Here is a 57,056-nt window from a genome sequence, read left to right as displayed (position 1 = left end):
GTCAGGTTCTGCGTCATTCCACGCCACTCGGCGTTGTCCAGATACACGTAGGCATTCGCGTTGTACGCGCTCAGCGTGGTCTCGGTGCCACTGCGTTGCGATATCCAGCTGTTAAGACCCGTCGTGTAGGCGCCGTCCAGGTCCAGATTGGCCAGATGGAACTGGGCGCTCGTGCCGGATGCCGTTTCCTGGAACTGAATCCCGGTCACTTGCTGCAGGTAGCTGAACGCCGTACGGGCATTGGCTTGCTGGGATGCGCTGAACGCTTCCTGGCCAGTCCGGTCGCTTTCATTGCCCGAGGTGATCGAGAACGTGTAGAACAGCACGTTGGCGTTGTTATTGCTGAGGAAGTTCCAGTCCGGGCCCTTGTCCAGCAAGGCGTCGATGTGGTTCAGTCCGGTAAGCGGGGTGACGGTGATGTCGGAAGGAGTTGCCATGAATCGGTCAATAATCGTTGCAGCAAGGTAAATGCCATGGGAATTTAGATATCAAAATATCGTTATCCCGGCAAGTATTTCTTGATAGACACATGAAGTCAAATAGCATTTCAATCGTGCGCACGACTTGCCGATCCATCAAGGCTTGCGCACAACGGTTTACTCCGGAACCGGCCTTGGTGTTGCCAACAAGGCTTTCAAACTTGCCAATCTTGCCTTCGGACTCAGGATTTCCGACTCCATCGGCGCGGCCTCGCCAACGTCCAGCGCCATTTCCTTGATGAAGCGCGACGGATCGCAATTGACCAGCTCGCCCGCGCGTTTGCGCCGCTTGCACCAGCTCACGTGCAGCGTGCGCTGGGCGCGCGTGATGCCCACGTACATCAGGCGCCGTTCTTCCTGGATGCGCGCCGAGATCGTTTCGATGGACGCGTCCGGGTCGCCCTTGTGCGGCAGGATGCCCTCTTCCACGCCGACCAGGTACACGTGCGGATACTCCAGCCCTTTTGACGCGTGCAGCGTCGACATGCGCACGGCGTCCTGCTCCTCGTCCTGGCCTTCGAGCATCGACATCAGCGCCACCATCTGCGTCAGTTCGAGCAGGTTCTTCTCTTCGCCATCGCGGTCGCGCCCGCCACGGCCGCGGTCCTTGAGCCAGTTGGTAAATTCGAGCACGTTCTGCCACTTGGCCTGGGCCGCGCGGTCGTCGAAGCCTTCGTACAGGTAATGCTCGTAATTCATTTCCTTCATCATGTCGTCGAGCACCTCGGCCGCGTGGTCGCCAGCGCCCAGCGGGCCGGGCCGCGTTGCACGGTCTTCCAGCTCACTGATGAAGTGGCAAAAGTTGCGCACCGATCCCAGTTGCCGTTCGGCCAGCTTGGCCTCGATGCCGCCCTTGCGCGCCGCCTCGAACAGCGAGCAGTTCCACTGCTTCGAAAATTCGCCCAGCACTTCCAGCGTGGCCATGCCGACCCCGCGTTTGGGCGTCGTGATGGCGCGGATGAAGGCCGGGTCGTCGTCCTGGTTGGCGATCAGGCGCAGGTAGGCAATGATGTCCTTGATCTCGGCCTTGTCGAAGAAACTCTGGCCACCCGACATCGTGTACGGGATGCGCTCCTTGCGCAGCGCCTGCTCCATCACGCGCGCCTGGTGGTTGCCGCGGTACAGGATCGCGAAATCGGACCAGTTGTTCTTGCGCTGAAAATGCTCGGACGAAATCAGCATCGCGATCTGGTCGGCTTCCTGGTCATCGTTCTGCATGCCCATCACTTTGATCGGCTCGCCCAGGCCGTGCTCGGACCACAACGACTTCTCGAAGATCTTCGGGTTGTTGCCGATCACGGCATTGGCCGCCTGCAGGATGCGGGTGGTGGAGCGGTAGTTCTGCTCGAGCTTGATCACGCGCAGGTCGGGGAAATCGACCTGCAGCGTTTTCAGGTTCTCGACCGAGGCGCCGCGCCAGGCGTAGATCGCCTGGTCGTCGTCGCCCACGGCGGTAAACATCGGCTTCTTGCCCAGGCCCGTCACCAGGAGCTTGACCAGCTCGTACTGGCAGGTATTGGTGTCCTGGTATTCGTCCATCAACAGGTAGCGCAGGCGGCGCTGCCAGCGGTCGCGGATCGGCTCGTTATTGCGGAACAGTTCCACCGGCAGCCGGATCAGGTCGTCGAAGTCGACCGCCTGATAGGCCTGCAGCGTCGCCACATAGCTGCGGTAGACGCGCCCGGCCTGGGCTTCGTCTTCGTCGCGCGCGGCCTTGATCGCGTCTTCCGGGTCGACCAGGCCGTTCTTCCACAGCGAAATCGTGTTCTGGATGCGGCGGATTTCCTGTTTATCGGTGCTCAGCGCCAGGTCGGACACGATCGTGTAGCAGTCGTCGCTGTCCATGATCGAAAACTTGTCCTTCAGCCCCACCCCGGCTGCTTCCTGGCGCAGGATGCGCACGCCCAGCGAGTGGAAGGTCGACACGGTCAGCTGCTTGGCCTGCTTCGGCTGCTTGAGCAGCTTGGCAATGCGCTCCTGCATCTCGAGCGCCGCCTTGTTGGTAAAGGTCAGGGCGGCAATGGTGCGTGGATCGTAGCCGCAGTGCTCGATCATGTAGGCGATCTTTTGCGTGATCACGCGCGTCTTGCCGGACCCGGCGCCAGCGAGCACCAGGCAAGGGCCGTCCAGATACAGCGCGGCTTCGCTCTGCGGCCCGTTCAGGCCGAACTTTGGTGCGTTTGACATGGGGAAGTTTTCGGTGGGACAGAGAGCGATTGTAACAATCTGGCGGGCGCAGCGGGCGATGGCGCGCGGCAGCCAAGGTCGGATTGCAACAGGCCGCCGTTGCGCGCTTGCTTCCCTGCATGGTCCTGCGAGGCAGACCGGGATCGGGTACCATGCGACCTTTGCCAGCGAGACGCCAGACGCGCCGCTGCAGCCCTATTTTTTCTGGAAATCTGCCACATGAAATTCGAACATCTCGTCGAAATCAACGATCCGATGAACCCGCTGCTCGACACGCTCACCCGCGAGCAGTTGTGGCACGGCCTGGTGCTGCGCGCCGAGCAGCCAAAACTGTTCATTCCGCACCTGGACGCCTGCGACATCCTCGAGCGCGACGCCGGCATCATGCGCCGCCGCCTGACCTTCGGTCCGCTGGTGATCGAGGACAAGGTCACCTTGACCCCACTGCAGGAAGTGCACTACGACGTGCCGGCCCAGGGCGACATCGCCGCCTCGACGCTGCGCATGGTGATCGAGGCGCCGACCAGCGCCATGCTGCTGGTGCGCTTCTGCTACGACGACGGCATGGGCGAACACGTCGACCAGGCCAATGCGATGTACGACGAATTCAAGAAGTCGGCGTACGAAGAAGCCGACATCGACACCGTGCGGGTCCTGCGCCAGCTGGCCGGCCAGGGCAAGCTGGCCACCACCCTGCTCAACTGATCGACTGAGCCAGCTGCACGGTTCAGAGGCCCGGTTCGGTCTCGCCCGTGTGGGTGCTGCTCTCGCCCTGCGACAGGTTGGTCGCCAGGTCGCGCAGCGCGGTGCGTACGCCTTCTTCGATGACCGGGTGATAGAACGGCATCTCCAGCATCTGGTCGACCGTCATGCGCATCTGGCATGCCCATGACAGCAGGTGGGCCAGGTGTTCGGCGCGCGGCGCGATCATCTCGGCGCCCAGGAACAGGCGCGAGCCATACTCCGCATACACCCGCAGCATCCCCTTGTTCTGCAGCATGACGCGGCTGCGCCCCTGGTTCTCGAACGACATGCTGCCCACGGCGAACTTGGGTTGGCCGCTTGCGGACAGGGCCCGATAGCTCTTGCCCAGCGTGGCGATATTCGGCTCGGTGAAGGCCACCGCGATCGGCGTGCGGCGCAGGCCCGGGCGCACGTCGGGGTAGCGGCCCGCATTGTCGCCGGCGATCTTGCCGTGGTCGGCCGCATCGTGCAACAGCGGACGCTCGTTGTTGGCGTCGCCCGCGATGAAGATCTGGCTGCCGCCGCACTGCATCGTGCGCGCGTCAAAGGTCGGGATGCCGTCGGCGCCCCGCTCCAGGCCGGTCAGTTCGAGGCCCAGGTCATGCACGTTCGGCGTGCGCCCGGCCGCCATCAGCACATACTGGAAGCGCTCGCTGCTTTCCTTGCCCAGCGCATCGCGCACATGCAGGACCACCTCCTCGCCATCCTGCACTGCTTTCACGATCTCGCTCTGGAACGCGATGTCGACTTCCTCGCCCAGCACGCGCGCAGCGCAGCGCAGCACTTCGGGGTCGCTGATGTTGGCGATGGAACCGCCGCGCGCGTAGAAACGCACGCGCACGCCAAGACGGCTCAGGGCCTGGCCCAGTTCGAGGCCGATCACGCCGGTGCCGATCACGGCCACTGAGGCCGGCAGGTCGTTCCAGTAGAACACGTCGTCGCTGGTAACGATGCCGGGGCCGACGTTCTCGAGCTGCGGCAGGCGCAGCGGTGTCGAGCCGGTGGCGATGACGACGCGCCCGGCGTGGATCTCGGTATGGTCGTCGACCTGCAGCGTGCAAGGGCCGGTAAAGCGCGCGTGGCCCTGCAGGCGGTCATGGACGGGGATGGCTTCCACGGCCTCGAGCACGAAGCCGACGAAGCGATCGCGTTCGCGCTGGACACGCGCCATCACTGCCGGGCCATCGATCCGCACCTCACCGGCATGCACGCCGAACGGACCGGACGTGTGCAGCGCATGCGCCGCCTCTGCCGCGGCGATCAGGAGCTTGCTCGGCATGCAGCCGACCCGGGCGCAGGTGGTGCCGTAGTGCGCGCCCTCGATGACCACGGTGCGTGCGCCCTGCGCCCTGGCGGCGCGATAAGCGGTCATGCCGGCGGTGCCCGTGCCGATGACGGCGACATCCACATTCAGTTGTTTCATGGTGCTCTTTCGCTGTTGACAGGCAAAACGATACGCTATTTCACGCCGTTGGGGGCAGCACGAACCCATTCAGGATGCCATCGGGCACCAGGGTTTTTCGCATCCATGCTGAGTGTATGTCGATAAATATTACATACTGCAAGTTAAAACATTAATTTCGGAAATTTTACGCATAAGAATCAACCGCCTACGATGATCTGTAAATACGGCACGATACTTGCTATCCCTTCGGATTCACCCACCAAGGAGATCCCATGTCACTTGCTTCCTTCAACAAACTGCTTGTTAGCCTGTCGCTGTTCGCTTGCTCGTCCGTGTTCGCCGCGCCGCTGGTTGTCAATGTTGCTGGGGTCACGAGCCAGGGTGGAATCGGCGATTCCGGCAATACAGTATTGGCTTATAACGTCGGCGCCAATGCGGTCATCACCAGCGTCGCCTACTCGCTGAACCTGACGGCGTTCTCGCCGAGCTGGCTGTCCGAAATCGGCCTGGCGTTCACTGACTCGGACGGCTTCGACGGCGTTGTCTTCAATCCGGGTTTCGGCGATAGCATCCCTGGTACCGCAACCTACGCCGGTTTTGCCGATCTGGTCGACCTTGACCTGGATTTCGCGGTTGGCGCCGACGGCATCCTGCGCCTGGAATTCTATGAAGACTTCGATGACTTCGCTGGCATCGATGGCATCTGGAACTTCGGCACGCTCACGTTTGGTGTGGAAACGGTCGGCGGTGAAGTGCCTGAGCCGGCCAGCGGCCTGCTGCTGGGCGCAGGCCTGGCCATGATGGGCTACGCAAACCGTCGTCGCCAGGTGGCGCGCAAGGCTGCCAGCGCAGCTTAAATATCGAGCGGGTCGACTTCGAGCGACCACTTCACGCGGGCCTTCATGGCCCGCAGCGCTTCCATCCACTCGCGCAGGAAGGCCTGCAAGGCCGGGCGCGAGCTGGACTCCACCAGCAGCTGGGCGCGGTCCATATTGTGCACCCGCGTCATCGTCATCGGGATCGGGTCGTTGATCAGGATCCCGTCGTGCGCCAGGCAGTCGCGCGCGCTTTCCAGAAACGCAATCGCGATCGGCAGCTCGCGCGCCTCGGCCCGCAGCAAGGCCTGGTACATGTACGGCGGCAGGCCCGCTTCGCGCCGTTCATCCAGCAACTGGCCGGCAAAGCGCTCGTAGTCGTGGCGCATCACCGCGCCGTACAGCGGATGCTGCACATAACGCGTCTGCACCAGCACCTCGGACGGCGCCCCGGCGCGCCCCGCCCGCCCGGCCACCTGCATCAACTGCGCGAACAGGCGCTCGCTGGCGCGGTAGTCCTGCGAGAACAGTGCCGTATCCGGGTTCAGGATGCCCACCAGCGTGAGCTTCTTGAAGTCGTGCCCCTTGGCGACCATCTGGGTGCCGATCAGGATATCGACTTCGCCCCGGTGCACGCTGTCGAACGCCGCCTGCGCGCTGCCTTTCAGGCGCGTGGAGTCGGCATCGATGCGCAGGATGCGCGCCTCGGGGAACATCGCCCGCAAGCCTTCTTCGACGCGCTGCGTGCCCCGGCCCAGCGGCTGGATATCGACGTTGCCGCAGGTCGGGCACGAACGCGGGATGCGCAGTTCCAGGCTGCAGTGGTGGCAACGCAGCCGGTTCTCGGGCTTGTGCAGCACCATGAAGGCGGTGCAGCGCGTGCAGTCGCTGATCCAGCCACAGGCGTCGCAGGAAATCACGGGGGCATAGCCGCGCCGGTTCAGAAACAGCAGTGACTGCTCACCGCGCTCCAGGCGCAGGCGCAGCGCGGCGATCATCTCGGCGGTCAAGCCGTCGCGCCCGCGGTCGCGCTCCATGTCGATCAGGCGCACGCGCGGCAGCACCGCGTCCTGCACGGCGCGCTCGCGCAGGTCGAGCCGTTTATAGCGCCCCGAGCGCGCGTGGTGCCACGATTCGAGCGATGGCGTGGCCGAGCCCAGCACGATCGGAATGCCCAGCTGGTGCGCGCGCCAGACGGCCAGGTCGCGCGCCGAATAGCGCAAGCCTTCCTGCTGCTTGTACGACGGGTCGTGCTCTTCGTCGATCACGATCAGCTGCAAGTGCGGCAGCGACGCCAGCAGCGAAAGCCGCGTGCCCAGCACGATGCGCGCCTGGCCCAGGTGCGCGGCCAGCCAGTGCAGCATGCGCTCGCCTTCGGACAGGCTGCTGTGCAGCGTGGCGAGCATCATGCCCGGGAAGCGCGCCCGGATATTGCCTTCGAGCTGCGGTGTGAGGTTGATCTCGGGGACCATGATCAGGATTTGCGCCTGCGGATCGCGCGCCAGCACTTGGGCGCAGGCTTGCAGATAGACCTCGGTCTTGCCGCTGCCAGTCACGCCCCATAACAGGAACGGGTTGAATCCGGTGGCGCCGCCGATCGCGTCGGCCGCCTCCTGCTGCGCCGTGTTCAGCACGGGCATGCCCACTGCGGTCGCGTCCTGCCCGGCGTCGAGCTTGGCCAGTTTTTTCAGCGCGCGCCCCAGTGCCACTGTTTTGGGCACCCGCAGGTTCTTCGGCAGGCCGGGCAACGCGACTTCGCCGAGCGGGCGCTGGTAGTACTCGGCAGCGAACCGCGCCAGCGCCAGCCAGCGCCCGGACAGCGGCGCCAGTTCGCCCCGCACGGCCAGCGCATCCTTGAGTTTTTCCGGGGGCACATCGCTGGTGGACTTGACCGCGACGATCAGGGCCATCACCTCGCGCCGCGCAAACGACACCAGCGCCAGCTGGCCGGGCAGCGGTTCGTCTCCCGGCTGGCACGGCCAGCGGTAGTCGAAACTGCTGTTGAGCGGCGTATCGATCACGACTTCGAGGAAGCAGTGCGGTGTGACCGGTGCTTGGTTGCTGATTGACAATCTGGGCCCTGTGCAAATCTGTGGAGAACTTTGTGAATAGTCGGGGACTTGACCCCATCAAAGGTTTACGTTAGATCAAGTCCGGAACGATAATTCCTCAATTCAAGACAATTTTAGTCTTTGTAATCAATGACTTGAAAAACCGTCCAAAAACCTGTTTACAACCTTGACCACATTCGGCTGCTTGTGCATAACTCTGCAATTTTCCGTGGAAAACTCGCTGCGTCGCGTCATACAGTTAAGGCAATACATGAAGTTTCACTCTAAGTCCCGGTAAACCAAGTACTTTTCCCCACGATGGCAGCGCCTGTTGATAACTTTGTGAACAAGGCCCCGAATCTCGGCGAATTCCCTTGAACAACGTTCATGGGCAAGACAGCCAGATCGCATAACGTCAGGAAAATATACTTATGAATCATTGACTTACGGGTAAACACGAAAAGCCGAGATGTCCACAGGAAGGTTTATCGGATTTGCAGAAGTTGTGAACAAGTGATGGTGTCGGCTTGCAATCGTGCTCTCGCGAAACGAGTGCAAGCCGCGAACAAGATTACTGGGCGCGTTGCTTGCGGCTGAAGCTGTGCACTGCTTCGACCATCGCGGTGACCGATTCCGGCGGGGTAAATTGCGAGATGCCATGGCCGAGGTTGAACACGTGGCCGTGGCCATTTGACGGCGTGCCATAGGCCGTCAGCGAGCGCTCGACTTCCGCTGCGATCTGCTCCGGCGCGGCAAACAGGATGGCCGGGTCGAGGTTGCCCTGCAGTGCCACACGGTCGCCGACCAGCGCGCGGGCCGTGCCCAGATTCACGGTCCAGTCCAGGCCCAGCGCATCGGCGCCGATGTCCGCCATCTGGTCGAGCCAGATGCCGCCGCCCTTGGTGAATACGACGGCCGGGATGCGCACGCCATCCTTTTCGCGCTGCAGGCCGGCCAGGATCTGCTGCATGTATTGCAGCGAGAAGGTCTGGTAGGCGCCATCGGCCAGCGCTCCGCCCCACGAGTCGAAGATCATCACAGCTTGCGCGCCGGCGTCGATCTGCGCGTTCAGGTACGCGGTGACGGCCTTGGCATTGATGTCGAGGATGCGGTGCATCAGGTCCGGCCGGCTGTACAGCATCTTCTTGACCGTATGGAACTCGCGCGAACCGGCGCCTTCGACCATGTAGCAGGCCAGCGTCCACGGGCTGCCCGAGAAGCCGATCAGCGGCACGCGGCCATTGATGGCGCCGCGGATTTGCGTGACGGCCTTGAACACGTAGTCGAGCGAAGCCATGTCGGGCACTTCCAGCGCGTGGACTTGCTCTTCGGTGCGCAGCGGACGCTCGAACTTCGGACCCTCACCATCGGCGAAATACAGGCCCAGGCCCATCGCGTCCGGCACGGTCAGGATGTCCGAGAACAGGATCGACGCGTCCAGCGGGAAGCGGTCGAGCGGCTGCAGCGTGACTTCGGTGGCGTAATCGGGATTTTTTGCCAGGCCCAGGAACGAACCGGCGCGCGCGCGGGTAGCGCGGTATTCCGGCAGGTAGCGGCCCGCCTGGCGCATCAGCCATACCGGGGTGTAGTCGGTCGGCTGGCGCAGCAGCGCACGCAGGAAGGTGTCGTTCTGGAGCGGGGCAAATTGTGGCATGGGAGGCATCGGTTTGATAGGCAGACGCCTATTATCGCATTCTTGGGGGCGCACTATAATGCTCGTCCACCCTTCGAAAAAGCCCCTCTATGACCGTTGCCACCAGCAAACAAGCCACGCCATGCGGCGCCTGGACTTCCCCGATCACTGCTGCCGTCGTTGCTGCTGGCGCCGTGCCACTGGCGCAGCCGATGCCCGACGGCGCCGCCATCGGCTGGCTCGAGGGGCGCACCAGCGAAGGCGGGCGCATGACGCTGATGGTGCACGACGCCGACGGCACGCGCGAGCTGACGCCGGCCCCGTTCAACGTGCGCAGCCGCGTGCATGAATACGGTGGCGGCGCGTACCTGCTGAGCGGTGGCGGCGCCTGGTTCTCGCACCATGCGGACAATCGCCTGTACCGGGTCGAGAACGATGGCCAGCCGGTCGCCATCACGGCTGCCGACACCGGCCACCGCTTCGCCGACTTCGTGCTCGACGCCGGGCGACGTCGCCTGGTGGCGGTGCGCGAAGACCATTCGCTGGGCGCGACTTACCCGGTCAACACGCTGTGCGCAGTGGGCTTTGACGGCGCCGAGACCGTGCTGGTCGAAGGCAGCGACTTCTACGCCGCGCCGCGCCTGTCGCCCGATGGGCGCCAGCTGGCCTGGCTGTGCTGGGAGCTGCCGCACATGCCGTGGGAAGGCACCGCGCTGTGGCTGGGCGATGTGGCCGCCGACGGCGCGATCGTCAACCGGCGCCTGATCGCCGGCGGGGCGGATGAAGCGATCTGCCAGCCCGAATGGTCACCTGGCGGCGTGCTGCACTTCGTGTCCGATCGCAGCGGCTGGTGGAATCTGTATCGTTACGCCGCTGACGCTATCCACGCCCTGTGCGAACGCGCGGCCGAATTCGGTGTCCCGCAGTGGAACTTCGGCGGTTCGCAGTATGCCTTCCGCTCGGAAGAACAGATCGTCTGCGCGTATATCGAGGCGGGCGTGAGCCACCTGGGCATCGTCTCCACCCACGACGGCAGCTTGATACCGCTGGAAACGCCATATGAAGACATCCGCGACGTGAAAATCAGCGGCGACATCGTCACGCTGCTGGGCGGCGCGCCGACCATCGCGCCCGAACTGGCCCGCATCGACCTGGCCGGCGCGCCGCTCGAAGTGCTGGCGCACTCGATTCCGCAGCTGCCGGCCACGTCGTACCTGGCCGTGCCGCTGGCGATCAGTTATCCAAGCGCCAACGGCCGCACCGCGTACGCGTTCTACTATGCGCCGGCCAATCCGGATTACGCGCCGCTGCCGGACGAGCTGCCACCGCTGATCGTGATCGGCCACGGCGGCCCGACCAGCATGGCGACCAGCACGCTCAAGCTCTCTACCCAATACTGGACCAGCCGCGGTTTCGCGGTGCTGGACGTGAACTACGGCGGCAGCACGGGCTTCGGGCGCGAGTACCGCAACCTGCTCCAGCACCAGTGGGGCGTGGTCGATGTCGAGGATTGCGTGGCCGGTGCACGCCACCTGGCGGCCATCGGGGCGGTCGACCCCGAGCGTCTGCTGATTCGCGGCAGCAGCGCCGGCGGCCTGACGGTGCTGTCGGCGCTCGCCTTCCACGACGTGTTCAAGGCCGGCGCCAGTTATTACGGCGTGTCCGACCTGGCCGGGCTGGATGCGGATTCGCACAAGTTCGAGTCGCGCTACAACGCTTACCTGACCGCGCCGCCCGAGCGCGCCCAGGCCGTGTACCGCGAACGCTCGCCAATCCACCACAGCGACAAGTTGCGCAGCCCGATGATCTTCTTCCAGGGCCTGGACGACAAGGTCGTGCCGCCGCAGCAGTCCGAAAGCATGGTCGACGCACTGCGCGCGCAAAAGCTGCCGGTGGCCTACCTGACGCTCGAAGGCGAAGGCCATGGCTTCCGCAAGGCCGACAGCGTAGTGCGCACGCTCGAAGCCGAGCTGTATTTCTACCTGCGCGTGTTCGGCATTGCCGTGCCGGCCGACCTGCCCGCCATCGAGATCGAGAATCTCGACGCATGAACGGTGCCCCACTGCTTGAAGACGTGCGGGCGCAGCTGGCTGCCTGCAGCGCCGAAGAACACGCGATCCTGACGCTGCTGGCGATCGCCGGCGAGCCGATGGGCCGCCAGCGCATTCTTGAGCACATGCGGGCGCTGAATGCCCCTTTGCCGGCCGCGCAGTGGGCCGACGAACTGGCGCGCCTGAAAGGCGAAGGCCTGCTGGTCGACGCCAACGAACGCGGACTGGCACTGACACCGGCGGCCAGCTGGTTCGTGCTCGACGTTGCCTTGGACAGCGGCCTGTTCGACGTCGTGGCGGGCGCGTATGGCGCGGTGTCGACCGTGCGCCGCGACTGGCAGGGCCACCTGATGCTGCGAAGTTACCGCCAGGGCCTGGCCCTGCTGCGCATCGCGCTACTGACGCGGCAAGACATCGACGTGGTCACGCCGCTGCTCGACGCCTGCCTGGCGTGCCATGAAGCGAGCTACCTGCATCCGCTGGTCGACGTCTGCGCGCGCCCGTTTACGCCGGCGCTGATCGAGCGCATCCATCCGCGCCTGCTTGAGACCGTGCTGCACGTCCTGGTCGTGCATGTGCGCAGCGAGCCGGCGCTGGCCCCGGCAGTACGCGCCTGCGCCGAGGGTTACATCACGCGCAGCAGCCCGGAAAGCCTGCTGCGCCGCGCGCTGGGCGAGCACTACATCCTGTGCGGGCGCCTGGACGATGCGCTTGATCTGGTGGCCGACATGACCGATTCACCGGGCCTGTTCCTGCGCAGCGTCGTGCAACTGCTGCGCGACGATGTGGACGGCGGCCTGGCGGGCGTCGAAGCGGCCCTGAAGCAGCTGCGGCGCGAGACCGGCAAGCGCAAGGCCACCTTTGGCGGCCATTGCGCGCACATCGCGGTGGCTGCCCTGCTGCGCAGCAGCGAACCGGCGCACCGCAAGCTGGCCGACGCCTGGCTCGAGATCGAAACACGCGCCGTGCAGCGGCCCGACAACGCAGTCTGGTTCCAGCTCGGCATGCTGCACGAAATCCGGCGCGGCACCGTCGACGCCAGCCTGTTCGCCACCCGCAGCTGGGAACTGTCGCTGGAGCCGACCGTGTTTCGCGCGCTGATCCACTACTGGCTGGCGCTGCCCGCCTTGAACAGCCAGCGGGCGCGGCTGGAAGACATGCTCGCCCAATCCGAACTGGCCGGGTTCGACCTGTGGTCGGCCCAACTGGCCGGCGTGCTGGCGCAGATGGGTCAAGCGGGCTATCTGGTTCACGAGGCGCGCGCGGGCGAACTGCGCCAGCGCCACCGCTTGCCCGACATGGCGCTCTGGTTCACGCGCGAAGAGCCGTGGGAGCGCCAGCTCAATGCGCTGATCAATCTGCAGCCTGCCCTCACGGTGGAGCAGGTCAAGGAGTCGCGTCTGGTCTGGCTGATCCGCCATGACCCGCATCTGGGCGTGCAGGAAATCGAGCCGCGCGAGCAGAAGCGCGATGCGCAAGGCGCCTGGAGCCGCGGCCGCGCGCTGGGCCTGAAACGCCTGGCCGAAGAAGGCGCGCAGCTCGAGTTCCTCACCGCGCAGGACCTGCAGGCGATCAATGCGATTGCCGGGCGCCGTTACTACGCCGGCAGCGGCATCCGCTTCGAACTCGAAGTGCACAAGGCGCTGGCCGCCCTGGTCGGCCATCCGCTGCTGTTCTGGATGGCGTCACCCGGCACGCGCGTCGAACTGCTGCCGGGCGAGCCGGAACTGCTGGTGAAAAAACAGGGCGACAAGGTGTCGATCGCGCTGCAGCCGCCGATCGACAACGAGGATGGCGACGTGGTCATCACGCTCGAGACGCCCACGCGCCTGCGCCTGGTGCGCATCAACGACGAACACCGCCGCATCGCCGCCATCGTCGGCGCCGGGCTGGACGTGCCGCTGTCGGCCGAGCGGCGCGTGCTGCGCGCCATCGGCGCGGTGGCGTCCAGCGTCACCGTGCAGTCGGACATCGGTGCGAGCAGCGCCGACATCGAGACCGTGCCGGCCGACGCGCGCATGCACATTCACCTGCGGCCCTACCAGCAGGGCTTGCGCATGCAGTTGCTCGTGCGCCCGCTGTCCGGCGGCGCCTACTACGGCCCCGGTGAAGGCGCGGCCAGCGTGATCGCCGATGTCGACGGCATCCGCACCGAAGCGCAGCGCGACATGAACGCCGAGCGCGAGGCCGAACGCCAGCTCGTCGGCGCCTGCGTCGTGCTCGAACAGGGCGAGCAGGAACACGGCGAATGGCTGCTCGGGCAACCGATGCTGGCACTCGAACTGGTCGAAGAACTCAGGGCACTGGACCCTGCCTCGATCGTCGTGGCCTGGCCCGAAGGCGAATCGTTCCGCGTCACCAAAAAAGCGACATCCAAATCGGTGCGGGTCCAGATCCGGCGCGAGCGCGACTGGTTCGCCGCCAGCGGCGACATCGTCATTGACGAAGGCCGCGTGATGAGCCTGCGCACGCTGCTGGAAAAGCTGCGCGAGAGCGGCAGCCGCTTTGTCGCGCTGGGCGAGAACGATTACCTGGCGCTGTCGGACGAACTGCACCGGCGCCTGATGGAACTGGGCGCGTATGGCGAACTGCATGGCGACGGCATCCGCACCCACGCGCTGGCCAGCTTCGCGCTGGGTGAATTGGCGCATGATGCCGGCAGCGTCGATGCGGACAAGGCCTGGCAAGCGCACCTGGTGCGCATGGCCGACAGCGCCGCCTTCACGCCCACGCTGCCGTCCACCTTGCAGGCCGAGTTACGTGACTATCAAGTCGACGGCTTCGAGTGGCTGGCGCGTCTGGCCCACTGGGGCGTGGGCGCTTGCCTGGCCGACGATATGGGCCTGGGTAAAACGCTGCAGGCGCTGGCGCTGCTGCTCACACGCGCCAAGGACGGCCCGGCGCTGGTGGTGGCGCCGACGACCGTGTGCCTGAACTGGATCGACGAAGCGGCGCGCTTTGCGCCGACACTGAACCTGAAACTGTTCGGGCCCGGCGAGCGCGCCGCGACCGTGGACGACGCGGGGCCGTTCGACGTCGTCATCGTCAGCTACGGCCTGCTGCAGCAAGAGGCGGCGCGCTTCAAGGGCCGCCGCTGGCACAGCATCGTGCTGGACGAAGCGCAGGCGATCAAGAACATGCACACCAAGCGCTCGCAGGCCGTGATGGCGCTGCAGGGCGACTTCCGGATGGCGGCCACCGGTACGCCGCTGGAAAACCACCTGGGCGAATTGTGGAACCTGTTCCGCTTCATCAATCCGGGTCTGTTAGGCAGCGCCGAACAGTTCCAGCTGCGCTTTGCCGGCCCCATTGAAAAAGCCCAGTCCGAGAAAGTAAAGGACCGGCGGGCCGAAGTCGCCGCCCGCGCGCGCCTGCGGCGCCTGACCGCACCGTTCATCCTGCGCCGCACCAAGGCGCAGGTGCTGGCCGAACTGCCGCCGCGCACCGAGATCGTGATCCCGGTCGAACTGAGCGCCGAGGAAAGCGCGCTGTACGAATCGCTGCGGCGCCAGGCGCTCGACAAGCTGGCTGCGCTGGAGGCACCGGAAGGCCAGAAGTCGATCGAGATCCTGGCCGAGATGATGCGGCTGCGCCGCGCCTGCTGCAATCCCGAGCTGGTCGCGCCCGGCGCCGGCATCATCAGCAGCAAGCTGGCCGCGTTCGCGCGGCTCACGGCCGACCTGATCGAGAACCGCCACAAGGTGCTGGTGTTCAGCCAGTTCGTCGACCACCTGAGCCTGATCCGCCAATATCTCGACGCCCAGGGCGTGCGCTACCAGTACCTCGACGGGTCCACGCCGATGCAGGAACGCAAAAAGCGGGTCGACGCGTTCCAGGCCGGCGACGGCGACATGTTCCTGATCAGCCTGAAGGCGGGCGGCGTGGGCATCAACCTGACGGCGGCCGACTACGTGATCCACATGGACCCGTGGTGGAACCCGGCGGTGGAAGACCAGGCCTCGGACCGCGCGCATCGGATGGGGCAGCAGCGGCCGGTGACGATCTACCGGCTGGTCGCGCGCGGCACGATCGAAGAAGGCATCGTCGACCTGCACCGTCACAAGCGCGACCTGGCCGACAGCCTGCTGGAAGGCACCGAGATGGCTGCGCGCATGTCGCCAGCGGATATGCTCGACATGCTGCGCACGGGACTGGGCAGGTAGCGCTGCCTTCGTAGAACAGTAATATTGCACTTTGTCCCGTTCGTGTCGGAATGTTTCAACCGTCCGCAAACGGCGGGTTTGGTGCTAACCTGCACGCGATTCGCGCCGTTGCGGATCACGAATTCACACTTGTTACAGGGCCGAATACGATGATAAAAACGAAAATCGCGCTGGCAGCCTTGCTGGCCTGCTTCGCACTGGCGCCGGCCAGCGCCGCCACCAAGCCAGCCAAGAGCAAGGCCAAGTCGACAAAGGTCGTCAAGAAGTCGACCAAGGCCAAGAAGGCCGTCGTCGGCGCCGCCGCCATTGGCGCGACCGCCGCTGCCTCCAGCAAGAGCGCCAGCGACAGCGCCGCCCCAGCGAAAGCCAGCGAAGGCCGCCTCGATCGCCGCATGTCCACGCTGAGCATGCAGTACCTGACCGCGCTGTGGCGCGTCGACCCGGAAGGCGGCATCTATGTCGGCAAATTCGACCAGGCCGCGAACCTGACGCTGCCCGACCCTGCCACCCGCGCCAGGCAGCTGGCCTTTGCCAACGAGTGGCTGGAAAAATTCGGCAAGCTCGATCCGAAGCAGCTCTCGCCGCGCTACCGCACCGACCTGGCCCTCTTGCTCAACAAGCTGGAAAAAGACCGCTGGGCGTTGACCACCTGGCGCGAGTTCGAGTGGAACCCGTCGGCCTACAACATCGCCGCGCCGCTCGACCTGATCCTTAATACCGATTACGCAGCCAAGCCACAGCGCCTGCGCACGATCCTCAAGCGCCTGACCGACGTGCCGGCCTATTACGCGGCCGCGCAGGCGTCGATCAAGACGCCGACGCGCGAGCACACCCAGCTGGCGATCAGCCAGGCGCCGGGCACGCTCGCGGTGCTGGCCGACCTGGGCAAGGCGGCCCAGGAATCGATCCTGACCACGCAGGAAAAGACCATCTTCGCGCAGCGCATCGCCAACGCCGGTACTGCGGTGCTGGGCTACGTCGACTTCTTGAGCGACATGGAAAAGCGCCAGGCCGCCAATGGCCAGGCCCGTCCGTTCCGCATCGGCAAGGCGCTGTACGAGCAGAAGTTCGCGCTCGACATCCAGTCGTCCAGCAGCGCCGAGCAGACCTACCGCAAGGCCCTGGCCACGCGCGAAGAGCTGCTCACGCACATGGACAAGATCTCGGACGAACTCTGGCCGCGCTACATGGCCGGCGTGGCCAAGCCAGCGGAGCGCTTCCAGAAGATCGGCATGATGATCGACAAGCTGTCCGCCCGTCACGTCAAGCGCCAGGACTTCTTCACCGAGATCCGGCGCCAGATCCCGCTGCTGCAGGACTGGGTCATCAAGCATGACCTGCTGACGCTCGACCCGAGCAAACCACTCGAAGTGCGCGAAACGCCGATGTACCAGCGCGGCGTGGCCGGCGCCAGCATCGACGCACCGGGTCCGTACCGCTCGAAGGACAAGACGTACTACAACGTCACGCCAATGGACAGCCTGACGGATGCCCAGGCCGAGAGCAGCCTGCGCGAGTACAACGAATGGATCCTGCAGATTTTGAACATCCACGAAGCGATTCCGGGCCACTACGCGCAGCTGGTGCACGCGAACCGCTCGCCGTCGCTGATCAAGTCACTGTTCGGCAATGGCGCGATGGTGGAAGGCTGGGCGGTCTACGGCGAGCGCATGATGCTCGAATCGGGCTATGGTGACAACGCGCCCGAGATGTGGCTGATGTACTCGAAGTGGAACCTGCGCAGCGTGACCAACACCATCCTCGACTACAGCGTGCACGTGAACGGCATGAACCAGGCGCAGGCAATCGACCTGCTGACGCGCCAGGCCTTCCAGACGCGCCAGGAAGCCGATGAAAAGTGGCGCCGCGCCACGCTGACGTCGGTCCAGCTGACCAGCTACTACAGCGGCTACGAGCAGATCATGGAACTGCGCGAACGCCGCAAGGCGCAGCTGGGTGAGCGTTTCAACCTGAAGGCGTTCCACGACCAGTTCCTGAGCTACGGCAATGCGCCGGTCAAGATGATTTCGGAATTGATGCAGTAATTGGGAGAAGGGGGCGGCGCCTCAAGGGGCCGCCCCCGTATCGAAACGAGGCGTTTGTTACGCCGTTTCTTCGGGTGCGCGCGTGGCGCGGGCGAACATCGGTGCGACCATCAGGCCCAGCTCGTAGAGCAGGCACATTGGAATGGCCAGCGCCAGCTGGCTGACCACGTCCGGCGGCGTCACGATCGCCGAGATGACGAACGCGCCGACGATGACATACGAGCGCACTTCGCGCAGCTTCTCGATCGGCACGATGCCCATGCGCACCAGGATCACGACGACCACCGGCACTTCGAACGAGGCGCCGAACGCCAGGCACATCGACATCACGAAATCGAGGTAGTTTTCAATATCCGGTGTGACGGCGATCGACGTCGGCGCAAACGCGCTGATGAAGTGGAACACACGGCCAAACACGAAGAAGTAACAGAACGCCACGCCGCCGATAAACAGCAGCGACGACGAAATCACGAGCGGCATCACGAGGCGTTTTTCGTGGGCGTACAAGCCCGGCGCGATGAAGGCCCAGGCCTGATAGAACACCCAGGGCAGCGCCAGGATGAAGGACAGCAGCAGCGTGACCTTCATCGGCACGAGGAACGGCGAAATCACGCCGGTGGCAATCATGGTCGAGCCTGGCGGCAGCGACGCGATCATCGGTGCGGCGATCAGGTCGTAGATGTGGGACGGGCCAGGCCACGCCATCAGCGCGGCGCACACGATCGCAATGCCGATCGAGGCCTTGACCAGGCGGTCACGCAGCTCGACGAGGTGCGAGATGAAGGTATCTTCGCCGGCGGCTTGTTCAGTCATCAGCTAGGCGATCAGAAAAAAGAGGAAGTGGAATTCGTGCCGGCACCGGGACGGTACTTGCGCACGCGGGCCGCGCCCGACATCACATGGCGCTTGGTGCCATGGCGGTTCTTGTACCAGGCCGGCACGCTGGACGTGCGCACCAGCTTCTTGCGGCGGAAGTCCTTGGCCTTGCGGTCAATGTCGGCCACGGTGGGCGTGATGACATGCGCGCTTTCATGCGAGCCGCGCTCGTCCCACAATGCCTCGACTTCGTCGACGTGGCTGGTCACGGACGAGCCGAATTCGCTCGTCGCTGATTCGACGTCGTTCTTGAACGACTGCGCACGGTCCTGCACTTCCTTGTGCAGGTTGCGCAGTTCGTCGAGTTCGATTTCACGGCTGACCTCGGACTTGATGTCATGCAGGTAACGCTGGGCACGCCCATAGAGCGTGCCAGCCATGCGCGCCACCTTGGGCAGCTTTTGCGGCCCGATCACGATCAGCGCGACAACGCCGATGATCGCGATTTTCGACAGTCCAAGATCGATCATGAGGACGCCGGGTTACAGGCGGGTCTTGTCGCGGGCTTCCACGTCGATGGTCGACTTGTCGGCCACCTGCTGCGTTGCCTGGACACGGGCAGCTTCTGCTTCGGCAGCGCGCTCTTCGTCACCCTTGACGCCATCCTTGAAGCCCTTGACGGCCTTGCCCAGATCGGAACCCATATTGCTGATCTTCTTGGTGCCGAAAATCAACATCACGACCACCAGCACGATGACCCAGTGCCAAATACTCAATCCACCCATATTGTTCTCCTGATGGCGCCTGGCGCCTGAAAAATTAGTGATGCGCAAACTGCATATACACCGAGTATATGCGATGCGGGAGCCCATTGCTCCCAATCGAACTTAACCCAAACTTAGACGCTGCCTACAGCCCCAGCCCGCGCCATGGACGCGGACCGCCGTACATGTGCAGATGCAGGTGATATACCTCTTGCCCGCCATCCGGACCGGCATTGATCAGCGTCTTGAAACCGCCACTTGGCGTGCCATCGGCGGCTGTCTTGACCGCAATACCATTTTGCTCGGCAAGTTTCGGCGCCAGCGCCAGCATCTTGCCCAGCAGCGCCGCATGCGCGTCGGTGCAATCGGACAAGGTGGCCACGTGCACCTTCGGAATCACCAGCAAGTGCACGGGCGCTGCCGGATTGATGTCCTTGAACGCCAGCACGTCATCATCTTCATAGACGATGGCAGCCGGAATCTGCCTGGCAACGATCTTGCAAAAAATGCAGTTATCCATTCGGTCTCCAGATGATTACATTGCATGACACGCAAGCGAGCACGGGCATCCTACCAAGGCTCCATGACATCGGCATGACGACGAGGGACTGATTATGACACCGGTTCGGTCGCTTGGCACGCCAGCCCTGCACGCGGGCCGGCGGGCAGGTTCAGGCGTCGGTGCGCGCGGCTTTCTCGTCCAGCCCCGACACGCCTTCGCGCCGCGCCAGCTCGTCGAGCACCTGCTGCGGCGTGAGGTCGAACCTGGCCAGCAGCACCAGCGAGTGGAACCACAGGTCGGCGCATTCGTACAGCACCTTGGCGGCATCGCCATCGACGCGGGCGTCCTTGGCGGCCATCACGAGTTCGGTGGCTTCCTCGCCGATCTTTTTCAGGATGGCGTCGTCGCCCTTGGCGAACAGCTTGGCGACATACGATGCGGCCGGGTCGCCGCCATTGGCGGGTTTGCGCGATTCGATCACGGCCGCGACGCGGGCCAGGGTAACGCTCATGGGGTCTTCTTGTCTTTTGAATAAATCGTGTCGGGGTCCTGCAGCACCGGCTCGACGCTGTGCCAGTCGCCGTTGTCGTACTTCTGGAAGAAGCACGAGTGGCGTCCGGTATGGCAGGCAATCCCGCCGACCTGCTCGATCTTGAGCAGAACGACGTCTTCGTCGCAGTCCAGGCGGATCTCGCTCACCTTCTGGATGTGGCCGGACTCTTCGCCCTTGTGCCACAGTTTCTTGCGCGAGCGGCTCCAGTACACGGCTTCGCCCGATTCGACGGTGCGGGTGAGCGCTTCGCGGTTCATCCAGGCGAACATCAGCACGTCGCCGCTGGTTGCCTCTTGCGCGATGACGGGCACCAGGCCCTGTTCATCCCAGCGCACCTTGTTGAGCCATTTGGCATTCGTTGTCATTGCGTTACTCCAGGCGCATCGGGATACCGCGGTCATGCATGAAGCGCTTCGCTTCCCCGACCGTGTGCTGCCCATAGTGGAAAATGCTGGCCGCCAGCACGGCATCAGCGTGGCCCTGCAGGATGCCGTTGGCCAGGTCTTCCAGGCCACCGACGCCGCCCGAGGCGATCACGGGGATACCCACGGCGTCGGACACGGCGCGGGTCAGGCCCAGGTCGAAGCCCGATTTGGTGCCGTCGCGGTCCATCGATGTGAGCAGCAGCTCACCGGCGCCCAGGCTTTCCATCTTGCGTGCCCATTCGACGGCGTCCAGCCCCGTCGCATTGCGCCCGCCGTGGGTGAAGACTTCCCAGCGGCCGGGGGCAATCTGCTTGGCGTCGATTGCCACCACGATGCACTGCGAACCGTGCTTGTGGGCGCAGTCGAACACCAGTTGCGGGTTGGTGACGGCCGACGTGTTCATGCTGACCTTGTCGGCGCCGGCGTTGAGCAGCCGGCGCACGTCTTCCACCTTGCGCACGCCGCCACCGACGGTGAGGGGAATGAACACGGTCGAGGCCACGGCTTCGATGATCGGCAGGATCAGGTCGCGGCCATCGCTCGAGGCGGTGATGTCGAGGAAAGTGATTTCGTCGGCGCCTTGTGCGTCATAGCGGCGCGCGATTTCGACCGGGTCGCCGGCGTCGCGCAACTCGTTGAAGTTGACGCCCTTGACGACCCGGCCGCCGGTGACGTCCAGGCAGGGGATGATGCGTTTTGCGAGCATGGAATCAGGCGCCAGCGCCTTCGGTCAGTTCATCGGCGCGATCCTGGGCCGAGGCCAGGTCGAGCGTGCCTTCGTAGATCGAGCGGCCGCAGATCACGCCCTCGATGCCTTCGTCCTGCACTGCGCACAGCGCTTCGACGTCGGCCAACACGTGCACGCCGCCCGAGGCGATCACGGGGATCTTCACCGCGCGCGCCAGCTTGACGGTCGCGTCGATGTTCACGCCGCCCATCATGCCGTCGCGGCCGATGTCGGTGTAGACGATCGATTCGACGCCGTAGCCTTCGAATTTCTTGGCCAGGTCGATCACTTCGTGGCCCGACATCTTGCTCCAGCCGTCGGTGGCGACCTTGCCGTCGCGCGCATCCAGGCCAACGATGATGTGGCCGGGGAAGGCGCCGCAGGCGTCGTGCAGGAAGCCCGGGTTCTTCACGGCGGCGGTGCCGACGATGATGTAGCTGATGCCGTCATCCAGGTAGCGCTCGATGGTGTCGAGGTCGCGGATGCCGCCGCCCAGCTGGACCGGGATTTCATCGATACCATTGTCTTCGGCGTATTCCTGCACGATCTGCAGGATCGACTTGATGGCCGATTCGTTCTTCGGTTTGCCCGCGAATGCGCCGTTCAGGTCGACCAGGTGCAGGCGCCGCGCGCCCTGCTTGAGCCAATGCAGCGCCATTTCGGCAGGATCTTCGGAAAACACGGTGGCGAGTTCCATATCGCCTTGTTGGAGGCGAACGCAGTGACCGTCTTTCAGGTCGATGGCGGGGATCAGCAGCATGGTCGTTGTCGGTAGAGTTAACGGGGGGTTGAACAGAACGAATTTAACGCAAATGCGTCAAGGATTCCAGTGAATGAAATTGCGGTACAGGCGCAAGCCGGCTGCCGCACTTTTCTCCGGATGGAACTGGGTGGCGACGATATTATCGCGGCCGACAGCGCAGCAGAACGGGCCGCCGTAATCGGCTTCGCCGATCACATCATGCGCGTTTTCGGGCGCTGCGTAATAACTGTGCACGAAGTAAAAATAGCTGTTGTCGTCGACGCCGTCCCACAGCGGGTGGGCGCGCGACTGGCGCACGCGGTTCCAGCCCATTTGCGGGACCTTGAAGCGCGAGCCGTCGTTCTGCAGTTTGCCGTCGAGCTGAAAGCGCACGACCTTGCCCGGCAACAAGCTCAGGCCCGGCGTGCCGCCGTTTTCTTCGCTGGCGTCGAACAGCATCTGCTCGCCCACGCACACGCCCATGATCGGGCGCGTCTTTGCGGCGCGCAGCAGTGCATCTTCGAGGCCCGATTCGCGCAGGCTGCTCATGCAGTCGCGCATCGCGCCCTGCCCCGGCAGCACGATGCGGTCGGCTGCATCGAGATCGGCGGCCGAGCTGGAAACGAGCACGTCGGCTTCGGGCGCGGCGGCGCGCAGCGCCTGGACGACCGAGCGCAGGTTGCCCAGTCCATCGACCACAACAATTTTATTGGCCATGTCGCGTCTCGCCTTACAGGCTGCCCTTGGTCGACGGGATGATGCCGGCGGCGCGTTCGTCGAGCTCGCTGGCCATGCGCAGCGCGCGGCCAAATGCCTTGAACACGGTTTCGCACTGGTGGTGCGCGTTCACGCCGCGCAGGTTGTCGATGTGCAGCGTCACGCCGGCGTGGTTGACGAAACCGCGGAAGAATTCGCCGGTCAGGTCGACGTCGAAGGTGCCGATCATGGCGCGCGTGAACGGGATGTGCATTTCCAGGCCCGGACGGCCCGAGAAGTCGATCACGACGCGCGACAGCGCTTCGTCCAGCGGCACGTAGGCGTGGCCATAGCGGCGGATGCCCTTGCGGTCGCCAATGGCCTTGGCCACGGCCATGCCGAGCGTGATGCCGGTGTCTTCGACCGTGTGGTGCGCGTCGATGTGCAGGTCGCCCACGGCTTCGACTTCGAGGTCGAACATGCCGTGCCGCGCGATCTGGTCGAGCATATGGTCGAGGAAGGGCACGCCCGTGTTGAGCTTCTGGCGGCCAGTGCCGTCCAGGTTGATCGAGACGCGGATCTGCGTTTCGTTGGTATTGCGGGTAATGTCGGCGGTGCGGGTCATTGCTCGGGCGCTTTTCAAGGTACGTAACTACGGGACGCTATTACAGGGAAGCCTTCAGGGCGGTCAGGAACTGGTCGTTCTCTTGCGGCGTGCTGACCGTGACGCGGATGCAGTTGGCCAGCAATGTGTGCATTTTACTCAAATTTTTGATCAGGACCTTCTCGCCGTGGAGAAGCTTGCAGGCGCGCTCGGCATCGGGCACGCGCAGCGCGATGAAATTGGCGGCCGACGGGAACACTTCCACACCCGGCAGGCCAGCCAGTTCCGCGGCCAGGCGGGCGCGCTCGACATTGAGCAGCTCGGCCTGGCGGTCCAGCACATCCAGGTGCTCGAGGGCGAATTCGGCCGCCACCTGGGTCAGGATATTCACGTTGTACGGCGGGCGCACCTTTTCGAATTCAGCCAGCAGCGGCGCGGCCGCCGCCATGTACCCGAGGCGGATGCCGGCCAGGCCGAGCTTGGACAACGTGCGCATCACGACCAGGTTCGGGTGCTGCGGCAGGCGGTCCATGAAGCTGACCTTGGCGAACGGCTGGTAGGCTTCATCGACCACGACCACGCCATGCTCGCCCAGCGCGCTGATGATCGCTTCCATGTCGGCCGCGTCGTACAGGTTGCCGGTCGGGTTGTTCGGGTACGCGAGAAAGACCAGCGACGGCTTGTGCTCGTCAATGGCCGCCAGCATTGCCGGCAGGTCCAGCGAAAAGTCGGGCTTGATCGGCACGCCGACAAAATCGGCGCCGGCAAACTGCGCCGAGCGCGAAAACATGACGAACGCCGGCACCGGCGCCATGACGACGGCGCGCTTCGAACCGTCGCGTTCCTGGCGCGCGATGGTGGTTGCCAGGATCGTGATCAGCTCATCCGAGCCATTGCCGAGCAGGACGTCGTAGCCGGCCGGAATGCCCAGCTTGGCGCAGATGGCGTCCTTCAGCGTGCGGTACGACGGCACTGGATAACGGTTCAGGGCCGCATCGGCCAGGCGCGCGCCGAGCTGCGTGCGCAGGTCGTCCGGCAGCTGGTACGGGTTTTCCATCGCGTCGAGCTTGACGTAGCCGATCGAGTCCGGCACGTGGTATCCCCCCACGGCGCGCACGTCGGCGCGGATGGTGTTCTCGATCAGTTTGGCGATGTCGGTCATGAAGTTTCTTCCGTGGAGAGTGTGGCCATGGCGGCCTTGGCCGCCTTGCGTTTTTTTGCCCCGGTCAGCGGCACCTCGGGCGCCGCCAGGCGCTCGTGGATGATGGCGCAATACGCGGGGTTGAGTTCGAAGCCGGTGAACTGGCGCCCCAGGCGCTTGGCGGCGATGGCCGTCGTGCCGCTGCCCATGAACGGGTCGAGCACGATCCCGCCCGGCGGGCACGAGGCCTTGACCATGCGCTCGATGATCTCGAGGGGCTTTTGCGTGGGGTGGTCGGCGCGCTCCGGATGCTCGCGGTGCAGGCGCGACACGCTCCAGACGTCCTTCGGGTTGTAGCCTACTTCGAGCCACTTGGCGCCGATGAAGATCGAGCGCGAGCGGGCTTTCTTGGTCGCGGCGTCATACGGAATGCGCACGGCGTCCAGGTCGAAGTAGTAATCCTTGCGGTTGGCGAAAAAACCGATCGTGTCGTGCACCGACGAGAAGCTGCGCACGCTGCCGCCCATCGACGGCACGCGGCGGTCCCAGATGATCTCGTTCATCATCGTCATGCGTTTTTTCAGCATCACGAAGATCTCGGGCGTGAAGCGCCACGTGAGAAAAATGTACAGGCTGCCGTTGGGCTTGAGCTTGGGCACCGCCGCGTCGATCCACTGCTCGGTCCAGGCCAGGTAGGCCTCGACGCTTTGCTGGTCCGAGGCGTTGCCATAGTCCTTGCCCAGGTTGTACGGCGGGTCAGTCAGGATCAGGTCGATGGACCCGTCCGGGATGCGCGCCAAGCCAAGCAGCGCATCCTCGCAGAATACCTGGTTGACCCAGTCGTTCATGATGCCTGGGGTGGGACTGGGTCCAGTCGTAGTTCTGCACTGCGCGCGTGCGCCTGCAGGCCTTCGCCATACGCCAGCGTGGCCGCAACCTTGCCCAGCGTTTGCGCGCCCGCTTCGCTGACCTGGATGATCGACGAGCGTTTCTGGAAATCGTACACGCCCAGTGGCGACGAGAAGCGCGCCGTGCGCGACGTTGGCAGCACGTGGTTCGGGCCGCAGCAATAGTCGCCCAATGACTCGGAAGAGTAGCGGCCCAGGAACATCGCGCCGGCGTGGCGGATTTTATCGGCCCACTGTTGTGGATCTTCAGCCGATATCTCGAGGTGTTCGGCCGCGATGCTGCTGGCGATCTCGCAGGCTTCATCCATACTGCGCACCTTGATCAACGCGCCACGGTCGCCCAGCGACGTGGTGATGGTGGCCGCGCGCGGCATCGTCGGCAGCAGCTTCTGGATGCTCGCTTCAACCTTGGCGATGTAGTCGGCGTCGGGGCACAGCAGGATTGCCTGCGCCAGTTCGTCGTGCTCGGCCTGCGAAAACAGGTCCATCGCGATCCAGTCCGGATCGGTCGTGCCGTCGCACAGCACGAGGATTTCGGACGGGCCCGCGATCATGTCGATGCCGACCGTGCCGAACACGCGGCGCTTGGCGGCGGCGACATACGCGTTGCCGGGGCCGACGATCTTGTCGACGGCCCCGATGGTCTCGGTGCCATTCGCCAGCGCGCCGACGGCCTGCGCGCCGCCAATGGTGATCACACGCGTGACGCCGGCAATGGCCGCTGCAGCCAGCACCATCTGGTTCTTCACGCCGTCCGGGGTCGGCACGACCATGATGATTTCCTTGACGCCCGCCACGTGGGCCGGAATCGCGTTCATCAGGACCGACGACGGATACGCCGCCTTGCCGCCGGGGACATAGATGCCGACCCGGTCCAGGGGCGTGACCCGCTGGCCCAGCACGGTGCCGTCAGGCTCGGTGAAGGTGAAGCCGGTGGACGATTCTTTCTGGCGCTCGTGGTACACGCGCACGCGGTCGGCCGCCACCTGCAGCGCAGCGCGCTGGTCGTCAGGCAACGCAGCCAGCGCGGCTTCGAGCTCGGCCTGCTGAACGTCGAACTGCGCCATGCTCGTGGCGCCACCGTTCGGGATGCGGTCGAATTTGTTCGTGTAGTCGAGCACGGCGGCGTCGCCCCGCGCTTTTACATCGCGCAGGATGCCGGCCACGGCCAGTTCGATGGCGTCGTCGGTTTCGGCTTCAAACGCGAGCAGCGCGCTCAGCGTGGTGGTGAAGTCGGGTGCGGTCGAATCGAGCTTGCGGATCTGTACTGCCATTTTGCGTCTAGCCTTTTGCTTTGGATGCGCGTTCGAACGCGTCCAGGATCGGTTGCAGGCGCTCGCGCTTGAGCTTGAGCGCAGCCTGGTTGACCACCAGGCGCGAGGAGATGTCCATGATCTTTTCGACTTCGACCAGGTTGTTGGCGCGCAGCGTGCCGCCGGTCGAGACCACGTCGACGATGGCGTCGGACAGGCCCACCAGGGGCGCCAGCTCCATCGAGCCATACAGCTTGATCAGGTCGACGTGCACGCCCTTGCGGGCAAAGTGCTCGCGCGCCGTGTTGACGAACTTGGTCGCCACGCGCAAGCGCGCGCCCTGGCGCACGGCGCTTTCGTAATCGAAGCCCGCGTTGACGGCGACCGACATGCGGCATTCGGCGATGCGCAGGTCGATCGGCTGGTACAGCCCTTCGCCGCCATGCTCGAGCAGCACGTCCTTGCCGGCCACGCCGAAATCGGCAGCGCCGTACTGGACATACGTCGGCACGTCGGAAGCGCGCACGATCAGCACGCGCACGCCGGGGTCATTGGTCGGCAGGATCAGCTTGCGCGAAGTCTCTGGGTTTTCCAGCACCTCGATCCCGGCGGCCGACAGCAGCGGCAGGGTGTCTTCGAAGATGCGGCCCTTGGACAGCGCCAGGATCAGCTGGGTCTCGTCCGTATTGCTGGTAAAAGTCATGGTGATTCGATGTGATTACTTGATGCGGACGATGTCGGCGCCCACCGCCGACAGCTTCACTTCCATGCGGTCGTAGCCGCGGTCGAGGTGGTAGATGCGGTCGATCAGCGTCGTGCCTTCGGCGGCCATGCCGGCGATGACGAGCGAAGCCGAAGCGCGCAGGTCGGTTGCCATGACCGGTGCGCCGATCAGGCGCGTGACGCCATCGATGAACGCGGTATTGCCGTCGGTCGTGATCTGCGCGCCGAGACGGTTCATCTCTTGCACGTGCATGAAGCGGTTCTCGAAGATCGTTTCGGTCACGCGCGAGGCGCCGCCGGCGATCGTGTTGACGGCCATGAACTGCGCCTGCATGTCGGTCGGGAAGCCCGGATACTCGGTCGTGCGGAACGACACCGGCTGCGGGCGACCGTCCATCTTCGCGCGGATGGTGTCGGTGCCGACGGTCAGTTGCAGGCCGATTTCGCGCAGCTTGTCGAGCGCCACGTCAAAGATGTCGGTGCGGGTATTGGTCAACTGGATGTCGCCGCCGGTAGCCGCAACGGCGCACAGGAAGGTCGCCGCTTCGATGCGGTCCGAGATCACGGCATGGCTGGCGCCATGCAGTTCCGGCACACCCTGGATCACCAGGCGGTCGGTGCCGATGCCCTCGATCTTCGCGCCCATGGCCACCAGCAGATTGGCCAGGTCGGTCACTTCCGGCTCGCGCGCGGCGTTTTCAAGCACCGTCTCGCCGTCGGCCAGCGTTGCGGCCATGAGCAGGTTCTCGGTGCCGGTCACGGTGATCATGTCGGTGCGGATGCGCGCGCCCTTGAGCTTCGTGGCCTTGGCGTGGATGTAGCCGCCTTCGATCGTGATCTCGGCGCCCATCGCGCGCAGGCCCTGGATGTGCTGGTCGACCGGGCGCGAGCCGATGGCGCAGCCGCCCGGCAGCGACACCTTGGCTTCGCCGAAGCGCGCCAGCAGGGGGCCCAGCACCAGGATCGAGGCGCGCATGGTCTTCACCAGTTCGTACGGCGCGACCAGGTTGTTGATCGCGCTGCCGTTCATGGTGACGTTTTCGTCGTCCAGATCGATTTTCAGGCCAGTGGTTTCCAGCAGCTTGAGCATCGTGCGCACGTCATGCAGGCGCGGCACGTTGGACAGGTGCAGGTCACCCGCGGTGAGCAGGCCTGCGCACAGGATGGGCAACGCCGCATTCTTGGCGCCGGAAATCGCGATGTCACCTTGCAGGCGTTTGCCGCCAACGATCTGGAGCTTGTCCATGATTAGCCTTTGAATTCTTCAGGGGTCAGGGTTTTCATCGACAGCGCGTGGATTTCCTCGCGCATGCGGTCGCCCAGCGCGGCGTACACGATCTGGTGGCGCTGGATCGAGCGCTTGCCGACGAACGCTGGCGAGACGATCACCGCCTCGAAGTGCTGGCCGTCGCCATTGACGGTCAGGTGGGTGCATTCCAGGCCGGCGCTGAGATAGCCGTGTATCAGTTCGGGTGTGGTGGCCACGATAACTCCAAAAATTTTTAGTGGCGCAGCTTGTAGCCGCGCTTGAGCAGGTTGATCGCCATGGCCGTCAGCACCGCGAAGAACACGGACACGATGGCCAGGCTGGTCCAGGGCGACACGTCGGACTGCCCGAAGAACCCGTAACGGAACCCGTCAATCATATAAAAGAACGGGTTGAAATGCGAGACGGCCAGCCAGAATGGCGGCAGTTTTTGTACCGAATAGAACACCCCGGCCAGGAACGTGGCCGGCATGATCAGGAAGTTCTGGAACGCGGCCAGCTGGTCGAATTTTTCGGCCCAAATGCCGGCGATGACGCCCATGGTGCCGAGAATCGCGGCGCCCAGAATCGCGAACACGACGATCCACACCGGCGCGACAAACGTCAGGTGTGCGAACCAGGCGGTAATCGCAAACACGCCGGCGCCGACCGCGATCCCGCGCAGCACCGCCGCGCCGACATACGCCGCCAGGATCTCGGCGTGCGACAGCGGCGCGAGCAGGATGAACACCAGGTTGCCGCTGATCTTGGACTGGATCAGCGACGACGACGAATTGGCGAACGCGTTTTGCAGCACGCTCATCATCACCAGGCCAGGAATCAGGAACGACGTGTAGGCCACGCCCTCGAGCATCTCGACCCGGCCATCGAGCACGTGGCCGAAGATGACGAGGTACAGCATCGCGGTGACGACCGGCGCGGCGACGGTCTGCGTGGCCACCTTCCAGAAGCGCAGCGACTCTTTGTAGAACAGGGTGCGGAACCCGATGGAGAACAGATTCATTGCTTACCCTCTTCCATGATCTGGATGAAGATGTCTTCCAGATCGGCCTGCTGCAGCTGCATCTCGTCGATGACGGTGCCGGCTTCGCGCAGGCGCGCCAGGATCGGCTCGACATCGGCGTAGTCGTTCACGCGCAGCGTGTATTTGTTGTTGTTGGCAGGTTCGTCGTGCGACACGAGCGGACGCAGTTCAGCCGGCAGTGCGCCGGACTTCAGGTGCACAACCAGCTGCGAGCCCGAGACGCGGCGCAGCAGGGTGCTCATCGTGTCGAGCGCCACCACATTGCCCTGCTTGAGCATCGCCACGCGCTGGCACATGGCCTGCGCTTCTTCGAGGTAGTGGGTGGTGAGCACCACGGTGTGGCCGCCTTCGCGGTTCAGGCGCGCGATGAACTTCCACAGCGTCTGGCGCAGTTCGACGTCGACGCCGGCGGTCGGTTCATCCAGCACGATGACGGGCGGACGGTGCACGAGGGCCTGCGCCACCAGCACGCGCCGCTTCATGCCGCCCGATAGCGCGCGCATGTTCACGTCGGCCTTGTCGGTCAGGTCGAGGTTGTGCATCACTTCGTCGATCCAGCCATCGTTGTTGCGGATGTCGAAGTAGCCCGACTGCAGGCGCAGCGTTTCGCGCACCGTGAAGAACGGATCGAACACCAGCTCCTGCGGCACGACGCCCAGGCGCTTGCGCGCTTCGCGAAAATCGGTCACGACATCGTGGCCATGGATTTTCACGCTGCCGGCGTCGGGCCGGATCAGGCCTGCGATGGTGGAAATGAGGGTGGTCTTGCCGGCGCCATTCGGGCCCAGCAGGCCAAAGAACTCGCCCTCTTCGATGGAAAGGGACACGCCCTTGAGCGCCTTGAAGCCTTTGTAGCTCTTCTCGACACGGTCAATCTGGATTGCAGTCATGCGAAATGGGAGGCGCGACGCGCGATAGTCAAAACAAAACGGAGGCCGGCTGGGGAACGCACCAGGACCGTGCAGGGAAACAGTCCATTATAGGTGAAATTGCCATGTCAAGCGGGCCAGGCGGAGAAACCCGGCGGGACGCCGTGCGGGCAACGATGGTGAAACGCGCAAAAAAAAACGGGCAGCCGAAGCTGCCCGTATTCATGCTGGTGCGACCAGCGTGTCGACCCCGTACAGGGACGCGAGCTTGCGCACGTTCTCGGGCACGTTGATGAACGTGAGCCGGTGTCCGGCGCCCAACGCGCGGCGCTGCCAGGCCAGCAGCAAGGCCACGCCCGACGAATCGGCCGACTTCACGCCAGACAGATCGAACACGGTCTCACCAAGACCGATTGCCGCCTCACCCTGCGCCAGCGCCAGGCGGGCGCTGTCGAAGGTCATGGCATCGATCGTCAGCATGGGATTTGCCTCGGCCATTACTTGCCCGGCGCTGCCAGCGGCTTGGACGCCAGTTGCGCATTGCGGTCGGCCAGGCGCTTGATCAGGCCATCGATGCCGCTCTTGCTGATCTCGCTGTTGAAGGTGCTCTTGTAGGTCTCGACCAGCCAGGCGCCCAGGATGTTCACGTCATAGATCTTCCAGCCACTGCCTTCCTTGGCCAGGCGATAGTTCAGCGTGATTGGCTCACCGCGCGCGACGTTGACCTGCGAGCGCACCTCGACATCGGTATCGGTGGCGGCGGCGCGCATCGGCTTGAACTCGACGGTTTCGTTCTTGATGGTCGACAGCGCACCGGAATACGTGTAGACCAGCAGATTGCGGAACTCGGTGGTCAGGCGCTTTTGCTGCTCTGGCGTGGCGGTGCGCCAGTGACGGCCAGCTGCTTGCTGGGTCATCTTCTCGGCATCGACGTACGGCAGGATCTTGGTATTGACCAGGCCCATGATCTTGGTGCGGTCGCCCGACTGGATTGCCTTGTCGTTCTTGACGCTGTCGATCACTTCGGCGCTGATGCGCTTGACCAGCACGTCCGGCGCTTCGGCGCTGGCGGCTGGCTGGGCGATCACGCTCGTGGAAAAGGCAGCGGTGACTGCGGCGGCGGCGATCAGGTGCATGAATGGCTTCATCGTATTCCTTTCAACTTACTTCGTTTCGGAAGGTGCTGGCTCGGCGACGTCATCAGCCTGGCGCGGCACATTGCCGTCGTAGACCTGGCTCTGGCGGCGCTGCAGATAGCCGTCGCGCAGGAACTCGTAGCGGTCCAGTGCGGCGTCGTCCATCAGGCCCGAGGCGTCGAGCAGCGTGGCGCGTTTGTCGATGATGCGAACGCCGGTACCCACATTGCGCCAGTTGACCGGCGTCTTGTAGGTCCAGATGTCGCCCGCGAAATCGGCTGGCAATGCTGCGGTATCACGTACCGTAGATGGGCCCAGAAGCGGCAAGATCAAGTACGGACCGCTCGGTACGCCCCATTTGCCCAGCGTTTGGCCGAAATCTTCGTTGTGCTTCTGCATGCCGGCTTCGGACGCGATGTCCAGCAGGCCGAAGATGCCGAAGGTCGAATTGACCGCCACGCGGCCGAAATCGGTCGCGCCGGCTTCGCCCTTGCCTTGCAGGAAGTTGTTGATCGAGCTCCAGGCATCCGACAGGTTGCCAAAGAAATTGTTCACGCCCGTCTGGGCAAAGCCCGGCACGACCTTCTTGTAGGCGGTCGCGGTCGGCTTGAGCACGGTGCGGTCGACGGCGTCGTTGAACGAATAAACGGCGCGATTATAGCCTTCGAGCGGATCCTGTGGATTGTTCGCGGTGGTCGCGCAACCGGTCAGGACCAGGACAGCAGCGGCGGCGGCACATAGACGCACGTGCGAAAGCGAGTTGGTGTAGTTCATTAACTACCTTCCTTTCCATCAGCAGCCTTGCTGTAGATAAATTGATTGATCAAGTCTTCGAGGACTGTCGCCGACTGGGTGCGGATGATGCGATCGCCCTCGGCCAGATTGTTCGTGTCGCCACCGGCTTCGATGCCGATGTATTGCTCGCCAAGCAGGCCTGCGGTCAGGATCTTCAACGAACTATCTTTTGGAAATTTATAGTCGGTATCCAAATCGAGGCGCACAGATGCCTGGAAACTCTTGTCGTCAAAGGCAATCTCGCCCACGCGGCCAACCACCACACCGGCGCTCTTGACGGGTGCCTGCGGCTTGAGGCCGCCGATATTGTCAAACCGGCCGCTGACGGAATACGTCTGCCCGAACGACATGGACTTCAAATTGCCGGCCTGGAAAGCCAGGAACAGCAGTGCAGCCAAGCCCAGCAGCACGAACAGGCCAACCCAGACGTCGATAGTTTTGCGATGCATTTTATTACCCTAAAACCGTGTTAGTTATTTATTGAACATCAGGGCGGTCATGACGAAGTTCAGCCCCCAGACCAGCAGCGATGCGATCACGACAGTACGCGTGGTCGCACGCGAGACGTCTTCCGGCGTCGGCTGGGCCTGGTACCCCTGGAACAGGGCAGTAAAGGTCACGGCGATGCCAAAGATAAAGCTTTTAATCACGCCGTTCAGTACGTCAGCGCGCACATCGACGCCAGATTGCATCTGGGCCCAGAAAGAACCTTCATCCACGCCGATCAATTTCACGCCGACGAGGTAGCCACCCATCACGCCAACGGCCGAAAACACCGTCGCCAGCACTGGCATGGCGATCACGCCTGCCCAGAAACGCGGCGCCAGCACCCGTTGGACCGGATTAATCGCCATCATTTCCATGGCCGACAATTGCTCGCCTGCTTTCATGAGGCCGATCTGCGCCGTCAGCGAGGTGCCGGCGCGACCGGCAAACAGCAGCGCCGTGACGACCGGACCCAGTTCGCGCACGAGCGACAGCGCGACGACCTGACCCAGCATCTGCTCGGCGCCATACTGGTTCAGCGTGTAATAACCCTGCAGGCCCAGCACCATGCCGACGAACAGGCCGGACACGGCAATGATCACCAGCGAATAGTTACCGATGAAGTGAATCTGCTCGGAAATCAAGCCCGGGCGGCGGAACGCGCCGGGCGACACGCGCAGGATGCTGAAGAACGAGCGGATGGCAAAACCGAGACCGGCCAGCCCTTCGCGCACCGAGCAACCGATATAACCGAGGAAGCGGGCGATCATGTGCGCGCTCCCAGGCCCAGGTCGTCGGCCAGCGTCTTGCCGGGATAGTGGAACGGCACCGGACCGTCCGGCTCGGCGTTGACGAACTGGCGCACGTACGGGTCAGTCGAGACGCGCAGTTCGGTCGGCGTGCCTTCTGCGACGATCTTGCCAGCGGACATGAAATACACGTAATCGGCAATCGCGAAGCACTCTTGCACATCGTGCGAGACGAGGATCGAGGTCGAGCCGAGGGCGTCGTTCAGGTTGCGGATCAGATTCGCGGTCACACCCATCGAGATCGGGTCGAGGCCGGCGAACGGCTCGTCGTACATGATCAGTTCGGGGTCGAGCGCCACAGCGCGGGCGACGGCGACACGGCGCGCCATGCCGCCCGAAATCTCGGCCGGCTTGAGGCGGTGCGCATTGCGCAGGCCCACGGCGTTGAGCTTCATGAGCACGAGGTCGCGGATGAGTTCTTCGGGCAGGTCGGTGTGCTCGCGCAGCGGAAACGCCACGTTATCGAACACCGACAGGTCGGTAAACAGCGCGCCAAACTGGAACAGCATGCCCATGCGCCGGCGCAGGCGGTACAGCCCCTGCGTATCGAGGCTGTGCACGACTTCGCCGCCAATGCGGACTTCGCCGCGCTGGGGGCGAATCTGGCCACCGATGAGACGCAACACCGTCGTCTTGCCGCAACCGGACCCACCCATGACAGCAATGAGCTTGCCACGTGGGAAATCCATGCGCAGATTCGACAGAATGGAACGCTCACCGTAAGCAAAATGCAGATCGCGGATTTCGACTAGGTTCGACACAGCATCATTTGAGGTTAGGGAATCCGGTATTGTAGTGCAGAAAGCTATTTACCCGCTTGAGGGACCCGATTTTACCCCCGGCTGGCGACGTGACATTACAACACTAATAACTGTTCAGTCAGCTATTTAACGTCGTAAGCGATTGTTTTTATTGGGTTATGCAACTATGACAATATTGCAATTCCTTGTGAGGAATCAATATAATTGAAACATATTTACATAAACCGCACGATACAGGCCGCGTGATAGGACGACAGCGTGCCAGGCTATTTTGCATCGCAGCATCCAATTGGGGATAGCTTTGCGAATTAGCAAGTGACAGTTTATAAATAGTTTGTCATGCATTTGTCGCCGGATTGTCTGCAAGCCGGCGAACATGGCGGTCGCATTGCACGACCGCCATTGACCATAGGTCTTACCGTGGCAAGACTGATGCGCCCATCAGGAACTCATCGACCGCGCGCGCACATTGACGGCCTTCGCGGATCGCCCACACCACCAGCGATTGACCACGACGCATGTCACCCGCCGTAAACACTTTCGGATTCGACGTCTGGTAGGCCAGGTCGCCTTCGGTGGTGGCGCGCGCATTGCCGCGCGGGTCTTTCTGCACGCCGAAGGCGTCGAGCACCTGCTGCACCGGCGAGACAAAGCCCATCGCCAGCAGCACCAGGTCGGCTTTCAGTTCGAATTCGGAATCCGGCACTTCCGTCATCTTGCCGTCTTTCCACTCGACGCGGCAGGCAATCAGCTTTTCCACCTTGCCGCCCTTGCCTTCCAGGCGCTTGGTCGCCACCGCCCAGTCGCGCTCGCAACCTTCTTCGTGCGACGACGAGGTGCGCAGGCGCGTCGGCCAGTAGGGCCAGACCAGCGGCTTGTTTTCGTGTTCCGGCGGCTGCGGCAGCAGTTCGAATTGCGTCACCGAGGCCGCGCCGTGGCGGTTCGAGGTGCCGACGCAGTCCGAGCCGGTGTCGCCGCCGCCGATGACGATCACGTGCTTGCCGGTGGCTTTCAGCTGGTCCTTCAGCTTGTCGCCGGCATTGACGCGGTTTTGCTGCGGCAGGAAGTCCATCGCAAAGTGCACGCCCTTGAGCTGGCGGCCCGGCACTGGCAGGTCACGTGGCTGCTCGGCGCCGCCGGCCATGATCACGGCATCGAATTCTTTTTCCAGGTCTTCCGGGAAGATCGTGTCGCGCGCCATATTGCTGACGGCTGCCGGGAAGTCCTTGCCAATCAACACACCCGTGCGGAACGTGACGCCTTCGGCCTGCATCTGTTCGACGCGGCGGTCGATCAGGTCCTTCTCCATCTTGAAGTCGGGGATCCCATAGCGCAGCAGCCCGCCCAGACGATCGCTCTTTTCAAACACCGTCACGTCGTGGCCCACGCGCGCCAGTTGCTGGGCTGCGGCCAGGCCGGCAGGCCCGGAGCCGACGACGGCGACCTTGCGGCCCGTACGATGTTCAGGCGGCTGCGGCACCACCCAGCCGTGCTCCCAGCCGGTATCGATGATCTTGCGCTCGATCGACTTGATGCCGACCGGGTCGTCGTTGATCCCGAGCGTGCAGGCCGACTCGCACGGCGCCGGGCAGATGCGGCCGGTGAACTCGGGGAAATTGTTCGTCGAGTGCAGGTTTTCCAGCGCGTGGCGGTAGTTGCCATGGAAGACCAGGTCGTTCCAGTCCGGGATGATGTTGTTGACCGGGCAGCCCGTGTTACAGAACGGGATGCCGCAATCCATGCAGCGCGCGCCCTGCACCTTCGCCTGCGCGTCGGTCAGCGTGATGACGAATTCCTTGTAGTTCTTCAGACGCGCGACCGGTTCGAGATGATCCTCTTCCTGCCGTTCGAATTCCATGAAGCCGGTAATTTTGCCCACAATATTTTCCTTGGTCGTTGGTCCGCGGCTGCTTACGCGGCCTGATCGATCTTGTCGTTCGCTTCTTCCATGCTCGAGAAGTGCATCTCTTCGAGCGCGCGCTTGTAGTCGGTCGGGAACACCTTGACGAACTTGCTGCGGCTGTTGGCCCAGTCGTCGAGCAGGTTGCGCGCACGCGTGCTGCCGGTGTACTTGAAGTGGCGCTCGATCAGGCGGCGCAGGATCGCTTCGTCCGACTCGCGCTCGCTGGTGCGCGACTGGCTGTGCCAGGCGGCCGGATCGGTCTGGTCCTTCGACGCCAGCACGCGCTCGAGATTGACCATCGTCGTGTTGCAGCGCGCTTCGAATTCGCCTTTCGGGTCGTACACGAAGGCCACGCCGCCCGACATGCCGGCGGCGAAGTTGCGGCCGGTGTCGCCCAGCACCGCCACGGTACCGCCAGTCATGTATTCGCAACCGTGGTCGCCGCAGCCTTCGACGACGGCCGTGGCGCCCGAGTTGCGCACCGCGAAGCGCTCGCCGGCCACGCCGTTGAAGAAGGCTTCGCCCGAAATCGCGCCATACAGCACCGTGTTACCGACGATGATGTTGTCGACCGCCCAGCCACGGAACTCGGTGTTCGGCCGCACGATGATGCGCCCGCCCGACAGGCCCTTGCCGACGTAGTCGTTGCCTTCGCCGACCAGGTCCATCGTGATGCCACCGGCCAGGAAGGCAGCAGCGGACTGGCCCGCCGTGCCTTGCAGCTGGATGTGGATCGTGTCGTCCGGCAGGCCGGCATGGCCGTAGCGCGTGGCGACTTCGCCCGACAGCATGGCGCCGACGGTGCGGTTCAGGTTCTTGACCGGCGAGATGAACGAGACGCGCTCGCCCTTTTCCAGTGCCGCCTTGGCTTGCGCGATCAGCTTGTGATCGAGCGCCTTGTCCAGGCCATGGTCCTGGCCTTCGGTGTGGAACAGCGCACGCTGGCTCTCGACTTTCGGCTGGTAGAAGATGTTGGAGAAGTCCAGGCCCTGCGCCTTCCAGTGGCCGATCGCCTTGGATTTGTCGAGCAGGTCGGCGCGGCCAATCAGTTCGTCATAGGTGCGGATGCCCAGCTGCGCCATGATCTGGCGGGCTTCTTCGGCGACGAAGAAGAAGTAGTTCACGACATGCTCGGGTTTGCCCTGGAATTTTGCGCGCAGCACCGGGTCTTGCGTGGCCACGCCCACCGGGCAGGTATTCAGGTGGCACTTGCGCATCATGATGCAACCTTCGACCACCAGCGGCGCGGTGGCAAAGCCCACTTCATCGGCGCCCAGCATCGCCGCGATGACGACGTCGCGGCCGGTGCGCATCTGGCCATCCGCTTGCAGGCGGATGCGGCTACGCAGGCCATTGAGCACCAGCGTCTGCTGGGTCTCGGCCAGGCCCAGCTCCCACGGCGTGCCGGCGTGCTTGACCGACGACAGGGGCGAGGCGCCGGTGCCGCCATCGTGGCCGGCGACGACGATGTGATCGGCCTTGGCTTTCGAGACGCCAGCAGCGACCGTGCCGATGCCCACTTCCGAGACCAGCTTGACCGAGATCGAGGCGCGCGGGTTCACGTTTTTCAGGTCGTGGATCAGCTGGGCCAGGTCTTCGATCGAATAGATGTCGTGGTGCGGCGGCGGCGAAATCAGGCCGACACCCGGCACCGAGAAGCGCAGGCTGGCGATGTACTCGGACACTTTATGGCCCGGCAGCTGGCCGCCTTCGCCCGGCTTGGCGCCCTGCGCCATCTTGATCTGGATCTGATCGGCCGAGTTCAGGTATTCAGCGGTGACGCCAAAGCGCCCCGACGCCACCTGCTTGATTTTTGAACGCAGCGAGTCACCGTCTTCGAGCGGGATGTCGACCACGACGCGGCCATCGCCCAGGCGCGACGCCAGCGACTCGCCTTTCTTGATCGCGATGCCCTTGAACTCATTCATGTAGCGCGCCGGATCTTCGCCGCCCTCGCCCGTATTGCTCTTGCCGCCGATGCGGTTCATCGCGATGGCCAGCGTGGCGTGGGCTTCGGTGCTGATCGAGCCAAGGGACATGGCGCCGGTCGCAAAGCGCTTGACGATGTCCTTGGCCGATTCGACTTCTTCGATCGGGATCGCCTTGTCGCGGTCGATCTTGAATTCGAACAGGCCGCGCAGCGTCAGGTGACGGCGCGTCTGGTCGTTGATCAGCTGCGCGTATTCCTTATAGGTCGAGAAGTTGTTGGCGCGCGTCGCGTGCTGCAGCTTGGCGATCGTGTCCGGCGTCCACAGGTGGTCTTCGCCGCGCACGCGGAAGGCGTACTCGCCGCCGACGTCCAGCGCATTGGCCAGCACCGGATCGGCGCCGAAGGCCAGCGCGTGCAGGCGCAGCGCTTCTTCGGCCACTTCGAACAGGCCAATGCCTTCGATGTTCGACGAGGTGCCCTTGAAGTACTTGTCGACCAGCGATTTGTTCAGGCCCACGGCCTCGAAAATCTGCGCGCCGCAGTACGACATGTAGGTGGAGATGCCCATTTTGGACATCACCTTCATCAGGCCCTTGCCGACGGCCTTGATGTAGTTGTAGCTCACCGTCTCGGCCGACAGCTCCTGCGGCAGGCCATGCGCCAGCTCGGCCAGCGTTTCAAGGGCGAGGTACGGGTGCACGGCTTCGGCGCCGTAGCCGGCCAGCAGCGCGAAGTGGTGCGTCTCGCGCGCCGAGCCGGTTTCGATCACGAGGCCGGCGGAGGCGCGCAGGCCGCGCGCTACCAGGTGCTGGTGCACGCTGGAGGTGGCCAGCAGCGCGGGAATGGCGACCAGGTCGGGCGACATGCGGCGATCCGACACGATCAGGATGTTGTGGCCCGACTTGACCGCATCGACCGCTTCGGCGCACAGCGAGGCCAGCGACGCTTCGATGCCTTCCTTGCCCCAGGCGACCGGGTAGCAGATGTTGAGCTCATAGGCCTTGAACTTGCCGCCGGTGTGCTGGCCGATATTGCGCAGGCGCGCCATGTCGTCGAAGTTCAGGATCGGCTGCGCGACTTCGAGGCGCATCGGCGGGTTGACGTTGTTGGTGTCGAGGATGTTCGGCTTCGGGCCGATGAACGAGACCAGCGACATGACCATGCTTTCGCGGATCGGATCGATCGGCGGATTGGTCACCTGCGCGAACAGCTGCTTGAAGTAGTTATACAGCGGCTTGAGTTTGTTGGACGTGACGGCCAGCGGCGAGTCGTTGCCCATCGAGCCGGTGGCTTCTTCGCCCAGCACGGCCATCGGCGCCATCAGGAATTTCAGGTCTTCCTGCGTGTAGCCGAATGCCTGCTGGCGGTCGAGCAGCGTGAGCGCCGGCTTCTCGCCCTGCGCATCCTTCGCGCGGCCGGCGGCCAGCTGCGACTCGGTCAGCTTGATTTCATTGAGCTTGATGCGCACCGACTTGATCCAGGCCTTGTACGGCTTGGCGTTGGCGTAGGTGTCCTTCAGTTCCTTGTCGTCGATGATGCGGCCCGCTTCGAGGTCGATCAGGAACATCTTGCCTGGCTGGAGGCGCCACTTCTTGACGATGCGCGATTCGGGAATCGGCAGCACGCCCGATTCGGATGCCATGACGACCAGATCGTCCTCGGTGATGACGTAGCGCGCCGGGCGCAGGCCGTTGCGGTCGAGCGTACCGCCGATGTGGCGGCCGTCGGTGAAGGCCATCGCGGCCGGGCCGTCCCACGGCTCCATCATCGCGGCGTGGTATTCGTAGAAGGCGCGGCGGTTGTCGTCCATCGATGCGTGGTTTTCCCAGGCTTCCGGGATCATCATCATCATCGCCTGGGCGATCGGGTAGCCGGCCATGATCAGGAGTTCGAGCGCGTTGTCGAAACAGGCGGTGTCGGACTGGCCTTCATAGATCAGCGGGAACAGCTTGTTCAGGTCGTCGCCCAGCACGGCCGACTTGAGGATGCCTTCGCGCGCGCGGGTCCAGTTGAAGTTGCCCTTGACGGTATTGATCTCGCCGTTGTGGGCGATCAGGCGGTACGGGTGGGCCAGCGGCCACTCGGGGAAGGTATTGGTCGAGAAGCGCTGGTGGACCAGGGCCAGCGCCGAGATGCAGCGCGGGTCCTGCAGATCCTTGTAGAACACGCCCACCTGGTCGGCCAGCAGCAGGCCTTTATAGACGACGGTGCGCGCCGACATCGACGGCACGAAGAATTCCTTGCCATGCAGGAGTTTGAGGGCCTGGATCGCGTGACCGGACGATTTGCGGATCACATACAGTTTGCGCTCAAGTGCATCGGTGACCATGATGTCCGGGCCGCGGCCGATGAAGATCTGGCGAATCACCGGCTCCTTGGCACGCACGAACGGCGACATCGGCATCGTTGCATCGACCGGCACGTTGCGCCAGCCGAGAACGACCTGGCCTTCGATGCGCACGGCGCGCTCGATTTCCTGCTCGCAGGCGATGCGCGACGCATGCTCTTTCGGCAAGAACACCATGCCGACGCCGTACTCGCCTGGCGGCGGCAGCTCGACGCCCTGGCGCGCCATCTCGTCGCGGTAGTACTGGTCCGGAATCTGGATCAGGATCCCCGCCCCGTCACCCATCAGCGCATCGGCGCCGACAGCGCCCCGGTGGTCGAGGTTCTTCAGAATCAACAGACCCTGTTCAACAATCGAATGACTCTTGTTGCCCTTGATATGGGCGATGAAGCCAACACCACAAGCATCGTGTTCATTGGCGGGATCATACAAACCTTGGGCAATCATGCGACATTCTCCACATCTTTACGGGATCGAATGCCGAGAATAGTGCAATGCAAAATCCCCCGTCAACCTCAATAATTAGGGTCAGAGTCGAATTGTTTGACAACTTTTTGAGAAACACGATAATTGGGGACAGAGTCAATCTGGTTTGTAGTTGTGCTCTGCATTGGAACCTAAGCGCTTGATTTTAAATGTGTTTTTGCAATAAAAAACGGCACGAATAACCGTGCCGTTGTGTCGGGAATTGCCCTGTTTCAGGCTTGTGCTAACGGTGGAAGGGGCGGATTAAAAGGTCGGCCACGCTTGGCTGGCAAGATCTGGCGTTGTGTTTTTTGCTCCAACTGGCTCTTGAACGAGTCTGACCCCAGTGGCTTGTTTCGCAGAATCGAGGTGGTGATGAAATCCACCTCCTCGGATGACAACCCCTGCTGAACCATGTCGATATACGCCGCCTCGCGCTGGAATGGCGTGTTACCCAGGGCCCAGAACAGGCTGTGGTCGCTCACGAGCGTATCCAGACGCGCGCCGGCATGGTGGGCATAGCTCGACCATGGATAGTCGCCCGGCCCGATGGACAATTGTGCGCGCACGGGATTGAGCTCGATGTAGCGGCTGCAGGTCATGAAATACCGGTCCGAGTCGATCAGCGAGGTGCGGAAACGCCCCTCGAACAAGCCACCGCTGCGCTCGTACTTGTGGTTAAACCACGGAACATAGAGTCGGCCGACCTTCTGCATCATCAGCGCCAGGCCAGTGGCGTCGCTCGGCGTTGCCAGCAGGTGAACATGGTTCGGCATCAAGACATAAGCATGGATTGACACATCATAAAACCGCGCGCCTTCCTTGAGCCAGACGAGAAATCGCTGGTAGTCTGCCTCTTCCCTGTAAATGATCTGGCGGTTATTGCCGCGCTGGATCACGTGGTGCGGTTGCTCGGGAACGATGAGTCGAGGTTGGCGTGCCATGGCGTCGGATGTGCGTGAGGAATCGGAATTCTACAATGGAAAATGACTCTGTCCCTAATTAAACGCAAGAGGTCGCAAAATCCAATCGACTCTGTCCCCAATTATCTGAGAATGAGTCCAGACGAAATTTATCGACCGACTTTTCAGCTCCAATTGTTTAACCTAGCCAATTTCCCAAAGAAAATTGGCCAATAATTCGACTCTGACCCTAATTGTCTGAGTGGAAATTGGCCAATAATTCGACTCTGACCCTCATTGTGGGAGGGTAGAGGCGGGTCAGGAGAGGGTGAAGCCGGCGGAGAGGCTGTAGCCTTCGCCGTAGGCGCTGCGCAGGGGGAGGTCCTGGCCGAGGCCGGAGCGGGCTTTCTTGCGCAGGCGGTAGACCAGCATGTCGACGCGGCGGCTGGCGTCGGGGTCGTCGCCACCCATGCCGGCGACGATGACGTGGCGCGGCACCGGGCGCGTGTTGATCGTCAGCAGGTGCAGGAAGTTGCACTCCTTCTCGGTCAGGTCGACGACCTTGCCCATCAGCTCGAGCTGGCGCGCGCTCACGCGCAGCATCCACTTGCTCGGGGCTGGCGCCGGATCCTGCGGACGCACCCGGCGGTCCAGTGCCTCGATGTGGGCCGCCAGTTCCGGGAACTTGATCGGCTTGGTCAGGTAATGGTCGGCGCCCAGGCGCAGGCCCAGGATGCGGTGGTCGAACGCCACCCGGCCCGTCAGCACCAGCAACCCGATTTCCGGGTACAGCTGTCGCATGCGCGGGATGACATTGAAGCCATCTTCGTCCGGCAGTCCGAGGTCGAGCACCACGACCGCAGCCGGCGTGCGCGTCAGCGCCGCCCACATTTCACTGGCGGTCCGGGCGATCGTGACGTCGTGGTCCAGCTCCTTCAGGAACTCGGCCATGTCGTCGGCGTATTCGCCATTGTCTTCAACAATCAGTATCTGCGTCATGCCCTTGCCATATTAGTCACCTGCCCGTCGTTGATACCGATGGTAGCGTTATCCACGCCGAAGCGCGGTCCCGATTATCACTGCTGAGGCTACCTGAAGCAAGGAGTTATTCCTCTATAACCTCTATAAGACCAGCGCCGGCATCCAGAGCCGGAACTCGGCGCCGGCGCCCTGTTGCCCCGGCGCCAAACTCAGCACGCCGCCGTGCACTTCGATGATCGAGCGCGCCATGTACAGCCCCAGACCGCTGCCTGGCAGGCCGGCGGCGTTGCGGCCGCGATACCCTTTGTCGAAAACGCGCGACGCATCGTCCGGCGGCACGCCGGCGCCGCCGTCGAGTACAGCGATCTCGACGCCGCCACCGCTGCGCCGCACGCGCACCGTCACATCGGCGGCGGGCGGCGAAAACGCGAGTGCATTGTCGATCATGACCTTCAGCGCCAGCCGCAAGCCTTCCGGTTCGCCGCGCAGGATCGAGGCGACATCGTCGAGCTGCAGTACGGCCGCGCGTCCGGCGGTGCGGATCTGGGCAGCGCCCGTCTCGACCAGTTCCCCGACCGTGATGGTGTTGGGCTGGCGGGTGCGCCCGAGCGTGGCCATGCGATCCGGCGACAGGTATTCGTCGAGCATCCCGATCAGGCGGTCGACTGCCGCGCCGATCTTGCGATAGCGGGCGCGCACCGATTCCTCGGCATGGGTGGACGTGGCTTCCAGCCGCTGGATCGCGCCGTCGATCGTCGCCAGTGGCGTACGGAACTCGTGATTGAGCATGCTGGCAAAGCGTTTGTATTCGCTATCGTGGCCGCGCCGCGCCGACAGGTCGCGCAGCAGGCCAACCAGGGCCGATCCGTCATCGGCCGGCACGATGGCCAGCGCTTCCAGCGCCAGCGGGCGGCGCTCGGCATCGAACAGATCGAATTCGCGCCGGTTGCGCACCCCCGGCTTGCCGGCGGCCATCGCGCGCAACCACACTGCCAGCGGCGCCAGCGGCGAGGCGCTGTCGCCATCGAGCGCGCTTTGCAGCGTCGCAGCGTCATAGCCACTCAGGGCCGCAAATGCCGGGCTCAGATAGCGTACGCTTCCCGCCGGCAGTGCAATGGCAAAGGCCACGTCGTCTCCCAGTTCGGCGATCGTACGCAGTTGCCGGCCGGTGAGCATCTCGGCATCGCCGGCAGGGACCGGGATGGCAGATGTGGTGGCGGCAATCGGACTGGACTTCATTGGACCTCTTTCTTCACCAACAGTTACGGACGATGTATCGACCAGCTAGTATATCGCGACCGTCACTTGTCTGTGACATATTGCTTTGCAAAATGCAAAATATGGTTTCAGGAGGGAATGAAAGTAGGCGATCCGGCATGGAATCCCCGTGGCAAACGAAACAATTGCGCCATACCGACAGGGTTTGGGCGATAATTTCACCACTATGAACGATACCGCTACCCGCCCCCCGCTCCCAGACCGGCTCTCGATCGATCCGAGCAGCCCATTTCATAACCGTGACGTCTTCCAGCACGACGTCGGCATCCGCTTCAACGACAAGGACCGTACCGACGTCGAAGAGTATTGCATCAGCGAAGGCTGGATCAAGGTTGCCGCTGGCAAGACCCTCGACCGCAAAGGCCGCCCGATGCTGATCAAGCTGAAAGGCAAAGTCGAAGCGTATTACGCGTAAACCTTTGGTCGATACAACAATGGCGGGCTCGCGAGCCCGCCATTTCTTTATGTATACCAGCGCCAGCTTGCGCTGCGCTGACTAGCCCTCCCCGGATCGACTACTCCGCCAGCGGCGCAAAGATCGCCTGCAGGTCTTCCTGCGTCAGCGCCATCTTCTGCGACTCGCCTTCGGACAGGATCGAGTGCGCCAGCTCCGACTTCTTCTGCTGCAGCAGCTGGATCTTTTCTTCCAGCGTGCCCTTGGCAATCAGCTTGTAGACGAACACCGGCTTGTCCTGCCCGATGCGCCAGGCGCGGTCGGTCGCCTGGTTCTCGGCTGCCGGATTCCACCACGGATCGTAGTGGATCACGGTGTCAGCCGCGGTCAGGTTCAACCCCACGCCGCCCGCTTTCAGGCTGATCAGGAAGATCGGCACCGCGCCCTGCTGGAATGCGGCCACCTGCGCCGAGCGGTCGCGCGTCTCGCCGGTGAGCAGCGCATACGGGATCTTGCGCAGCGCGAGTTCTTCTTCGATCAGCGCCAGCATGCTGGTGAACTGCGAGAACACGAGAATCTTGCGGCCTTCGCCCAGCAAGTCTTCGACCATCTGCATCAGGTCGGTCAATTTGGCCGATACCGCCGCCGTGTTCTTTTTGGACGGCATCGACTTGACCAGGCGCGGATCGCAGCACACCTGGCGCAGCTTGAGCAGCGCTTCGAGGATCACGATCTGGCTGCGCGCCACGCCCTTGCGGTCGATCTCGTCGCGCACTTTCTTGTCCATCGCCAGGCGCACCGTTTCGTACAGGTCGCGCTGCGGGCCGGAGAGCTCGATGCGGCGCACCATCTCGGTCTTTTGCGGCAGCTCCTTGGCCACGTTGTCCTTCGTGCGGCGCAGCAGGAATGGCCGGATGCGGCGATTGAGCAGCGTGCGGCGCACCGGATCGTCCTGGCGCTCGATCGGATGACGGAACTGGGTGTTGAAGGTTTTCTCGTCGCCGAGCAGACCGGGGATCAGGAAGTGGAACTGCGACCACAGCTCGCCCAGGTGGTTCTCGAGCGGCGTACCGGACAGGCACAGGCGGTGGCTGGCGTCGAGCGAACCGGCCGTCTGCGCCGCCTTGGAGCGGGTGTTCTTGATGTAGTGCGATTCGTCCAGGATCACCAGGTGATAGTGGTGCTTGCGCAGTTCTTCTTCGTCGCGCGGCAGCAGCGCGTAGGTGGTCAGCACGATGTCGGCGCCGTCGATCTGGTCGAACGACTCCATGCGCTCCTTGCCCTGCAACAGCAGCACTTTCAGGCTCGGGGCAAAGCGCGCGGCTTCGTCGAACCAGTTGGCCATCAGGCTCGTCGGCGCGATCACCAGCGCCGGGCTGGTCAAACGGCCCGCTTCTTTTTCGACCAGGATGTGCGCCAGCGTCTGCACCGTCTTGCCCAGGCCCATATCGTCGGCCAGGATGCCGCCCAGGTCATACTCGCGCAGGAACTGCATCCACGCCAGGCCATCGAGCTGGTAGTCGCGCAAGGTGGCCTGCAGGCCGGCCGGCGCCTCGACTTTTTTCACGGCGCCAAACTGGCTCAGTTTGCGGCCGGTCTCGCGCAGGCGCTCGCCGCCGGTCCATTGCAGCTCGACGCCGCGCGCCAGTTCTTCGAGCCGCGCTGCATCCAGCGTCGACAGGCGCAGGCGCGCCTTGATCTTGTCATTGAAATACAGCTCGCCCAGCGTGGCGAGGATGGGCTTGAGGCGGCCCCACGGCAGCGCCACGCGCTCGCCATCGGGCAGCACGGCCAGCATCTGGTCGGACTCGGCATGCGCGGCCAGCACGCTCGGATCGAATTCGAGCGGCGCGCTGCGAATCAGCTGCACCAGCACCGGCAGCAGCGGCACGCGCTTCTTGGCCACCACGATGCCCAGCTCCAGTTCGAACCAGGCATTGCCTGCTTCAGCCGGTTCGTCGATGTCGGCGTACCAGTCTTCGACCGGCACCACGTCATAGCGGTACTTGGGCGATTTTTGCAGGTGCCAGCCAGCGTCGGACAGCGCATCGACCGACTGCTCGGCAAAGCGCAGCCAGTGCGCCTGGCTCTCGAGCTGCAGCGCGCCGGCCATCACGTTCAGCGGCGCCGTCGCCGGCTTGCGGAAACCGATCTCGCCCAGCTTGTCGAGCGCATCGCTTTCGAGCTTGGGGTCGCGCTCGATGATTTCGGTGAGGTCGCCCACCTGGCGCACGACGCGCTGCGACGGGTCGAACGAGACGCGCTGGCCGTCGTAGTCGAAGGCCAGCACGGCGAAGTCCTGCCAGCGCGCGGCGCTGCCGTCGGCCAGTTGCACCGCATCGAGCAGCAGGTGCGGAATCGGTTTGACATCATTACGCAGGCGCTGCGTGAGCGGCTGCGGCAGCGGCATCAGCTGCTGCAGGCCGTGTGCGAGCAGCAGTTGCGAGACGCGTTTTTTATCGGTGCCGGTGAGCGTCGGTGCCTGCGCCACCAGCGCCTGCAGTTCGGCCAGCGAGATGTCGATGCCGCCGCGATTGAGGTCGAGCGGCCCGCACGACAGATTGTCGATGTACCACGGCGGATCGGTCGGCAGCATGTAGTCGATCTGGTCGGCGGCGCTGTGCGCGGCCGCGCCGCCCACGGGTTCGACCGACCAGCCGAGTTTTGCGACGCGGCCTTCGTCGCGCCAGGCCAGGCTGGCCAGGCGGGTCGGGCCGCCCTGCAGCGGGTAGACCAGGCCACCGGCCATGTCGGCCCACGAGTTCGCCCACAACAGCTTGCCCTGTTCGAGCAGCATCTGCAGCAGGATCGCGCCGACCTTGCCTTTCGGTTCGGTGGCGCTGGTGCCTTGCGCCGACCCGCTGCGCATGGCGATGAAAAAGCGCACCAGGTCGATGTCGTCGCCTTCGAGATAAGCCGGCGGCGCCGACAGGAGCGAAAAGACTTCGCTGACGGGACTGGCCGCAGCCACGTCGCCGTTCGGCCGCAGGCGCGCCTTGCACAGGCACAGCGCCACGTGGCGCCCGCCGCTGGTAGGCGCCATCACGTAGACGAACTTGTACTGTGCGGCCTTCGGGTCGACCACTTCGTCGGTCAGCTTCGGCTGCGGATGCGCCGCTGCTTCGACCCGCTGCAACCAGCTCACGACCGGCGCCGGCAGGGCCGGAGAACGTGCGGGCGTGCGGGCTGCGGGTGCGTCGCTGGCTTTCTCGCGAAGATAATCGACTGTTGTCATTGGGTCTCGTGGCAGGGTATTAAAAACGGCAATAACGACTATTATCTCGCATACGAACACTTCCGATTTGTTCGTAATCGCACCTTGCAGACAAATGGTGCGCGCACGCAACGCGTGTGTCTTCTGCCAACCGACTGTTCTCTCATGTTCGTGTGACCCTGTCAAGACTGGCGTATCGGCGCTGTTTGCGTATCATTGGCCGCTTGGTCCACGATCCTCGCTTCACCACTGCCTATGCTGCCATCCATCGAACAACGCCTTGCCAAAGAACTCGCCGCCAGGCCAGCCCAGGTGGCCGCCGCCATCGCCCTGCTGGACGAAGGCGCCACCGTGCCCTTCATCGCGCGCTACCGCAAGGAAGCCACCGGCGGGCTGGATGACATCCAGCTGCGCCTTCTCGAAGAACGCCTGCGCTATCTGCGCGAGCTGGAAGACCGGCGCGCATCAATCATCGCGTCGATCACGGAGCAGAACAAGATGACGCCGGCGCTGCTGGAATCGATCGCACTGGCCGAGGATAAAACGCGTCTCGAAGACCTGTACCTGCCGTACAAGCAGAAGCGCCGCACGAAGGCGCAGATCGCGATCGAGGCGGGCCTGGCGCCGCTGGCCGAGACCCTGCTGGCCGACCCGCAGCAGGATCCCGAGGCCATCGCGAAGGACTATCTGCGCGACGCGTTCACCAACGCTGACGGCGGCGCCAACCCCGGCGTGCTTGACACCAAAGCGGCGCTCGATGGCGCGCGCCAGATCCTGATGGAGCGTTTCGCCGAAGACGCCGCGCTGCTGCAGACGCTGCGCGAATACGTGCAGGAACACGGCGTCGTCGAATCGAAGGTCGTCGCCGGCAAACAGGACGAAGGCGAAAAATTCGCCGACTATTTCGACTACAGCGAGCCACTGGCCGCGGTGCCGTCGCACCGCGCGCTGGCGCTCCTGCGCGGGCGCCGCGAAGGCATGCTGGACGTGGCGCTGCGCCTGGATTCCGAGCCCGAAAAGCCGAAGTGGGATGCACCGCTCAATCCGTGCGAGGGCCGCATCGCGGCGCGCTTCGGCATCAAGGCGCAGGGCCGCCCGGCCGACAAATGGCTGCTCGATACGGCGCGCTGGACCTGGCGCGTGAAAAGCTTCATGCACCTGGATACCGAGTTGATGGGCGCGCTGCGCGACAAGGCCGAACTCGATGCGATCGGCGTCTTCGCCCGCAACCTGAAAGCCCTGCTGCTGGCCGCGCCGGCCGGCCCGCGCGCGACGATGGGCCTGGACCCTGGCCTGCGCACCGGCGTGAAGGTCGCGGTGGTCGACGCCACCGGCAAGGTGGTCGATACCGCCACGGTCTACCCGCACCAGCCGCGCAACGACTGGGACGGCGCGCTGCACACGCTGGGCCTCCTGGCTGCGAAACACAATGTGTCGCTGGTCTCGATCGGCAACGGCACCGGCTCGCGCGAAACCGACAAGCTGGCGCAGGATCTGATCAAGCAGCAGCCCGACCTGAAGCTCACAAAAATCGTCGTCTCGGAAGCCGGCGCGTCGGTCTATTCGGCGTCCGAATTCGCGTCACGCGAGCTGCCCGACATGGACGTGTCGCTGCGCGGCGCGGTCTCGATTGCGCGCCGCCTGCAGGACCCGCTGGCCGAACTGGTCAAGATCGATCCAAAGTCGATCGGCGTGGGCCAGTACCAGCACGACGTCTCGCAAAGCCAGCTGGCGCGCTCGCTCGACGCCGTGGTCGAGGATTGCGTGAACGCCGTCGGCGTGGACGTGAACACCGCGTCGGCGCCGCTGCTGGCGCGCGTGTCCGGCCTGTCGTCCACGGTAGCGCAGGGCATCGTCGCGTACCGCGACACGCACGGTGCATTTGCCTCCCGCGCGGCGCTGAAAAAAGTGCCGCGTCTGGGCGAGAAAACCTTCGAGCAGGCAGCGGGATTTTTGCGCGTGATGAACAGCGCCAACCCGCTGGATGCATCGGCCGTGCACCCGGAATCCTACCCGCTCGTCGAAAAAATCCTGCTCGACGTCAAGCGCGACATGAAAGCCGTGATCGGCGACGGCGCGCTCATTAAAAGCCTGAACCCGGCCAGGTACGCGGACGACAAGTTCGGCGTGCCGACCATCACCGATATCCTGAAAGAGCTGGAAAAACCGGGCCGCGATCCACGGCCCGAGTTCACCACGGCCACCTTCAAGGATGGCGTGGAGCAGATCTCGGACCTGCGCCCGGACATGATCCTGGAAGGCGTCGTTACCAACGTCGCCGCGTTCGGTGCGTTCGTCGACATTGGCGTGCACCAGGACGGTCTGGTGCACATCTCGGCGCTGTCGAACACGTTCGTGAAAGACCCGCACACGGTCGTCAAGGCCGGCCAGGTGGTCAAGGTCAAGGTGCTGGAAGTGGACCCGAAGCGCAAGCGCATCGCGCTGACGATGCGCCTGACGGACAGCGCGCCGCAGCCGGGCGCGCAGCCGGCGCAGCGGCCCGACCGCAACGACGCCAAACGCGTGCAGCAGCACCAGCGCCAGGAACGCACGACGGCGCCGGCCGGCGGCGCGATGGCCGATGCGTTTGCCAAGCTGCGCAAATAACGGGCAAACGATGCTGCGCGTCGTCCACGTCGATCCGGATCACGCCGACGCGCGGCGCCTTGTCCCGCAGCTCGATGCGGCGCTGTCCGCAATCACGGGCGAAAGCGGCGCGGCCTCGTTCGATCCGCAGGATTGCCGGGGTGCAGGCGCCTGCTTCGTGCTGGCCTACGCCACCGATGGCAGCGCAGTCGGCTGCGGCGCCATGCGCGCGCTTGCGGGCGATATCGGGGAACTCAAGCGGATGTATGCGCGGCCCGGCAGCGGCGCCGGCGCGCACGTGCTGGCAGAACTCGAGCGGCACGCCGCGGCATGCGGCTACCGCCAGTTGTGGCTGTCGACGCGGCGCGTGAATGCGCGCGCGGTGGCGTTCTACGAGCGGCACGGTTATGCGCCAGTGGCCCCTTACGGCCGCTATGTCGGCCGCGCGGCATCGGTTTGTCTCGGGCGGCGCCTGCCCTGACGCCGTTGCTTCAGCTGTGCTTGATCAGGATGCCGATCAGGTAGACACCCAGACAGCCAAACCCGATCAGCAGCATCTTGTGCTGCGGGATCGCCGGCGCGCCCGTCTTCTTGATGTGCAGCGCGTCGCGCACCAGCAGCAGCGCGTAGATCAGCGCGGCGAGTCCCGACAGGATGTCGCCGGGACTTGGGCGCGTGAATCCCGTATAGATATTCAGGATGCCGGGAATGCCCAGCAGGGCGGCGATCACGAGGTTCGCGTTCGGCGATGGTACGCGGCGGCGGGGTTGCTGCATCGGGTGCTCCGGTGGATGGTGACAAACGGCGCGATCATACCGCAATGCCGGGCGCAGGCCCTGACACAGGCACTGACGGGGCGCGCCAGACGCTCAGGCGAACAGGGTCGTGTTGCGCAGCACGAGCTTGATCAGGAAGCACCCGGCAAAGGCGCCAAAGCAGATGAAGCCGATCAGCGTGACCCGCGGCGAGGTCAGCAGCGCCAGCCGGCCGGCACGGCGCTGCAGCGCGCACCAGGCCAGGAACAGCGCCATCATCAGTGGGCCGATCTGGACGAAGACGTCGACCGCGCGGCCGCTTCTCAAGGCATTGGCGCCGTCATACAGTGCCGGCAAGCCCAGCAGCGCGGCAAACACCCACAGGGCTGCGATGGGCAAGGTAGCGAACGTGTTCTTCATCGTGTTTCCCGTCATCTTGAACCGGGCATCATACCGCAGCGCGGTGATGGTCCCCGATGCCCTCCACGTCGAATTCTTATAGAATGGCGCCATCTACCCATTCCTCTCCAAAAGGCACACATCAAATGAGCGACGTTCAAACCTGGATCAAAGACACCGTGACCTCGACGCCAGTCGTGCTGTTCATGAAAGGCACTGCCCAGTTCCCACAGTGCGGCTTTTCCGGCCGTGCCATCCAGCTGCTGAAAGCGTGTGGCGTCGACAACGTCGCCACCGTGAACGTGCTGGACGACGCTGAAGTGCGTCAGGGCATCAAGGACTACTCGAACTGGCCAACCGTGCCGCAGCTGTACGTGAACGGCGAGTTCATCGGCGGCACCGACATCATGAACGAGATGTACGAATCGGGAGAGCTGCAGACCCTGCTGAAAAACGGCTGATTGCATGACTGAGCGCCCGCGCCGTATTGTTGTCGCCCTCACCGGCGCGACCGGCGCAACCTATGGCGTGCAGCTGCTCAAGCGGCTGCACGCAACGCCTGGCATCGAAAGCCACCTGATCATTTCGGACGCCGCCACGCTGACCCTGCACCAGGAACTCGGCCTGCAGCGCCGGGACGTCGAAGCGCTGGCGCACGTCGTGCACCGCAACCGCGATATTGGCGCTTCAATTGCCAGCGGGTCGTACCAGGTCGACGGCATGGTCGTCGCACCCTGCTCGATGAAAACCCTGGCCGCCGTGGCCCACGGTTTCTCCGACAACCTCGTCACGCGCGCTGCCGACGTGATCCTCAAGGAGCGCCGGCGCCTGGTGCTGATGGTGCGCGAAACCCCGTTCAACCTGGCCCACTTGCGCAATATGACGTCGGTGACCGAAATGGGCGGCATCATCTTCCCGCCGCTGCCGAGCTTTTACCACCGGCCTGCGACGATCGCGGACATGGTCGAGCACACGGTAGACCGTGTCGTGGACTTGCTGGGGATAGAAAATTCCCACGCCGCGCGCTGGGGCGGCATGAAAGCAGAACAGAACGACGTGGCAGGATGAACCGGCATGCCGGCTCGCGCCGGCATGGGTTGTCTCAGCGTTTGTCGTCGTAACGGTTGTCTTCGGACTTTTTCAAGTCACGCGCTTCTTCGAGCATTCGCCGCCGGGCGTTGCGTTCTCGCATCAGTTCAGCATGACGCGCTGCCGTCATCGGCGGCACCGTCATCAAATCCTTGAGCTGGGCGGTATTGGCGTAGTTGTTTCGCATGCGTCAGCTGCTCCTGGTGAACCTGAACCGGTGGCGGAAACCGCTGCCACCTGATCAGATTATGGACCAGACCAGCCCATTTGTACTGTTCTGCACGACAAAAGTGCAAACCGGCAATAACGCTACTGCGATCGACGTTTACTTCGCGTCCGGCTTCGTATGATTCACGCGCACCAGCATGCGAATGAATTCGCGCGCCAGCTGGCGGTGGTGCTCATCGAGGCGCTGCAGGTCGGCGATCAGCTTGACGTCGGCCGATTCAAAGCGGGCGCTGGCAGCACCGGCCTCGCCAGTAGCCTGCTCGGCGCCGCCGAAACGCAACCAGTCGGCAGGCACGCCCAGCCACTGGGCGATCATGCGCAATTTTTCCTGGGTGGGAATGGCTTCGCCGACCAGCCACTTGCGGGCGGCATGGACCGTGATCGGACGGCCTTCAAAGCGGATATTAAATTCTCGCGCCAGACGTGTAGGGCTGTCAGGGGAGTAGTGAGCGTTCTTCAGGGCATGCTGGAGGCGTTCGCTGAAGCTCTCCCGTTCGTTGGTTGAATTCATTGCGGTACTTGTTGTTGGACAGAGGGAGGTTCTTCCAGACGAGAAACCTCATTTTTACACTATACAACTAAAAAGTCACAAAGATGTGGTTTTTTAATAGTTTTTCCACCCAATTTGTGTTATTCCCAACAGCAATTCTCATAAGAACGGTTGTCACTTAAAAGCACCTGATCGGGAATGAAACAACTACGTACCATTACTTAGAACAGTTCAGGAGCATGCCCGTCCTGTTCAATATGTATCCAATCATGATATATCGGGTATCAGTTTCGCGTGAAAACTATCACCCCATCGGCATTTGTCACGCGAGTCAATTGACCGTCATACCAAAGCTTGTGCAAGTGCGCGAGCGCTTCGCCGAGTGCAAAACTGAGCTGGTGCGCATCGAGCGGGCGCCGGAACATGATGGGCACGATCTCGGCCGCCGAGCGGGGCACGGCGCAGGCGTCGAGTACCTCGGCCAGCCGGTCAACATGGTGCTCGCGCAATTGCCGGATACGCGTGTGCAGCCCGCGAAACGGCTTGCCGTGGGACGGCAGCACCAGCACATCGTCGGGCAGGTCGGCGAACTTGCCCAGCGAGTCCAGATACAGTTGCAATGGGTTGCCATCGGGCTCCACGGCAAACACCGAGACATTCGTCGAGATACGCGGCAGGACCATGTCGCCGGACACCAGAATGTTCAGGTCCGTGCAGTACAACGAGGCGTGCTCGGGCGAGTGACCGAAGCCGGTAATGACGCGCCACAATTGCCCCCCAATTGTGACATCCTGCTTGTCCTGCAACCGGGTATACGCCAGCGGCACGCTCGGCACCAGTGATGGATAGTAATTGCGACGGCTGCCCATCTGGTCCAGCATCGCCGCGTCGCGCAAGCCGTGGCGCGCGAAATGCGGGATGGCCGATGGCCCGTCCACGCCAGGCAGCGCCGCTGCCATCATGCGCATGAAGCCGAACTCGCCCGTCGTGGTCCAGAACGGCGCAGCAAAGCGCTCGCACAACCAGCCCGCGAGTCCGACGTGATCGGGGTGGCAGTGGGTGGCGATGACACGTACCAGCGGCTCCCCGGCCAGCCCGTCGGCCAGCAGCTGTTCCCAGGCGGCGCGGGTGGCGTCGGTGCCGGCGCCGGTGTCGATCAGGCTCCAGCCGGCGCGCGTCGCACCGCCGTGGTCGACGTCGTCCTGCAGCAGCCACAGATTGACGTGGTCCAGCGCGAATGGCAGCGGCATGCGGGCCCAGCGCAAGCCCGGAACGATCTCGACCACGGCCCCCGGTGCAGGGATTATCTCGCCAAACGCATACGACAGTTGGGACTCAAGCGCATTCATGCAAATCTTCCTTTTCTGGGGGAACGGCGGGCGCGCTACAATACGACGCAACGTCAATTTACGTTAACGGAAGTTACTGCTTGTTTCGATTTTACGCGATTATTGGTTGTTTCCCAACCGCTACAAAACCTCATGCCGACTACCTATACCATCGCCGAACTGGCGCGCGAATTCGATATTACTGCACGGGCCATCCGTTTCTATGAAGACCAGGGCCTGCTCAGTCCAAAACGCGAAGGCGTGGGCGGGCGCAACCGTGTCTACACGCCGCGCGACCGGACCCGCCTGAAACTGACCCTGCGCGGCAAGCGCCTGGGTTTGACGCTGTCCGAGATCAAGAGCATCGTCGACATGTACGAGTCACCAAAAGACACGCAGGCCCAAATCGACCGCTTCCTCGCCGTACTGGGCCAGCAGCGCGTGACGCTCGAACAGCAGCGCGCCGATATCGAGATGGCGCTCGAAGAAATTGTCGCCCACGAAGACGAATGCCGTCGCCTGCTTGGCGGCAATCACGGCGACGGTGAAGCCGGCCGCGACGCTGCCTGAGTCTCCAGGCGAACGGGCGCTGACAACTTGTCGGCGCTTTTTTTTGCCTGCTGTTTGACGTTTACGTTAACGTAACACGCGAGTATGATTGTCGCGCACCCTTTCTCAATTCACCACTGCTCACCGCGAGGACGACATGCTGCATCTTCCAGGCCTGACTTTTGACCATGGCGACGATATCGCCGCGCTGCGCGAAGCCGTCCAGCAATTTGCCGCCAGCGAAATTGCGCCGCGCGCGGCCGAGATCGACCGCAGCGACCAGTTCCCGATGGATTTGTGGAAGAAGATGGGCGAACTCGGCCTGCTGGGCATCACGGTGAGCGAAGAATACGGCGGCGCGAACATGGGCTACCTGGCCCACATCGTGGCGATGGAGGAAATCTCGCGCGCTTCGGCCTCGGTCGGCCTGTCGTACGGCGCCCACTCGAACCTGTGCGTCAACCAGATCAAGCGCAACGGCACCGAAGCGCAGAAGCAGCACTACCTGCCCAAGCTGATCTCGGGCGAACACATCGGCGCCTTGGCGATGTCCGAGCCAAACGCCGGGTCGGACGTGGTCAGCATGCGCCTGCGCGCCGAACTCAAGGGCGACCGCTACGTGCTCAACGGCACCAAGATGTGGATCACCAACGGCCCCGATGCCGACACGCTGGTCGTCTACGCCAAGACCGATCCCGAAGCAGGCGCGCGCGGCATGACCGCCTTCCTGATCGAAAAAGGTTTCAAAGGGTTCTCGATCGCGCAAAAGCTCGACAAGCTGGGCATGCGCGGTTCGCACACGGGCGAGCTGGTGTTCCAGGATTGCGAGGTACCTGTCGAGAACGTGCTGGGCGGCGTCGGCAAGGGCGTCAATGTCCTGATGTCGGGCCTGGACTTCGAGCGCACCGTGCTGTCGGGCGGGCCGCTGGGCATCATGTCGGCCTGCATGGACGTGGTGGTACCATACATCCACGACCGCAAGCAGTTCGGCCAGGCCATCGGCGAATTCCAGCTCATGCAGGGCAAGATTGCCGACATGTACTCGACCATGATGGCGTGCCGCGCCTATGTATATGCAGTCGGCCAGGCCTGCGACCGCGCCACGGGCCCGGAGCAGATCCGCGCCCTGCGCAAGGACGCCGCCGGCGCCATCCTGTACAGCGCCGAAAAAGCCACGTGGATGGCCGGTGAAGCGATCCAGACGCTGGGCGGCAATGGCTACATCAATGAATACCCGGTCGGCCGCCTGTGGCGCGACGCCAAGCTGTACGAAATCGGCGCCGGCACCAGCGAAATCCGCCGCATGCTGATCGGCCGCGAGCTGTTCGGCGAGACCATGTAATCCCTTCAGATCCGGAGACCCATACCATGAACGATCCAGTCGTTATCGTCGGCGCCGCGCGCACCCCGATGGGCGCCTTCCAGGGCGATTTTTCCAGCAAGACTGCCAGTGACCTGGGCGCCGTCGCGATCCAGGCCGCCGTACAGCGCGCCGGCGTCGATCCGGCCGCCGTCGAACACGTCTACTTCGGCAACTGCCTGATGGCGGGCCAGGGCCAGGCCCCGGCGCGCCAGGCGCTGATCAAGGCCGGCCTGCCGATGTCCACCGGCGCCGTAACGCTGTCCAAGATGTGCGGCTCGGCG

At 63.7% G+C, this 57,056-nt stretch carries 53 protein-coding genes (2 of these 53 cut by a window edge); 13 read left to right on the top strand and 40 right to left on the bottom strand.

What is annotated here, in order from left to right:
• Together AC56LV_RS15140 and AC56LV_RS15135 are read right to left on the bottom strand one after the other, a co-directional pair.
• Positions 1–437, bottom strand: the beginning of a protein-coding gene (locus AC56LV_RS15140) for a DUF4214 domain-containing protein (RefSeq protein ID WP_499558767.1). The gene continues 1,768 nt to the left of window position 1, outside the view; 437 of the gene's 2,205 nt are visible here — the first part of the coding sequence; it begins with the start codon at positions 435–437; its stop codon lies off the left edge, out of view.
• 159 nt (positions 438–596) lie between these two features.
• The gene (locus AC56LV_RS15135; RefSeq protein ID WP_183555152.1) at positions 597–2,666 is read right to left on the bottom strand and encodes a UvrD-helicase domain-containing protein; all 2,070 of its coding nucleotides are present in this window, start codon (positions 2,664–2,666) and stop codon (positions 597–599) included.
• A gap of 219 nt (positions 2,667–2,885) precedes the next feature.
• Here AC56LV_RS15135 and AC56LV_RS15130 point away from each other — a divergent pair, with 219 nt between their 5' ends.
• Entirely contained in the window at positions 2,886–3,371 is a 486-nt protein-coding gene (locus tag AC56LV_RS15130) for an SRPBCC family protein (protein WP_499558765.1), read from the top strand.
• A gap of 22 nt (positions 3,372–3,393) precedes the next feature.
• Here the strand turns inward: AC56LV_RS15130 and AC56LV_RS15125 are convergent, their stop codons facing one another.
• Entirely contained in the window at positions 3,394–4,833 is a 1,440-nt protein-coding gene (locus tag AC56LV_RS15125) for a dihydrolipoyl dehydrogenase (RefSeq protein ID WP_499558763.1), read from the bottom strand.
• 254 nt (positions 4,834–5,087) lie between these two features.
• Between AC56LV_RS15125 and AC56LV_RS15120 the strand changes: the two genes are divergently transcribed.
• Positions 5,088–5,672 carry a PEP-CTERM sorting domain-containing protein gene (locus AC56LV_RS15120; RefSeq protein WP_499558761.1) on the top strand — a complete coding sequence of 195 codons (585 nt, stop codon included), beginning with the start codon at positions 5,088–5,090 and terminating at the stop codon, positions 5,670–5,672.
• Here the strand turns inward: AC56LV_RS15120 and AC56LV_RS15115 are convergent.
• Together AC56LV_RS15115 and hemE are read right to left on the bottom strand one after the other, a co-directional pair.
• On the bottom strand, positions 5,669–7,702 hold the full coding sequence (locus AC56LV_RS15115; protein ID WP_499558759.1) for a primosomal protein N': 2,034 nt from the start codon (positions 7,700–7,702) through the stop codon (positions 5,669–5,671). The genes AC56LV_RS15120 and AC56LV_RS15115 overlap by 4 nt on opposite strands.
• A 550-nt stretch (positions 7,703–8,252) precedes the next feature.
• The gene (hemE, locus tag AC56LV_RS15110; RefSeq protein WP_183555148.1) at positions 8,253–9,335 is read right to left on the bottom strand and encodes a uroporphyrinogen decarboxylase; all 1,083 of its coding nucleotides are present in this window, start codon (positions 9,333–9,335) and stop codon (positions 8,253–8,255) included.
• Between the two features lie 89 nt (positions 9,336–9,424).
• On the opposite strand from hemE, the gene AC56LV_RS15105 reads away from it, so the two are divergent.
• The 3 genes from AC56LV_RS15105 (at position 9,425) to AC56LV_RS15095 (ending at position 17,573) form a co-directional block, all read left to right on the top strand.
• Complete coding sequence (locus AC56LV_RS15105) at positions 9,425–11,365, top strand: dipeptidyl-peptidase 5 (RefSeq protein ID WP_499558757.1); 1,941 nt, start codon at positions 9,425–9,427, stop codon at positions 11,363–11,365.
• On the top strand, positions 11,362–15,528 hold the full coding sequence (locus AC56LV_RS15100) for an SNF2-related protein (RefSeq protein WP_499558756.1): 4,167 nt from the start codon (positions 11,362–11,364) through the stop codon (positions 15,526–15,528). Before AC56LV_RS15105 ends, AC56LV_RS15100 begins: the two co-directional genes overlap by 4 nt.
• 149 nt (positions 15,529–15,677) lie before the next feature.
• A complete protein-coding gene (locus AC56LV_RS15095) occupies positions 15,678–17,573 on the top strand; it encodes a DUF885 domain-containing protein (protein ID WP_499558755.1) in 1,896 nt (631 codons plus the stop codon).
• Between the two features lie 57 nt (positions 17,574–17,630).
• On the opposite strand, the gene tatC is transcribed toward AC56LV_RS15095, so the two are convergent.
• The 29 genes from tatC to AC56LV_RS14950 form a co-directional block, all read right to left on the bottom strand.
• Positions 17,631–18,386: a twin-arginine translocase subunit TatC gene (gene tatC / locus AC56LV_RS15090; protein WP_183555141.1), complete on the bottom strand. Its 756-nt coding sequence runs from the start codon at positions 18,384–18,386 to the stop codon at positions 17,631–17,633.
• Positions 18,387–18,397: 11 nt separating this feature from the next.
• On the bottom strand, positions 18,398–18,919 hold the full coding sequence (gene tatB / locus AC56LV_RS15085; protein ID WP_183555137.1) for a Sec-independent protein translocase protein TatB: 522 nt from the start codon (positions 18,917–18,919) through the stop codon (positions 18,398–18,400).
• Between the two features lie 12 nt (positions 18,920–18,931).
• Complete coding sequence (gene tatA / locus AC56LV_RS15080) at positions 18,932–19,174, bottom strand: Sec-independent protein translocase subunit TatA (RefSeq protein WP_183555135.1); 243 nt, start codon at positions 19,172–19,174, stop codon at positions 18,932–18,934.
• A 124-nt stretch (positions 19,175–19,298) separates the two neighbouring features.
• Positions 19,299–19,673, bottom strand: coding sequence for a histidine triad nucleotide-binding protein (locus AC56LV_RS15075; protein WP_499558754.1), 375 nt, complete (start codon positions 19,671–19,673; stop codon positions 19,299–19,301).
• A 151-nt stretch (positions 19,674–19,824) separates the two neighbouring features.
• Positions 19,825–20,166, bottom strand: coding sequence for a phosphoribosyl-ATP diphosphatase (locus AC56LV_RS15070; RefSeq protein ID WP_499456014.1), 342 nt, complete (start codon positions 20,164–20,166; stop codon positions 19,825–19,827).
• The gene (gene hisI, locus AC56LV_RS15065) at positions 20,163–20,573 is read right to left on the bottom strand and encodes a phosphoribosyl-AMP cyclohydrolase (RefSeq protein ID WP_183555129.1); all 411 of its coding nucleotides are present in this window, start codon (positions 20,571–20,573) and stop codon (positions 20,163–20,165) included. The genes AC56LV_RS15070 and hisI overlap by 4 nt, the downstream gene beginning before the upstream one ends.
• Positions 20,574–20,577: 4 nt before the next feature.
• Complete coding sequence (gene hisF, locus AC56LV_RS15060; protein WP_183555127.1) at positions 20,578–21,339, bottom strand: imidazole glycerol phosphate synthase subunit HisF; 762 nt, start codon at positions 21,337–21,339, stop codon at positions 20,578–20,580.
• 4 nt (positions 21,340–21,343) lie between these two features.
• Positions 21,344–22,120 (bottom strand): 1-(5-phosphoribosyl)-5-[(5-phosphoribosylamino)methylideneamino]imidazole-4-carboxamide isomerase, encoded by a 777-nt coding sequence (hisA, locus tag AC56LV_RS15055; RefSeq protein WP_258836814.1) that lies wholly within the window; start codon positions 22,118–22,120, stop codon positions 21,344–21,346.
• A 57-nt stretch (positions 22,121–22,177) separates the two neighbouring features.
• Positions 22,178–22,819 (bottom strand): imidazole glycerol phosphate synthase subunit HisH, encoded by a 642-nt coding sequence (hisH, locus tag AC56LV_RS15050; RefSeq protein ID WP_499558753.1) that lies wholly within the window; start codon positions 22,817–22,819, stop codon positions 22,178–22,180.
• A gap of 13 nt (positions 22,820–22,832) precedes the next feature.
• Positions 22,833–23,423: an imidazoleglycerol-phosphate dehydratase HisB gene (gene hisB / locus AC56LV_RS15045; RefSeq protein WP_183555121.1), complete on the bottom strand. Its 591-nt coding sequence runs from the start codon at positions 23,421–23,423 to the stop codon at positions 22,833–22,835.
• A 40-nt stretch (positions 23,424–23,463) separates the two neighbouring features.
• Positions 23,464–24,564, bottom strand: coding sequence for a histidinol-phosphate transaminase (hisC, locus tag AC56LV_RS15040; RefSeq protein ID WP_499558751.1), 1,101 nt, complete (start codon positions 24,562–24,564; stop codon positions 23,464–23,466).
• Positions 24,561–25,391 (bottom strand): DNA-methyltransferase, encoded by an 831-nt coding sequence (locus AC56LV_RS15035; protein WP_499558749.1) that lies wholly within the window; start codon positions 25,389–25,391, stop codon positions 24,561–24,563. Before AC56LV_RS15035 ends, hisC begins: the two co-directional genes overlap by 4 nt.
• Positions 25,388–26,725 carry a histidinol dehydrogenase gene (hisD, locus tag AC56LV_RS15030; RefSeq protein ID WP_499558747.1) on the bottom strand — a complete coding sequence of 446 codons (1,338 nt, stop codon included), beginning with the start codon at positions 26,723–26,725 and terminating at the stop codon, positions 25,388–25,390. The genes AC56LV_RS15035 and hisD overlap by 4 nt, the downstream gene beginning before the upstream one ends.
• 7 nt (positions 26,726–26,732) lie before the next feature.
• Complete coding sequence (gene hisG / locus AC56LV_RS15025) at positions 26,733–27,407, bottom strand: ATP phosphoribosyltransferase (protein ID WP_183555113.1); 675 nt, start codon at positions 27,405–27,407, stop codon at positions 26,733–26,735.
• 15 nt (positions 27,408–27,422) lie between these two features.
• Positions 27,423–28,673, bottom strand: a complete 1,251-nt coding sequence (gene murA, locus AC56LV_RS15020; RefSeq protein ID WP_499558745.1) for a UDP-N-acetylglucosamine 1-carboxyvinyltransferase — start codon at positions 28,671–28,673, stop codon at positions 27,423–27,425.
• Positions 28,674–28,675: 2 nt separating this feature from the next.
• Positions 28,676–28,912 carry a BolA family protein gene (locus AC56LV_RS15015; RefSeq protein ID WP_183555109.1) on the bottom strand — a complete coding sequence of 79 codons (237 nt, stop codon included), beginning with the start codon at positions 28,910–28,912 and terminating at the stop codon, positions 28,676–28,678.
• A 17-nt stretch (positions 28,913–28,929) separates the two neighbouring features.
• Positions 28,930–29,697: an ABC transporter permease gene (locus AC56LV_RS15010; RefSeq protein ID WP_183555107.1), complete on the bottom strand. Its 768-nt coding sequence runs from the start codon at positions 29,695–29,697 to the stop codon at positions 28,930–28,932.
• On the bottom strand, positions 29,694–30,608 hold the full coding sequence (locus AC56LV_RS15005) for an ABC transporter ATP-binding protein (protein WP_499558743.1): 915 nt from the start codon (positions 30,606–30,608) through the stop codon (positions 29,694–29,696). Before AC56LV_RS15005 ends, AC56LV_RS15010 begins: the two co-directional genes overlap by 4 nt.
• Before the next feature lie 201 nt (positions 30,609–30,809).
• Entirely contained in the window at positions 30,810–31,067 is a 258-nt protein-coding gene (locus AC56LV_RS15000) for an STAS domain-containing protein (protein WP_499558741.1), read from the bottom strand.
• Positions 31,068–31,084: 17 nt separating this feature from the next.
• Positions 31,085–31,735, bottom strand: a complete 651-nt coding sequence (locus AC56LV_RS14995) for an MlaC/ttg2D family ABC transporter substrate-binding protein (RefSeq protein ID WP_499558739.1) — start codon at positions 31,733–31,735, stop codon at positions 31,085–31,087.
• Positions 31,736–31,750: 15 nt separating this feature from the next.
• Positions 31,751–32,497, bottom strand: a complete 747-nt coding sequence (locus AC56LV_RS14990; RefSeq protein ID WP_499504142.1) for an MlaA family lipoprotein — start codon at positions 32,495–32,497, stop codon at positions 31,751–31,753.
• Entirely contained in the window at positions 32,497–32,967 is a 471-nt protein-coding gene (gene mlaD, locus AC56LV_RS14985; RefSeq protein WP_332531270.1) for an outer membrane lipid asymmetry maintenance protein MlaD, read from the bottom strand. The genes AC56LV_RS14990 and mlaD overlap by 1 nt, the downstream gene beginning before the upstream one ends.
• A gap of 24 nt (positions 32,968–32,991) precedes the next feature.
• The gene (gene mlaE, locus AC56LV_RS14980; protein ID WP_499558737.1) at positions 32,992–33,774 is read right to left on the bottom strand and encodes a lipid asymmetry maintenance ABC transporter permease subunit MlaE; all 783 of its coding nucleotides are present in this window, start codon (positions 33,772–33,774) and stop codon (positions 32,992–32,994) included.
• Entirely contained in the window at positions 33,771–34,574 is an 804-nt protein-coding gene (locus tag AC56LV_RS14975) for an ABC transporter ATP-binding protein (RefSeq protein WP_183555094.1), read from the bottom strand. The genes mlaE and AC56LV_RS14975 overlap by 4 nt, the downstream gene beginning before the upstream one ends.
• A gap of 415 nt (positions 34,575–34,989) precedes the next feature.
• Complete coding sequence (locus AC56LV_RS14970) at positions 34,990–36,453, bottom strand: glutamate synthase subunit beta (RefSeq protein ID WP_499456029.1); 1,464 nt, start codon at positions 36,451–36,453, stop codon at positions 34,990–34,992.
• A gap of 32 nt (positions 36,454–36,485) precedes the next feature.
• Positions 36,486–41,201, bottom strand: a complete 4,716-nt coding sequence (locus AC56LV_RS14965; RefSeq protein WP_499504143.1) for a glutamate synthase-related protein — start codon at positions 41,199–41,201, stop codon at positions 36,486–36,488.
• A 251-nt stretch (positions 41,202–41,452) separates the two neighbouring features.
• On the bottom strand, positions 41,453–42,163 hold the full coding sequence (locus AC56LV_RS14960) for a transposase (RefSeq protein WP_499558735.1): 711 nt from the start codon (positions 42,161–42,163) through the stop codon (positions 41,453–41,455).
• A gap of 276 nt (positions 42,164–42,439) precedes the next feature.
• Complete coding sequence (locus AC56LV_RS14955) at positions 42,440–43,120, bottom strand: response regulator transcription factor (protein WP_183555085.1); 681 nt, start codon at positions 43,118–43,120, stop codon at positions 42,440–42,442.
• Between the two features lie 123 nt (positions 43,121–43,243).
• Entirely contained in the window at positions 43,244–44,341 is a 1,098-nt protein-coding gene (locus AC56LV_RS14950; protein ID WP_499558733.1) for a PAS domain-containing sensor histidine kinase, read from the bottom strand.
• A 205-nt stretch (positions 44,342–44,546) separates the two neighbouring features.
• Between AC56LV_RS14950 and AC56LV_RS14945 the strand changes: the two genes are divergently transcribed.
• Complete coding sequence (locus AC56LV_RS14945) at positions 44,547–44,795, top strand: DUF3297 family protein (protein ID WP_183555080.1); 249 nt, start codon at positions 44,547–44,549, stop codon at positions 44,793–44,795.
• Positions 44,796–44,895: 100 nt separating this feature from the next.
• On the opposite strand, the gene AC56LV_RS14940 is transcribed toward AC56LV_RS14945, so the two are convergent.
• Positions 44,896–48,009: a DEAD/DEAH box helicase gene (locus AC56LV_RS14940; RefSeq protein ID WP_499558731.1), complete on the bottom strand. Its 3,114-nt coding sequence runs from the start codon at positions 48,007–48,009 to the stop codon at positions 44,896–44,898.
• 234 nt (positions 48,010–48,243) lie between these two features.
• Here AC56LV_RS14940 and AC56LV_RS14935 point away from each other — a divergent pair, with 234 nt between their 5' ends.
• Both AC56LV_RS14935 and AC56LV_RS14930 read left to right on the top strand, forming a co-directional pair.
• Positions 48,244–50,595, top strand: a complete 2,352-nt coding sequence (locus AC56LV_RS14935; RefSeq protein WP_499558729.1) for a Tex family protein — start codon at positions 48,244–48,246, stop codon at positions 50,593–50,595.
• Positions 50,596–50,605: 10 nt separating this feature from the next.
• On the top strand, positions 50,606–51,055 hold the full coding sequence (locus tag AC56LV_RS14930; protein ID WP_499558727.1) for a GNAT family N-acetyltransferase: 450 nt from the start codon (positions 50,606–50,608) through the stop codon (positions 51,053–51,055).
• Positions 51,056–51,065: 10 nt separating this feature from the next.
• On the opposite strand, the gene AC56LV_RS14925 is transcribed toward AC56LV_RS14930, so the two are convergent.
• Together AC56LV_RS14925 and AC56LV_RS14920 are read right to left on the bottom strand one after the other, a co-directional pair.
• Positions 51,066–51,350, bottom strand: a complete 285-nt coding sequence (locus tag AC56LV_RS14925) for a hypothetical protein (protein WP_183555076.1) — start codon at positions 51,348–51,350, stop codon at positions 51,066–51,068.
• 93 nt (positions 51,351–51,443) lie between these two features.
• Positions 51,444–51,842 (bottom strand): hypothetical protein, encoded by a 399-nt coding sequence (locus AC56LV_RS14920; protein ID WP_499558725.1) that lies wholly within the window; start codon positions 51,840–51,842, stop codon positions 51,444–51,446.
• A 32-nt stretch (positions 51,843–51,874) separates the two neighbouring features.
• Here AC56LV_RS14920 and grxD point away from each other — a divergent pair, with 32 nt between their 5' ends.
• Together grxD and AC56LV_RS14910 are read left to right on the top strand one after the other, a co-directional pair.
• Complete coding sequence (gene grxD / locus AC56LV_RS14915; protein ID WP_183555074.1) at positions 51,875–52,189, top strand: Grx4 family monothiol glutaredoxin; 315 nt, start codon at positions 51,875–51,877, stop codon at positions 52,187–52,189.
• A gap of 4 nt (positions 52,190–52,193) precedes the next feature.
• Positions 52,194–52,796: a UbiX family flavin prenyltransferase gene (locus AC56LV_RS14910; RefSeq protein WP_258836834.1), complete on the top strand. Its 603-nt coding sequence runs from the start codon at positions 52,194–52,196 to the stop codon at positions 52,794–52,796.
• Between the two features lie 34 nt (positions 52,797–52,830).
• Here the strand turns inward: AC56LV_RS14910 and AC56LV_RS14905 are convergent, their stop codons facing one another.
• From AC56LV_RS14905 to AC56LV_RS14895, 3 genes are all read right to left on the bottom strand, one after another.
• Positions 52,831–53,004: a hypothetical protein gene (locus AC56LV_RS14905; RefSeq protein WP_183555071.1), complete on the bottom strand. Its 174-nt coding sequence runs from the start codon at positions 53,002–53,004 to the stop codon at positions 52,831–52,833.
• A gap of 138 nt (positions 53,005–53,142) precedes the next feature.
• Positions 53,143–53,556 carry a hypothetical protein gene (locus tag AC56LV_RS14900; protein ID WP_183555070.1) on the bottom strand — a complete coding sequence of 138 codons (414 nt, stop codon included), beginning with the start codon at positions 53,554–53,556 and terminating at the stop codon, positions 53,143–53,145.
• A 263-nt stretch (positions 53,557–53,819) separates the two neighbouring features.
• A complete protein-coding gene (locus AC56LV_RS14895) occupies positions 53,820–54,884 on the bottom strand; it encodes an MBL fold metallo-hydrolase (RefSeq protein ID WP_499558724.1) in 1,065 nt (354 codons plus the stop codon).
• A gap of 132 nt (positions 54,885–55,016) precedes the next feature.
• Here AC56LV_RS14895 and AC56LV_RS14890 point away from each other — a divergent pair, with 132 nt between their 5' ends.
• From AC56LV_RS14890 to AC56LV_RS14880, 3 genes are all read left to right on the top strand, one after another.
• Positions 55,017–55,433, top strand: coding sequence for a MerR family transcriptional regulator (locus tag AC56LV_RS14890; RefSeq protein WP_258836837.1), 417 nt, complete (start codon positions 55,017–55,019; stop codon positions 55,431–55,433).
• A gap of 136 nt (positions 55,434–55,569) precedes the next feature.
• The gene (locus tag AC56LV_RS14885; protein ID WP_183555067.1) at positions 55,570–56,754 is read left to right on the top strand and encodes an isovaleryl-CoA dehydrogenase; all 1,185 of its coding nucleotides are present in this window, start codon (positions 55,570–55,572) and stop codon (positions 56,752–56,754) included.
• 26 nt (positions 56,755–56,780) lie between these two features.
• Positions 56,781–57,056, top strand: partial view of an acetyl-CoA C-acyltransferase gene (locus AC56LV_RS14880; RefSeq protein WP_332531255.1) — the 5' portion only. Its footprint extends 924 nt past the window's final position; 276 of the gene's 1,200 nt are visible here — the first part of the coding sequence; its start codon is at positions 56,781–56,783; its stop codon lies off the right edge, out of view.

This window comes from Telluria sp. RB2R28, from assembly GCF_059685835.1.
The sequence above is the reverse complement of the archived record's forward strand: the minus strand, read 5'-3'. Positions and strand labels throughout refer to the sequence as shown.

Coding starts and splice junctions, on each gene's coding strand:
- AC56LV_RS14940 (WP_499558731.1), bottom strand. CDS start 48,009: ATGACAACAGTCGATTATCTTCGCGAGAAAGCCAGCGACGCACCCGCA.
- AC56LV_RS14930 (WP_499558727.1), top strand. CDS start 50,606: ATGCTGCGCGTCGTCCACGTCGATCCGGATCACGCCGACGCGCGGCGC.
- AC56LV_RS15070 (WP_499456014.1), bottom strand. CDS start 20,166: ATGAGCGTTACCCTGGCCCGCGTCGCGGCCGTGATCGAATCGCGCAAA.
- AC56LV_RS14895 (WP_499558724.1), bottom strand. CDS start 54,884: ATGAATGCGCTTGAGTCCCAACTGTCGTATGCGTTTGGCGAGATAATC.
- hisD (WP_499558747.1), bottom strand. CDS start 26,725: ATGGCAGTACAGATCCGCAAGCTCGATTCGACCGCACCCGACTTCACC.
- hisA (WP_258836814.1), bottom strand. CDS start 22,120: ATGCTGCTGATCCCCGCCATCGACCTGAAAGACGGTCACTGCGTTCGC.
- hisB (WP_183555121.1), bottom strand. CDS start 23,423: ATGACCCGCACCGCCGACATTACCCGCAATACCAACGAAACGCAGATC.
- tatA (WP_183555135.1), bottom strand. CDS start 19,174: ATGGGTGGATTGAGTATTTGGCACTGGGTCATCGTGCTGGTGGTCGTG.
- AC56LV_RS15000 (WP_499558741.1), bottom strand. CDS start 31,067: ATGCTGACGATCGATGCCATGACCTTCGACAGCGCCCGCCTGGCGCTG.
- AC56LV_RS14960 (WP_499558735.1), bottom strand. CDS start 42,163: ATGGCACGCCAACCTCGACTCATCGTTCCCGAGCAACCGCACCACGTG.
- grxD (WP_183555074.1), top strand. CDS start 51,875: ATGAGCGACGTTCAAACCTGGATCAAAGACACCGTGACCTCGACGCCA.
- AC56LV_RS14935 (WP_499558729.1), top strand. CDS start 48,244: ATGCTGCCATCCATCGAACAACGCCTTGCCAAAGAACTCGCCGCCAGG.
- AC56LV_RS14945 (WP_183555080.1), top strand. CDS start 44,547: ATGAACGATACCGCTACCCGCCCCCCGCTCCCAGACCGGCTCTCGATC.
- mlaE (WP_499558737.1), bottom strand. CDS start 33,774: ATGATCGCCCGCTTCCTCGGTTATATCGGTTGCTCGGTGCGCGAAGGG.
- hisF (WP_183555127.1), bottom strand. CDS start 21,339: ATGCTCGCAAAACGCATCATCCCCTGCCTGGACGTCACCGGCGGCCGG.
- AC56LV_RS14885 (WP_183555067.1), top strand. CDS start 55,570: ATGCTGCATCTTCCAGGCCTGACTTTTGACCATGGCGACGATATCGCC.
- hisC (WP_499558751.1), bottom strand. CDS start 24,564: ATGACCGACATCGCCAAACTGATCGAGAACACCATCCGCGCCGACGTG.
- AC56LV_RS14925 (WP_183555076.1), bottom strand. CDS start 51,350: ATGCAGCAACCCCGCCGCCGCGTACCATCGCCGAACGCGAACCTCGTG.
- AC56LV_RS14900 (WP_183555070.1), bottom strand. CDS start 53,556: ATGAATTCAACCAACGAACGGGAGAGCTTCAGCGAACGCCTCCAGCAT.
- AC56LV_RS15130 (WP_499558765.1), top strand. CDS start 2,886: ATGAAATTCGAACATCTCGTCGAAATCAACGATCCGATGAACCCGCTG.
- tatC (WP_183555141.1), bottom strand. CDS start 18,386: ATGACTGAACAAGCCGCCGGCGAAGATACCTTCATCTCGCACCTCGTC.
- AC56LV_RS14950 (WP_499558733.1), bottom strand. CDS start 44,341: ATGAAGTCCAGTCCGATTGCCGCCACCACATCTGCCATCCCGGTCCCT.
- AC56LV_RS15095 (WP_499558755.1), top strand. CDS start 15,678: ATGATAAAAACGAAAATCGCGCTGGCAGCCTTGCTGGCCTGCTTCGCA.
- AC56LV_RS14890 (WP_258836837.1), top strand. CDS start 55,017: ATGCCGACTACCTATACCATCGCCGAACTGGCGCGCGAATTCGATATT.
- AC56LV_RS14955 (WP_183555085.1), bottom strand. CDS start 43,120: ATGACGCAGATACTGATTGTTGAAGACAATGGCGAATACGCCGACGAC.
- AC56LV_RS15005 (WP_499558743.1), bottom strand. CDS start 30,608: ATGACTGCAATCCAGATTGACCGTGTCGAGAAGAGCTACAAAGGCTTC.
- hemE (WP_183555148.1), bottom strand. CDS start 9,335: ATGCCACAATTTGCCCCGCTCCAGAACGACACCTTCCTGCGTGCGCTG.
- hisG (WP_183555113.1), bottom strand. CDS start 27,407: ATGACTTTTACCAGCAATACGGACGAGACCCAGCTGATCCTGGCGCTG.
- AC56LV_RS14995 (WP_499558739.1), bottom strand. CDS start 31,735: ATGAAGCCATTCATGCACCTGATCGCCGCCGCCGCAGTCACCGCTGCC.
- hisI (WP_183555129.1), bottom strand. CDS start 20,573: ATGACAACGAATGCCAAATGGCTCAACAAGGTGCGCTGGGATGAACAG.
- hisH (WP_499558753.1), bottom strand. CDS start 22,819: ATGGCCAATAAAATTGTTGTGGTCGATGGACTGGGCAACCTGCGCTCG.
- murA (WP_499558745.1), bottom strand. CDS start 28,673: ATGGACAAGCTCCAGATCGTTGGCGGCAAACGCCTGCAAGGTGACATC.
- tatB (WP_183555137.1), bottom strand. CDS start 18,919: ATGATCGATCTTGGACTGTCGAAAATCGCGATCATCGGCGTTGTCGCG.
- AC56LV_RS15125 (WP_499558763.1), bottom strand. CDS start 4,833: ATGAAACAACTGAATGTGGATGTCGCCGTCATCGGCACGGGCACCGCC.
- AC56LV_RS14920 (WP_499558725.1), bottom strand. CDS start 51,842: ATGGCGCCATTCTATAAGAATTCGACGTGGAGGGCATCGGGGACCATC.
- AC56LV_RS15075 (WP_499558754.1), bottom strand. CDS start 19,673: ATGGATAACTGCATTTTTTGCAAGATCGTTGCCAGGCAGATTCCGGCT.
- AC56LV_RS15010 (WP_183555107.1), bottom strand. CDS start 29,697: ATGAATCTGTTCTCCATCGGGTTCCGCACCCTGTTCTACAAAGAGTCG.
- AC56LV_RS14910 (WP_258836834.1), top strand. CDS start 52,194: ATGACTGAGCGCCCGCGCCGTATTGTTGTCGCCCTCACCGGCGCGACC.
- AC56LV_RS15100 (WP_499558756.1), top strand. CDS start 11,362: ATGAACGGTGCCCCACTGCTTGAAGACGTGCGGGCGCAGCTGGCTGCC.
- AC56LV_RS14990 (WP_499504142.1), bottom strand. CDS start 32,497: ATGAACTACACCAACTCGCTTTCGCACGTGCGTCTATGTGCCGCCGCC.
- AC56LV_RS15135 (WP_183555152.1), bottom strand. CDS start 2,666: ATGTCAAACGCACCAAAGTTCGGCCTGAACGGGCCGCAGAGCGAAGCC.
- AC56LV_RS15035 (WP_499558749.1), bottom strand. CDS start 25,391: ATGAACGACTGGGTCAACCAGGTATTCTGCGAGGATGCGCTGCTTGGC.
- AC56LV_RS15120 (WP_499558761.1), top strand. CDS start 5,088: ATGTCACTTGCTTCCTTCAACAAACTGCTTGTTAGCCTGTCGCTGTTC.
- AC56LV_RS14965 (WP_499504143.1), bottom strand. CDS start 41,201: ATGATTGCCCAAGGTTTGTATGATCCCGCCAATGAACACGATGCTTGT.
- mlaD (WP_332531270.1), bottom strand. CDS start 32,967: ATGCATCGCAAAACTATCGACGTCTGGGTTGGCCTGTTCGTGCTGCTG.
- AC56LV_RS14905 (WP_183555071.1), bottom strand. CDS start 53,004: ATGCGAAACAACTACGCCAATACCGCCCAGCTCAAGGATTTGATGACG.
- AC56LV_RS15105 (WP_499558757.1), top strand. CDS start 9,425: ATGACCGTTGCCACCAGCAAACAAGCCACGCCATGCGGCGCCTGGACT.